At 40.2% G+C, this 56,881-nt stretch carries 63 protein-coding genes (2 of these 63 only partly in view); 26 read left to right on the plus strand and 37 right to left on the minus strand.

Features of this window, described 5'->3' with window-relative positions:
* On the plus strand, positions 1-475 hold the final stretch of the coding sequence (locus WAA86_RS06830) for an MgtC/SapB family protein (RefSeq protein WP_337300245.1). The gene continues 821 nt to the left of window position 1, outside the view; the window shows 475 of its 1,296 coding nt (coding positions 822-1,296); its start codon lies off the left edge, out of view; the stop codon is at positions 473-475.
* A gap of 24 nt (positions 476-499) precedes the next feature.
* Positions 500-1,288 (plus strand): patatin-like phospholipase family protein, encoded by a 789-nt coding sequence (locus WAA86_RS06835; protein WP_337300246.1) that lies wholly within the window; start codon positions 500-502, stop codon positions 1,286-1,288.
* 33 nt (positions 1,289-1,321) lie between these two features.
* Here WAA86_RS06835 and upp read toward each other — a convergent pair whose 3' ends face one another.
* The 5 genes from upp to WAA86_RS06860 all read right to left on the minus strand — a co-directional run bounded on the left by upp (position 1,322) and on the right by WAA86_RS06860 (position 4,495).
* The gene (gene upp, locus WAA86_RS06840) at positions 1,322-1,975 is read right to left on the minus strand and encodes a uracil phosphoribosyltransferase (protein ID WP_337300247.1); all 654 of its coding nucleotides are present in this window, start codon (positions 1,973-1,975) and stop codon (positions 1,322-1,324) included.
* 73 nt (positions 1,976-2,048) lie between these two features.
* Positions 2,049-2,681, minus strand: a complete 633-nt coding sequence (locus WAA86_RS06845) for a Crp/Fnr family transcriptional regulator (protein WP_337300248.1) — start codon at positions 2,679-2,681, stop codon at positions 2,049-2,051.
* Between the two features lie 46 nt (positions 2,682-2,727).
* Positions 2,728-3,426: a purine-nucleoside phosphorylase gene (deoD, locus tag WAA86_RS06850; RefSeq protein ID WP_337300249.1), complete on the minus strand. Its 699-nt coding sequence runs from the start codon at positions 3,424-3,426 to the stop codon at positions 2,728-2,730.
* Positions 3,427-3,436: 10 nt separating this feature from the next.
* Positions 3,437-4,081 carry a deoxyribose-phosphate aldolase gene (gene deoC, locus WAA86_RS06855; RefSeq protein WP_337300250.1) on the minus strand — a complete coding sequence of 215 codons (645 nt, stop codon included), beginning with the start codon at positions 4,079-4,081 and terminating at the stop codon, positions 3,437-3,439.
* Positions 4,082-4,084: 3 nt separating this feature from the next.
* Positions 4,085-4,495 (minus strand): hypothetical protein, encoded by a 411-nt coding sequence (locus WAA86_RS06860; protein ID WP_337300251.1) that lies wholly within the window; start codon positions 4,493-4,495, stop codon positions 4,085-4,087.
* A 261-nt stretch (positions 4,496-4,756) separates the two neighbouring features.
* Between WAA86_RS06860 and WAA86_RS06865 the strand changes: the two genes are divergently transcribed.
* From WAA86_RS06865 to WAA86_RS06875, 3 genes are read left to right on the plus strand one after another with little or no spacing between them, the layout of a single operon-like run.
* Positions 4,757-5,539 carry an MlaE family ABC transporter permease gene (locus WAA86_RS06865; RefSeq protein ID WP_337300252.1) on the plus strand — a complete coding sequence of 261 codons (783 nt, stop codon included), beginning with the start codon at positions 4,757-4,759 and terminating at the stop codon, positions 5,537-5,539.
* Positions 5,540-5,544: 5 nt separating this feature from the next.
* Positions 5,545-6,315: an ABC transporter ATP-binding protein gene (locus tag WAA86_RS06870; RefSeq protein ID WP_337300253.1), complete on the plus strand. Its 771-nt coding sequence runs from the start codon at positions 5,545-5,547 to the stop codon at positions 6,313-6,315.
* A 7-nt stretch (positions 6,316-6,322) separates the two neighbouring features.
* Positions 6,323-7,321: an MlaD family protein gene (locus tag WAA86_RS06875; RefSeq protein WP_337300254.1), complete on the plus strand. Its 999-nt coding sequence runs from the start codon at positions 6,323-6,325 to the stop codon at positions 7,319-7,321.
* Positions 7,322-7,337: 16 nt separating this feature from the next.
* Here the strand turns inward: WAA86_RS06875 and WAA86_RS06880 are convergent, their stop codons facing one another.
* From WAA86_RS06880 to WAA86_RS06895, 4 genes are read right to left on the minus strand one after another with little or no spacing between them, the layout of a single operon-like run.
* Positions 7,338-7,706, minus strand: coding sequence for an arsenate reductase family protein (locus tag WAA86_RS06880; RefSeq protein ID WP_337300255.1), 369 nt, complete (start codon positions 7,704-7,706; stop codon positions 7,338-7,340).
* 10 nt (positions 7,707-7,716) lie between these two features.
* A complete protein-coding gene (locus tag WAA86_RS06885) occupies positions 7,717-7,941 on the minus strand; it encodes a hypothetical protein (RefSeq protein WP_337300256.1) in 225 nt (74 codons plus the stop codon).
* Between the two features lie 12 nt (positions 7,942-7,953).
* On the minus strand, positions 7,954-8,373 hold the full coding sequence (locus WAA86_RS06890) for a hypothetical protein (RefSeq protein ID WP_337300257.1): 420 nt from the start codon (positions 8,371-8,373) through the stop codon (positions 7,954-7,956).
* A gap of 14 nt (positions 8,374-8,387) precedes the next feature.
* Positions 8,388-9,017 (minus strand): WG repeat-containing protein, encoded by a 630-nt coding sequence (locus tag WAA86_RS06895; RefSeq protein ID WP_337300258.1) that lies wholly within the window; start codon positions 9,015-9,017, stop codon positions 8,388-8,390.
* 290 nt (positions 9,018-9,307) lie between these two features.
* Between WAA86_RS06895 and hpf the strand changes: the two genes are divergently transcribed.
* Positions 9,308-9,610 carry a ribosome hibernation-promoting factor, HPF/YfiA family gene (hpf, locus tag WAA86_RS06900; RefSeq protein ID WP_337300259.1) on the plus strand — a complete coding sequence of 101 codons (303 nt, stop codon included), beginning with the start codon at positions 9,308-9,310 and terminating at the stop codon, positions 9,608-9,610.
* Between the two features lie 82 nt (positions 9,611-9,692).
* Positions 9,693-10,526 (plus strand): universal stress protein, encoded by an 834-nt coding sequence (locus WAA86_RS06905; protein ID WP_337300260.1) that lies wholly within the window; start codon positions 9,693-9,695, stop codon positions 10,524-10,526.
* A gap of 38 nt (positions 10,527-10,564) precedes the next feature.
* Here WAA86_RS06905 and WAA86_RS06910 read toward each other — a convergent pair whose 3' ends face one another.
* The 5 genes from WAA86_RS06910 to WAA86_RS06930 form a co-directional block, all read right to left on the minus strand.
* Positions 10,565-11,257, minus strand: a complete 693-nt coding sequence (locus WAA86_RS06910; RefSeq protein WP_337300261.1) for a LytR/AlgR family response regulator transcription factor — start codon at positions 11,255-11,257, stop codon at positions 10,565-10,567.
* A 350-nt stretch (positions 11,258-11,607) separates the two neighbouring features.
* Complete coding sequence (locus WAA86_RS06915) at positions 11,608-13,056, minus strand: RtcB family protein (protein ID WP_337300262.1); 1,449 nt, start codon at positions 13,054-13,056, stop codon at positions 11,608-11,610.
* Positions 13,053-13,466, minus strand: coding sequence for an archease (locus tag WAA86_RS06920; RefSeq protein ID WP_337300263.1), 414 nt, complete (start codon positions 13,464-13,466; stop codon positions 13,053-13,055). The genes WAA86_RS06915 and WAA86_RS06920 overlap by 4 nt, the downstream gene beginning before the upstream one ends.
* The gene (locus WAA86_RS06925; RefSeq protein WP_337300264.1) at positions 13,463-14,101 is read right to left on the minus strand and encodes a class I SAM-dependent methyltransferase; all 639 of its coding nucleotides are present in this window, start codon (positions 14,099-14,101) and stop codon (positions 13,463-13,465) included. Before WAA86_RS06925 ends, WAA86_RS06920 begins: the two co-directional genes overlap by 4 nt.
* A 43-nt stretch (positions 14,102-14,144) precedes the next feature.
* Positions 14,145-15,314: a baeRF7 domain-containing protein gene (locus WAA86_RS06930; RefSeq protein WP_337300265.1), complete on the minus strand. Its 1,170-nt coding sequence runs from the start codon at positions 15,312-15,314 to the stop codon at positions 14,145-14,147.
* A 204-nt stretch (positions 15,315-15,518) separates the two neighbouring features.
* Between WAA86_RS06930 and WAA86_RS06935 the strand changes: the two genes are divergently transcribed.
* Genes WAA86_RS06935 through WAA86_RS06950 form a run of 4 tightly spaced genes read left to right on the plus strand, consistent with a single transcriptional unit; the run spans position 15,519 to position 18,988 of the window.
* Positions 15,519-16,364, plus strand: a complete 846-nt coding sequence (locus tag WAA86_RS06935) for a universal stress protein (RefSeq protein WP_337300266.1) — start codon at positions 15,519-15,521, stop codon at positions 16,362-16,364.
* A gap of 12 nt (positions 16,365-16,376) precedes the next feature.
* Positions 16,377-17,231, plus strand: coding sequence for a universal stress protein (locus WAA86_RS06940; protein WP_337300267.1), 855 nt, complete (start codon positions 16,377-16,379; stop codon positions 17,229-17,231).
* 6 nt (positions 17,232-17,237) lie between these two features.
* On the plus strand, positions 17,238-18,086 hold the full coding sequence (locus WAA86_RS06945) for a universal stress protein (RefSeq protein WP_337300268.1): 849 nt from the start codon (positions 17,238-17,240) through the stop codon (positions 18,084-18,086).
* 50 nt (positions 18,087-18,136) lie between these two features.
* Positions 18,137-18,988 (plus strand): universal stress protein, encoded by an 852-nt coding sequence (locus WAA86_RS06950; RefSeq protein WP_337300269.1) that lies wholly within the window; start codon positions 18,137-18,139, stop codon positions 18,986-18,988.
* A gap of 20 nt (positions 18,989-19,008) precedes the next feature.
* Here the strand turns inward: WAA86_RS06950 and WAA86_RS06955 are convergent, their stop codons facing one another.
* On the minus strand, positions 19,009-19,278 hold the full coding sequence (locus WAA86_RS06955; protein WP_337300270.1) for a hypothetical protein: 270 nt from the start codon (positions 19,276-19,278) through the stop codon (positions 19,009-19,011).
* Positions 19,279-19,422: 144 nt separating this feature from the next.
* Between WAA86_RS06955 and WAA86_RS06960 the strand changes: the two genes are divergently transcribed.
* The 7 genes from WAA86_RS06960 to WAA86_RS06990 all read left to right on the plus strand — a co-directional run bounded on the left by WAA86_RS06960 (position 19,423) and on the right by WAA86_RS06990 (position 25,941).
* Entirely contained in the window at positions 19,423-20,394 is a 972-nt protein-coding gene (locus WAA86_RS06960; protein ID WP_337300271.1) for an ROK family protein, read from the plus strand.
* A 105-nt stretch (positions 20,395-20,499) separates the two neighbouring features.
* Positions 20,500-21,339 (plus strand): universal stress protein, encoded by an 840-nt coding sequence (locus WAA86_RS06965; RefSeq protein ID WP_337300272.1) that lies wholly within the window; start codon positions 20,500-20,502, stop codon positions 21,337-21,339.
* Between the two features lie 109 nt (positions 21,340-21,448).
* A complete protein-coding gene (locus WAA86_RS06970) occupies positions 21,449-22,297 on the plus strand; it encodes a universal stress protein (RefSeq protein WP_337300273.1) in 849 nt (282 codons plus the stop codon).
* A gap of 4 nt (positions 22,298-22,301) precedes the next feature.
* Entirely contained in the window at positions 22,302-23,147 is an 846-nt protein-coding gene (locus WAA86_RS06975; RefSeq protein ID WP_337300274.1) for a universal stress protein, read from the plus strand.
* A 196-nt stretch (positions 23,148-23,343) separates the two neighbouring features.
* Positions 23,344-23,787 carry a hypothetical protein gene (locus WAA86_RS06980; RefSeq protein ID WP_337300275.1) on the plus strand — a complete coding sequence of 148 codons (444 nt, stop codon included), beginning with the start codon at positions 23,344-23,346 and terminating at the stop codon, positions 23,785-23,787.
* Between the two features lie 414 nt (positions 23,788-24,201).
* Entirely contained in the window at positions 24,202-24,366 is a 165-nt protein-coding gene (locus WAA86_RS06985; RefSeq protein WP_337300319.1) for a four-helix bundle copper-binding protein, read from the plus strand.
* A gap of 48 nt (positions 24,367-24,414) precedes the next feature.
* A complete protein-coding gene (locus WAA86_RS06990; RefSeq protein ID WP_337300276.1) occupies positions 24,415-25,941 on the plus strand; it encodes a GH3 family domain-containing protein in 1,527 nt (508 codons plus the stop codon).
* A gap of 13 nt (positions 25,942-25,954) precedes the next feature.
* Here WAA86_RS06990 and WAA86_RS06995 read toward each other — a convergent pair whose 3' ends face one another.
* A complete protein-coding gene (locus WAA86_RS06995; RefSeq protein ID WP_337300277.1) occupies positions 25,955-26,518 on the minus strand; it encodes a hypothetical protein in 564 nt (187 codons plus the stop codon).
* Between the two features lie 321 nt (positions 26,519-26,839).
* Here WAA86_RS06995 and WAA86_RS07000 point away from each other — a divergent pair, with 321 nt between their 5' ends.
* Complete coding sequence (locus WAA86_RS07000; protein ID WP_337300278.1) at positions 26,840-27,244, plus strand: arsenate reductase family protein; 405 nt, start codon at positions 26,840-26,842, stop codon at positions 27,242-27,244.
* A gap of 61 nt (positions 27,245-27,305) precedes the next feature.
* Here WAA86_RS07000 and WAA86_RS07005 read toward each other — a convergent pair whose 3' ends face one another.
* The 10 genes from WAA86_RS07005 to WAA86_RS07050 all read right to left on the minus strand — a co-directional run bounded on the left by WAA86_RS07005 (position 27,306) and on the right by WAA86_RS07050 (position 33,137).
* The gene (locus WAA86_RS07005; protein ID WP_337300279.1) at positions 27,306-28,328 is read right to left on the minus strand and encodes a helix-turn-helix domain-containing protein; all 1,023 of its coding nucleotides are present in this window, start codon (positions 28,326-28,328) and stop codon (positions 27,306-27,308) included.
* Between the two features lie 134 nt (positions 28,329-28,462).
* On the minus strand, positions 28,463-28,609 hold the full coding sequence (locus WAA86_RS07010; protein WP_337300280.1) for a hypothetical protein: 147 nt from the start codon (positions 28,607-28,609) through the stop codon (positions 28,463-28,465).
* Between the two features lie 378 nt (positions 28,610-28,987).
* Positions 28,988-29,434, minus strand: a complete 447-nt coding sequence (locus tag WAA86_RS07015; protein WP_337300281.1) for a response regulator — start codon at positions 29,432-29,434, stop codon at positions 28,988-28,990.
* Positions 29,435-29,445: 11 nt separating this feature from the next.
* Positions 29,446-30,015 (minus strand): helix-turn-helix domain-containing protein, encoded by a 570-nt coding sequence (locus WAA86_RS07020; protein WP_337300282.1) that lies wholly within the window; start codon positions 30,013-30,015, stop codon positions 29,446-29,448.
* Between the two features lie 375 nt (positions 30,016-30,390).
* Positions 30,391-30,708 (minus strand): hypothetical protein, encoded by a 318-nt coding sequence (locus tag WAA86_RS07025; protein WP_337300283.1) that lies wholly within the window; start codon positions 30,706-30,708, stop codon positions 30,391-30,393.
* A gap of 96 nt (positions 30,709-30,804) precedes the next feature.
* Positions 30,805-30,996, minus strand: coding sequence for a hypothetical protein (locus WAA86_RS07030; RefSeq protein ID WP_337300284.1), 192 nt, complete (start codon positions 30,994-30,996; stop codon positions 30,805-30,807).
* 43 nt (positions 30,997-31,039) lie between these two features.
* Entirely contained in the window at positions 31,040-31,201 is a 162-nt protein-coding gene (locus WAA86_RS07035) for a DUF1328 family protein (RefSeq protein WP_337300285.1), read from the minus strand.
* Between the two features lie 253 nt (positions 31,202-31,454).
* Positions 31,455-32,165 carry an SOS response-associated peptidase family protein gene (locus WAA86_RS07040; protein ID WP_337300286.1) on the minus strand — a complete coding sequence of 237 codons (711 nt, stop codon included), beginning with the start codon at positions 32,163-32,165 and terminating at the stop codon, positions 31,455-31,457.
* A gap of 231 nt (positions 32,166-32,396) precedes the next feature.
* Positions 32,397-32,708 (minus strand): hypothetical protein, encoded by a 312-nt coding sequence (locus tag WAA86_RS07045; protein ID WP_337300287.1) that lies wholly within the window; start codon positions 32,706-32,708, stop codon positions 32,397-32,399.
* Between the two features lie 48 nt (positions 32,709-32,756).
* On the minus strand, positions 32,757-33,137 hold the full coding sequence (locus tag WAA86_RS07050) for a hypothetical protein (protein ID WP_337300288.1): 381 nt from the start codon (positions 33,135-33,137) through the stop codon (positions 32,757-32,759).
* A gap of 297 nt (positions 33,138-33,434) precedes the next feature.
* On the opposite strand from WAA86_RS07050, the gene WAA86_RS07055 reads away from it, so the two are divergent.
* Complete coding sequence (locus WAA86_RS07055; protein ID WP_337300289.1) at positions 33,435-33,617, plus strand: hypothetical protein; 183 nt, start codon at positions 33,435-33,437, stop codon at positions 33,615-33,617.
* A gap of 103 nt (positions 33,618-33,720) precedes the next feature.
* Here the strand turns inward: WAA86_RS07055 and WAA86_RS07060 are convergent, their stop codons facing one another.
* Positions 33,721-34,326 (minus strand): nitroreductase family protein, encoded by a 606-nt coding sequence (locus WAA86_RS07060; protein WP_337300290.1) that lies wholly within the window; start codon positions 34,324-34,326, stop codon positions 33,721-33,723.
* Between the two features lie 386 nt (positions 34,327-34,712).
* On the opposite strand from WAA86_RS07060, the gene WAA86_RS07065 reads away from it, so the two are divergent.
* A complete protein-coding gene (locus tag WAA86_RS07065) occupies positions 34,713-38,441 on the plus strand; it encodes a hypothetical protein (protein WP_337300291.1) in 3,729 nt (1,242 codons plus the stop codon).
* 92 nt (positions 38,442-38,533) lie between these two features.
* Here WAA86_RS07065 and WAA86_RS07070 read toward each other — a convergent pair whose 3' ends face one another.
* From WAA86_RS07070 to WAA86_RS07080, 3 genes are all read right to left on the minus strand, one after another.
* Positions 38,534-39,562: an AI-2E family transporter gene (locus WAA86_RS07070; protein ID WP_337300292.1), complete on the minus strand. Its 1,029-nt coding sequence runs from the start codon at positions 39,560-39,562 to the stop codon at positions 38,534-38,536.
* A gap of 55 nt (positions 39,563-39,617) precedes the next feature.
* On the minus strand, positions 39,618-42,467 hold the full coding sequence (locus WAA86_RS07075) for a PAS domain S-box protein (protein WP_337300293.1): 2,850 nt from the start codon (positions 42,465-42,467) through the stop codon (positions 39,618-39,620).
* A gap of 213 nt (positions 42,468-42,680) precedes the next feature.
* Positions 42,681-43,268, minus strand: coding sequence for a TetR/AcrR family transcriptional regulator (locus tag WAA86_RS07080; RefSeq protein ID WP_337300294.1), 588 nt, complete (start codon positions 43,266-43,268; stop codon positions 42,681-42,683).
* 239 nt (positions 43,269-43,507) lie between these two features.
* Between WAA86_RS07080 and WAA86_RS07085 the strand changes: the two genes are divergently transcribed.
* On the plus strand, positions 43,508-43,705 hold the full coding sequence (locus tag WAA86_RS07085) for a hypothetical protein (RefSeq protein WP_337300295.1): 198 nt from the start codon (positions 43,508-43,510) through the stop codon (positions 43,703-43,705).
* Positions 43,706-43,975: 270 nt separating this feature from the next.
* On the plus strand, positions 43,976-44,800 hold the full coding sequence (locus WAA86_RS07090; protein WP_337300320.1) for a sugar phosphate isomerase/epimerase family protein: 825 nt from the start codon (positions 43,976-43,978) through the stop codon (positions 44,798-44,800).
* Positions 44,801-44,887: 87 nt separating this feature from the next.
* Here the strand turns inward: WAA86_RS07090 and WAA86_RS07095 are convergent, their stop codons facing one another.
* The 4 genes from WAA86_RS07095 to WAA86_RS07110 are packed head-to-tail and all read right to left on the minus strand — an operon-like array spanning position 44,888 to position 51,095.
* A complete protein-coding gene (locus WAA86_RS07095; protein ID WP_337300296.1) occupies positions 44,888-46,291 on the minus strand; it encodes a TolC family protein in 1,404 nt (467 codons plus the stop codon).
* A 4-nt stretch (positions 46,292-46,295) separates the two neighbouring features.
* Positions 46,296-49,445: an efflux RND transporter permease subunit gene (locus WAA86_RS07100; RefSeq protein ID WP_337300297.1), complete on the minus strand. Its 3,150-nt coding sequence runs from the start codon at positions 49,443-49,445 to the stop codon at positions 46,296-46,298.
* Between the two features lie 21 nt (positions 49,446-49,466).
* Positions 49,467-50,576: an efflux RND transporter periplasmic adaptor subunit gene (locus WAA86_RS07105; RefSeq protein WP_337300298.1), complete on the minus strand. Its 1,110-nt coding sequence runs from the start codon at positions 50,574-50,576 to the stop codon at positions 49,467-49,469.
* Positions 50,577-50,600: 24 nt separating this feature from the next.
* A complete protein-coding gene (locus tag WAA86_RS07110) occupies positions 50,601-51,095 on the minus strand; it encodes a GbsR/MarR family transcriptional regulator (RefSeq protein ID WP_337300299.1) in 495 nt (164 codons plus the stop codon).
* A gap of 218 nt (positions 51,096-51,313) precedes the next feature.
* Between WAA86_RS07110 and WAA86_RS07115 the strand changes: the two genes are divergently transcribed.
* Positions 51,314-52,486, plus strand: a complete 1,173-nt coding sequence (locus WAA86_RS07115) for an MFS transporter (RefSeq protein ID WP_337300300.1) — start codon at positions 51,314-51,316, stop codon at positions 52,484-52,486.
* A gap of 27 nt (positions 52,487-52,513) precedes the next feature.
* Here WAA86_RS07115 and WAA86_RS07120 read toward each other — a convergent pair whose 3' ends face one another.
* Positions 52,514-53,059, minus strand: coding sequence for an alpha-ketoglutarate decarboxylase (locus WAA86_RS07120; RefSeq protein ID WP_337300301.1), 546 nt, complete (start codon positions 53,057-53,059; stop codon positions 52,514-52,516).
* A 173-nt stretch (positions 53,060-53,232) separates the two neighbouring features.
* On the opposite strand from WAA86_RS07120, the gene WAA86_RS07125 reads away from it, so the two are divergent.
* The gene (locus tag WAA86_RS07125; protein WP_337300302.1) at positions 53,233-53,790 is read left to right on the plus strand and encodes a type 1 glutamine amidotransferase domain-containing protein; all 558 of its coding nucleotides are present in this window, start codon (positions 53,233-53,235) and stop codon (positions 53,788-53,790) included.
* A 220-nt stretch (positions 53,791-54,010) separates the two neighbouring features.
* Here WAA86_RS07125 and WAA86_RS07130 read toward each other — a convergent pair whose 3' ends face one another.
* A complete protein-coding gene (locus WAA86_RS07130) occupies positions 54,011-54,196 on the minus strand; it encodes a CsbD family protein (protein ID WP_337300303.1) in 186 nt (61 codons plus the stop codon).
* Positions 54,197-54,603: 407 nt separating this feature from the next.
* On the opposite strand from WAA86_RS07130, the gene WAA86_RS07135 reads away from it, so the two are divergent.
* The gene (locus WAA86_RS07135) at positions 54,604-55,503 is read left to right on the plus strand and encodes a DUF808 domain-containing protein (protein ID WP_337300304.1); all 900 of its coding nucleotides are present in this window, start codon (positions 54,604-54,606) and stop codon (positions 55,501-55,503) included.
* Positions 55,504-55,716: 213 nt separating this feature from the next.
* Here WAA86_RS07135 and WAA86_RS07140 read toward each other — a convergent pair whose 3' ends face one another.
* Positions 55,717-56,881, minus strand: the 3' portion of a protein-coding gene (locus tag WAA86_RS07140) for a catalase (protein ID WP_337300305.1). Its footprint extends 965 nt past the window's final position; the window shows 1,165 of its 2,130 coding nt (coding positions 966-2,130); its start codon lies off the right edge, out of view; the stop codon is at positions 55,717-55,719.

A 56,881-nucleotide genomic window follows, 5' to 3' on the forward strand; every position in this document is an offset into this window, starting at 1 on the left:
GTTGTTGGTAGACTTATTTGTTCCTTTGGCCATCCTATTGTTCACTGGCCTTGGGGTTACTTACTTCTTTTACAAAAAACAGACATCCAATGAAAGGTATAAGGAGGCCTTGCCCTTAGGGGAGCCGCTAAACATTAGGGATGCCATATTTTTTGGGGCCCTGTATACGGGCATATTGATTGTGGTCAGTTATGCCAGTGTTAAATATGGGGAATTGGGAATCTATATTTCAAGCGCCATCAGTGCCCTGACCGACATTGACGCCATTACCATTTCCGTATCAAAATTAGGAGGTGCTTCTGTTTCGGTCTTAACAGCACAAATTGCAATTTTATTGGCCACCATTTCAAATACCATAGTAAAAATAGGGTTGGCATTATGGAATGGGAGCTATAAGTTAAAAAGACAGATTGTCTTTGGTTATGGCCTTATTTTCATGGCCGGACTGTTGGGGTTATTGATCCTAAATAGATGAGAGGAAAAATTTTGGTTATTATAAATGATACGTATTATGGATTTAGGTTTGGTGCTTTCTGGTGGAGGTGTTAGGGGCATTGCCCATATTGGAGCCATAAAAGCTATGGAGGAAATGGATATCTATCCAACCCATATCGCGGGGACCAGTGCCGGAGCCATTGTAGGTGCACTTTATGCAGAAGGGTATTCTTGTGAGAAAATATTGGAATTTTTTAAAAAGGTAGATTTATTCACTTTCGGCACTTATGCGTTAAAGAAACCAGGTTTTTTTGATTCCGATAAGTTGTTCGACATTTTCAAAAAATATATTGCCCATGACACTTTTGAAGGTCTAAAAATGAATTTGTTCATTACCGGAACCAATATCCTGGAAGGAACACCAAAAATATTCCATAAAGGTCCTTTGATAAGGGCTATATTGGCTTCTGCCGCCTATCCAGGTGTGTTTACTCCGGTAAAGGTAGACGGCCAATACTATGTAGATGGTGGGGTTTTGAATAATTTTCCTGTGGATGCCATCCAAAAACATTGTAAAACTATTATCGGGGTGTATGTCAATCCTTTTGAAAAACTGGAGATCAGTGATCTAAAACATTCTTATAATGTCATGGATAGAGCCCTTCAGATAAAGATGAAAGACGGGCTGTCGTCTAAATTCAATGCCTGCGATTTGCTGATCTGTCCGGCTACTTTGGTCAATTACGGTACTTTTTCCTTTAAAAATGCCGATAAGATCTATGAATTGGGATATAAGTCTGCAAAGGAAGCCCTAGGATCAAACAAGGGGTTGTTGCTCACAAATAAAGTTTAAAATTTACTATGAAACTTATGTTTTGGGTTGGACCTATAATTTAATTCCAAAGGATAGATCACCAGCGTCTCCCAGACCTGGAATTATATATCCATAGTCATTTAGCTCTTCATCAATTGCGGCGATCCACAAATGGGTATTTTCAGGAAAGATCGCCTTGGCATGGGCAACCCCTTCCTTGGATCCTATTACGGAAACGATATGTATTTGCTTAGGTTTGCCGTGACCCTGCATGGCTTCATAGGTATTTTCCAAGGTTTTGCCCGTAGCCAACATCGGATCAATTAGCACCAAAGTCTTCTCGTTCAAGGTTGGTGAAGCCAGATACTTTACAATCACCTCAAAAACTTCTCCGCTGTTCAAATGGTTGCGATATGCTGAAATAAAGGCATTTTCCGCGGCGTCAAAATAATTTTGAACCCCTTGGTGCAACGGCAGTCCAGCTCTTAATACCGCACATAGGACTAGATCGTTCACGGGAAGAGCCATCGTTTTGGTCCCTAAGGGGGTATTGATATTCTTGTTTTCAAAGACGAGGGTCTTGCTCATTTCATAGGCCAAGATTTCTCCAATCCGTTCAATATTTTTTCTGAAGCGCATGGAATCTTTTTGAATATTACGATCCCTTAGCTCAGCAATGAACTGGTTCAAAATAGTATTGCTTTCCCCGAAATGATGGATGGTCATGATGTGATATATTTAGTTTAAAAGTACAATTTTCATTCTTTTTCCAGATATTCTAAGTGAAGGCATAGTTGTGCTACGCATCCAACAACTTAATGTGGTTTCTAAAAAGCTCAACTTGTCCCATATTTTCCAGTTTTTTCAATAAGCGGGACACAACGACCCTGGAGGTGTGGAGTTCATAGGCAATTTGTTGATGGGTACTGTAAATGGTATGGTCATTCGTCACCCGGGCCTTATCCTTCAGGTATTTTAAGAGGCGCTCGTCCATTTTGAGAAAAGCGATACTGTCCACGGTCTCGAACATATCGTTGAGTCTCTCATGGTAGCTCTGAAGGATAAATTTTCGCCAACTGTGGTACTTGGCCATCCATTCTTCCATTTTGTGTACCGGGACCATGATTAATTTGGTATCGGTTTCTGATATGGCCCGTATTTCGCTTTTGGTCTGTCCCATGCAACAGGTCAATGTCATGGCACATGTATCTCCTTGTTCCAAGAAATATAGTAAAAGTTCATCTCCATTTTCATCCTCCCTCAATATTTTAACCACGCCAGAGACCAATAGGGGCATGGATTTAATATAATTGCCTATCTCCATGAGTTTAAAACCTTCGGGAATTTCTCTATAGGTACCTACCTGGTTGATTTCTTCCAATAAAGCCTCCTCAAAAATATGTTGGTAACGGTCCTTTAGTTCTTTGATCATATGAATTGTAAAAATAACTCCCCTAAAGGTGCAACGTTTTGGTCGATTATAAAACTCCCAAGGCAATTTCTATCATTTGTCGGAAGGAATTCTCCCTTTCCAAGGATGTCGTTTTTTCCCCAGTGACCAAGGAATCGGAAATGGTTAGAATGGCCAAAGCTTTTACATTGTACCTGGCGGCAACGGTGTAAAGTCCGGATGCTTCCATTTCTACGCAGAGCACACCAAATGTGGCCCAGAGTTTATAGGCATCGGGATCATCTTCATAGAATTCATCTGAGGTGAGTACATTCCCTGCTTTGATCGGGATATGATTTTCTTTGGCGAAGGTGGCGGCCTTCATGAAAAGTTCAAAGTTGGCCGTTGGGGAGTAATCCGCATTGATAAATCTGGAATTATTGATTCCCGAAGTGGTGGATGCTGCCATGGCCAAAACAATATCCCTAATCTTAACATCTTTCTGATAGGAACCTGCAGAGCCCACACGGATCATGTTTTTTACGCCATATTCATTGATCAGCTCGTGATAATAGATCATGGCTGAGGGAATACCCATACCGCTTCCCTGTACGGATACCCTTTTGCCCTTATAAGTGCCGGTAAACCCGTACATGCCCCTTATCTCATTGTAACAGTACGGGTCTTTCAAAAATGTTTCGGCAATCCATTTTGCGCGTAGTGGGTCCCCTGGAAGGAGCACGGTTTCCGCAATATCCCCTTTTTTCGCATTGATATGGGTACTCATACCTGTTGGTTTATGTTCCTGTAACTATATTGATGCCTGAGGATGTGCCAATTCTATCGGCACCCAGTTCAATATATTTTAAGGCCATTTCCCTGTTTTTAATTCCACCCGAGGCCTTTATTTTTATATTGTTTCCAACGGTTTTTTTCAATAGGGATATATCCTTAATGGTTGCCCCTTCCGGTCCAAAACCTGTAGAGGTCTTAACATAATCGGCCTTAGCAAGTTCAATGAGCTTACAGGCCTTTATTTTTTCTTCATCGGTAAGATAACAGGTCTCGATGATGACTTTCAAAATTGTGTTACCGAGGACCTGTTTGATTTTTTTTATTTCCTCCAGGACCAAATCAAATTCCTTGGATTTTAACCATCCTACATTCAAGACCATGTCAATTTCATCCGCCCCATTGGCGATACAATCCTCCGCTTCTCCAACTTTGGATGCGGTGCTCATAGCTCCTAATGGAAATCCAATAACTGCCACGAGGTGCACGGGAGAGCCCTTAAGTTCTCTTTTTGCCAAGGGGATATGGCATCCATTGACACAAACACCATAAAATTGATATTTTTTGGCCTCTGCACATAAATTGATGATGGCGTGATCTGTGGCTGTAGGGTTTAAAAGGGTATGGTCAATATAAGTTTCGAGGCCCATGAATTATGTTATACTTTTTAAAAACAGTTTTAGTTTTGCCAAGATAATTAATTCCGATTTGTTCTTGCCTGCAAAGGAAGCGGCAATGGCCTCTGCTGTTCTCCATATAAGCGTGGTCATCTTGGGACTGATCTTATCTTTATGTTCTCTAAAGAAATCCTTGAATTCCTCGAAATATAGTTCACCTTCTTTTTCCTCGTCCTGTAACCAATCGAATACAATTTCTATTTGGTAGGCGGCATCGGCCCCAAATTCATCCTCCACCTCATCTACATCCAACCATTTCTCCTTGATGGCTTGTTTTAGCCTAATGACCTCAATTGGCCTAATGGTATTATCGGCCATGGCAATAGCGTAAAAAAGTTTCCCTAGGTTTTGATATAGTTCGTTCCCGATTTTTTGTGAGTTCAGCATGACTGTACAATTTATGATCTCATCAAAAATAAGGCTACTATCAACCTTTTTTTATGATTATTGTCAGTTGTAATCTTAGGAAATTTCCATAATTATCTAAATTCTAGTGTAGTTATCAACCTGTGTTTTTTCTATAGGCATCCCTTGTGGTTATCTTTTTTGAGACCAAAAAATGGGTCGATATGGGTATGACCATGGTCATTTTTAAGGAAAATGAACCAACTTATATTTATAAGAGCCAATAATCTTTACGATAGAAGGATGAAACTGACTACTCAAATAAAAAGTGGGATTCTAAAGTTCTTTGACCAGATAGGGGATCTTTCTTTTTTTTCGGGACGGTTTTTTAGGGAGTTTCTAAAGCCCCCTTATGAGTTTTCAGAACTGTTGCACCAATGCTATAACGTAGGAAACAGGTCCTTGCCCTTGGTTGGGATCACAGGATTTATTATTGGTTTGGTATTGACCCTTCAGACTAGGCCTACCCTGGAGGAATTCGGAGCGGTATCCTGGATGCCCAATATGGTTGGAATATCCATTGTAAGAGAAATTGGTCCCGTGATCGTTGCACTCATCTGTGCTGGCCGTGTGGCCTCAGGGATGGGAGCGGAATTGGGCTCCATGAGGGTAACGGAACAAATAGACGCCATGGAAGTTTCGGGTACAAACCCATTTAAATTTTTAGTGGTTACGCGGATATTGGCTACCATGCTCATGTTGCCCCTACTGGTCATATTGGGGGATATGTTTGCATTGTATGGTTCCTTTTTGGTGGAGAACGTAAAAGGGGAGGTGTCGTTTGCCCTATATTTTAATAAGGTATTTGAATCCTTGGGTTTCAGTGACCTGATACCGGCGGTGATCAAATCCTTTTTCTTTGGTTTTGCCATTGGGCTGGTAGGCTGTTATAAGGGTTATTACTGTAAAAAAGGAACCGTTGGTGTAGGGGTCGCAGCAAATACCGCTGTGGTCATGGCCTCAATGCTCATTTTTATCATAGACTTTGTGGCCGTATTTATTTCAGATATATTTTATGAACTCTAATGCCTATGGAGGATACTACGAATAGACCAGAATTGAGGGAAACGAAAGAAAAGGTAATTGATATAAAGGAACTGAGAAAAAGTTTTGGTGACAATCATGTGCTCAATGGCTTTAATATGCATCTCCTCAAAGGGGAGAATTTGGTTATTATGGGCAAATCGGGTTCTGGCAAATCGGTATTGATAAAATGCCTGGTAGGCTTGGAGACCGCTGATAGTGGATCGATCAATATTATGGGCCATGAAGTTACGGAGCTGGACCGATCCATGTTGGACATCTTACGGGCGGAAATCGGTTTTTTGTTCCAAGGGAGTGCCCTTTATGATTCCATGACCGTCCGAGAGAATTTGGAGTTTCCCTTGAGAAGACATAAAAAAAGGTTTGATAAAGCCATGGATACCAATACTATTGTTTTGGAAGCCTTGGAAAATGTGGGGTTGGCACATACCTTGGAGATGATGCCCAGTGAACTCTCCGGAGGAATGAAACGAAGGATAGCACTGGCAAGAACCTTGATCATACGGCCCAAAATTATATTGTATGACGAACCTACCAGTGGATTGGATCCCATAACCTCCAAGGAAATTATAGAACTGATGCTTCGGATCCAAAAGAAATACGAAACCTCCTCCCTGATCATAACCCATGACGTGGACTGTGCCAGGGTCATATCGGATAGAATGATTCTCTTGGTTGACGGCATAAATTATGCGGAAGGTAGATATAACGAACTAGTGAAGGCAAGCGATCCAAAAATAAAAGCCTTCTTCAAATAATTAGATCATGGTAAAATCAACTACAAGAAATAACATTAGATTGGGATTGTTTGTTGTCATAGGAACCATACTTCTGGTGGTAGCTGCTTATCTTATTGGGAACAATAAAAGCATGTTCAGCAAGACGTTTTCCATCAGTGCAAAATTCAACAATGTAAATGGTCTGATCTTGGGAAACAATGTCAGGTTCTCCGGTATTGTGGTAGGAACGGTCAAGGGAATAGAAATGGAAAGTGATACCATAATCAGGGTGCGTATGGCCATTGAGGAAAAAATGCAACGTTATATTAAGAAGGATGCCATAGCCACCATAGGTTCGGATGGACTTGTTGGCAGTATGATCATCAATATTATACCGGGCAAAAATAACGCCCCCTTGGTTCAGGACAACGATGAAATTGCTTCCTACAGTAGGATCGCCACGGAAGACATGTTGAGTACATTGAATGTTACCAATGAAAATGCCGCCATGCTAACGGCAGACCTCTTAAAGGTGTCCCAGTCCCTGACCAAGGGTAAAGGTACCATGGGCCGATTATTGAATGACACTGTCATGGCCACCAATTTAGAGAAGATCGTGATGAATCTAAAATTCACCAGTGATCAGGCTAATATTGCGTTTACCAACTTGAATGATTTGGTGAAAACCATTGATATGGAGAACAGTACAGCCGGAATTTTATTAAGTGATTCCATCTCTGGTAACCAAATGAAGGCGATGATCAACACTATGCAATCCACGAGTTTGAAAATAGAGGAGATCACCAAAGAGGTACAAGCACTTGTCAAAAATGTTAAGGAAGGGGATGGGGCTTTAAATTACTTGACCACAGATACGTTGTTGGTCGAACAATTGGATGCCGCCCTAAAAAATATTGAATCCGGAACAGAAAAATTTGATGAAAATATGGAAGCCCTAAAACACAACTTTTTGTTCAGGGGATATTTTAAAAAGCAGGAAAAGAAACGGCTAAAAGAGCAAAATAGAAATGGTGCCAATAACTAATGGACCATTCCACAACTCATATTTTGATGATATCCGTAGGAGTTTCAATTAGAATGGTAAGCTTTCCTCTTATGGCCACCGGCTGCTTCATTATATCTGGATTATGACGGATCATTTTTATCCAGTCATCTTCGGAAAAGTCATGGTGTTCCTTAAATCGGGCCTTGTAAATAGGATGGTCCTGGTTTACCATATCCTTGATTTCCAAATGTAATCGTTCCGCAATCTCAGCGATCTGTGTCCCGGTTAAAGGTGTTTTTAGGATATCAATTTCATGTATGGGCAACCCTTCCGCCTTGGCATAGGCGAGTGTTTGTTTTGCCCTGGTTGACTTGGAACTATAGTACAGGGTAATCTGTCTTTCTGAGGTTGCAATTTCTCCCATGATCAAAGTATTAGGTGGGTTTGATTTGTGTTCGATGTGTCTCCAAGTGGTGTCTGAGCAATTGTTTTAGGCTATCAAGATAGGCACTTAAGATAGACTGATCCAAGTTGGGATGTCCCTCATTGGGCAATGTAAGTGGGTTTTCGTCTAAAAATTTATACAATTCAGGGTAATTGGTTTCAATATTTGAAGTCAATTGGGTGATCTTATTTAAGATAGATTCGGAATTTGTCATGATCATTATTTTTTAAGGTTCTTGGGGTGCCATTATGGTATAAAAGGATTCACTGTCCATTATATATTCCGTAATGGTAAAAACTTCCTTTCTGTTGTTTCTGAAAGTTTTTATAAAATTGCTTATTTCCTGTTCCAAATGTTGGTGTTCCAGCGCAAAGACTCCGGCATCTTGTCTTTTGGGGTTTTCTACCAAATATCCTACCTGAATGATGTGTTTGCCCACTTTTGCCAAAAGATCTTCACAAGTTTGACCCAGCTTCAATAGATTCTTTTTGATGTCTTTCACCATGGCCAAATTCTCGGCTTTGGTAATCCAAATGAAATATTTGTCTATTAAATGGTGCAAAAATCGAAGATCATCCTTGTAGAAAAGCAGATCGGACTTCCAATGTTCCGATAACACATAAAGCTCTTCCCAATTAGTTTTCATAGTGGCTCCTGTATTTACATCGTTATTTTTCTTATCTCCAAGCTGTTGTCCTCATTCCGAACAGCAATCAATGTTTCACTCAATAATTTGGTCCTCAACCAAGGGGTTTGATACCTCTTGGAAGTCATTTGAATGTTTGTGGGTTTGGCCAGATATTCTATGATTTTTCCGGAGGTATCCATAAGGACCTCATGGAATTTATAGTCATAGACTTTTAGTTTAAATTCGTTCTCACCCCTAAAGACTTTTTCAAAAATGATCCCTGTAAAGTATCCACTGTCGTATTGGGCCACATTCAAAAATTGATAATCAATGACCAACTTCCCGGTTGTATCGATAAAGCCGTAATAGGGTATGCCTTCTTCTACTTTTTTTACCAGACATCTTCCTTGTTTAAAAATGGGATATTTTACCCCCATTATCCCAAATGTGGATGGGTCTGCAGAACGGTCAAAGACCAGATCACTTCTAAAATTGATGACCAGATCTCCTTTAGTGTTCATAAATCCCCATTGCTCTCCTTTTTTGATGGCTGCGAGACCTTCACTAAATGGAGCAATTTCCTCTATGCCCGTAAATGCCTGGGCAACTACGAATAGCGGGATCAAAAGAAACAGTACAAATGGTGTGAATTTATTTTTCATGGTGTGCTTTTTTATTAGGTATTGCCAAAGTATTGTTTGTTCCGTTCATATGAAATGATAATTATCAGTTACACCGGGTGGCGACCCCATGATCATTCCATGGATATGACATTAATCATAGTAACCAAAATTGACAATAATTAATTTTATGCTTGGGAAGGGTATTTTGGTTCAACATCCTGATTCTATAATTCAAAAGTTGGGGAAAATGGAATTCAAAGAACTTGGACAGGTACCAATGGAGTTTAGGAACTTTTAATAAATGTCCATTAACATTAAACTGCACTAAAATGACAATAAACGTTCAGCATGTAAATATGCCCACCAGCGAGGCGACAACGGAATATGTAACCAAAAAGTTGAACAAACTGGGAGATAGATACCATTGGGTAATCGCGGCCAAAGTCCATTTTAAACTGGAAAATGACCCAACGGATAAAGGCAAGTTGTGCGAAATTGAACTGAGTGCTCCCGGGCCCAGAATATTCGCCAAATCCAATGAGGCACATTTTGAGAAAGCAGCGGTGGCCACTTTGAACGATTTGGAAAGACAACTGAAGAAACTCAATGAAAAACGAAACAAAAGATTCTGAACATCCCAATAGTGCACTTGGCATAGTTTTGATTTCTATATAATTATCAATAATGCAAAGGCAACACGGTAATAACTTAGTCATGAAGAAAATAATGGTCCCCGTAGATTTCTCGGAATTTTCCGAATATGCCCTGGAAGTGGCTGCCAATCTGGCCAAAGCATATGGTGCGGAAATTCAGGTTTTCCACATGCTGGGTATTTCAGAATCCGTACTAGCGGCCAACGAGGCTATTGAAATGGCAGAGGCCAAATATTATATGGGCATGGCCAAGGAAAGGTTCGCCACGTTTTTGAATAAAGATTATTTGAAGGGTATCAGGATTACGGAGATCATTCAGAATTATAAGGTCTTCAGCGAAATTAATGAGCTGGCCAAAGAGCAGGATATTGATTTGATTGTAATGGGTTCCCACGGCTCCAAAGGGCTGAGTGAATTTTTTGTGGGATCCAATACCGAGAAGGTCGTTCGGACTTCCGCTATACCCGTGCTGGTGATAAAACAGCGAAGGCCCCAATTTAAAATGGAAAAGGTGGTATTCGCCTGTGATTTCAAAAAAGAGAATCTGTTTGCTTTTATCCATGCCGTCAACCTATTTGCCACTCATGGGGCACAGCTGAATTTGGTCTATGTGAACAAGCCCAATGAGTATTATATTACCAAAGCGGAATTGGATGAGAGGATAACTTATTTTATGTCAAAGGTACGGGACCAAAACGTAACGAATATGAACGTGGCCTATGTGACCGATTACTCCATTGAGCATGGGATTTTGGAGTATTGTAAACAGATCCAAGCAGATCTTGTGGCCATTCCCACGCACGGGAGAAAAGGTTGGGCACATTTTTTTGTCGGTAGTTTGGGTGAGAATATGGCCAATCATGCCGAAATACCGGTAATGACTTTTAGGATTTAAGAATTTTCAAAGGTAGTTTTGCTTACATTAATTTGATTTTAAAAGTTTTTGAGCATGTTCTCCAATCGTGGGCGTTTGTGTCTGCTGATAGGCAATTCCATGCCATGGACCTCTACCATTTTACTATTGAATCGTTCAATTTTTTCCAAGTTGACGATATAGGATTTGTGGATGCGCAGAAACTTGCCCTCAGGTAATTTTTTCTCAAACGCTTTCATGGTGGAGAGTACAATGACATTGCCACTTTTTGTAATCAATTTTATATAATCTCCCAAGGCCTCTATCCATTCGATATCATCTACGAATACCTTTCTTTTTTTGAGATTACTTTTTACAAAGAAAAATTCTTTGTCCTCCTCATCCCCATGGATCAGCTTGTAATTGTTAAAGGCCCTTTCAACGGATGCGTTGAAACGACTTTGGGTTATTGGCTTTTGTAAATAGTCTGTTACCCCGTATTCAAACGCTTTGAAGGCGTATTCCTTTTTTCCTGTGATCAGTATTATTTGGGGCTTTTTATTTAGGGATTCCAATAGATCGAAGCCATTGATGATCGGCATTTCTATATCCAGGAAGATCAGATCTACCTCTAGTTCTTTAATTCCCTTGCTGGCTTCCATGGCATTGGCATATTCTGCTATAAGAGCAAGATGGGGATGGTTTTTAATTAATTTTGCCACAGCCAAACGCTGCATGGTAGAATCGTCAATAATGATACTTTTTAGTTGCATAGCACTGGTTTTAAGAAGTATCTCCAGAACTTTCCCTAAGTGGCAACAGATGGTCTTAACGGGGCGTAATAAGTTAGTAAGCGGTAAATGTCATTTAAAGACCAGTTTAACGGGGGATTTTCATTTGTTGTTTTTGATTAAGGTGAATGTTGGTTAGATACTTTGAGTTGATTAATACATTATTTCCATCTAAAATATACGAAATAAATCACTGGGATACTGATACAAATCAGTTTTAATAAATAAAATGGTTTCAATTAATTGGTTGAATATGAATTTTTTAGGAGAATTGTAAGGTGCCGCGCCTTTCTTCTATTAAAGAAAGGGCAATGGTTTTTAACTTTACAGCTTTAGCCTTTCACAACCGCTACAGGTTTTATTTTGGCTACTTTCTTCACTATGCCGGAGGCACAGACCGTATCTACGACCAAATTTACGTCCTTATAGGCTAATGGGGCTTCCTCAGCAATGCCTTTGAAGGAACCGGCCTGAACGAAAATGCCCCTATCTTTGAGTTGTTCCTTGAGAACGGGAGCGTTGACCTGCTTTTTGGCAGCGGTTCTGGACAAACGCCTACCCGCACCATGGCAACAGGAACCAAAGGTAAGTTCGTGGCTTTTGGAGGTTCCAATGAGCACATAGGAGCTGGTTCCCATGCTACCGGGTATAATCACCGGTTGTCCCAAATCATTATAACTTTTTGGCAATTCGCTAAATCCTGGGCCAAATGCCCTTGTTGCTCCTTTTCGGTGCACGATGACCTTTTGTTTTATACCATTTATCTCATGCGTTTCAATTTTTGCCATATTATGTGCAACGTCATACATGAGGTCCAATGTACCCTGTTTGTCCCCAAATACATTTTTCCAAGCCTTTCTTGCTTCCCAGGTAATAATCTGCCGGTTGCACCAGGCATAATTGGCGGCAGCGCACATGGCCTTATAATAATTTTGTCCTTCCAAAGAATCAAATGGAACGCAGCTCAATTCGCGGTCCGGAACTTTAATGTCATACTTTTCCATAGCGTTCATCATGATCTTGATATAATCTGTCGCAATCTGATGTCCAAGCCCCCTTGAACCGGTATGGATCAAAATCACAAGATGCCCTTTTTTAATATTAAAAGCCTCTGCAATTTCATCCTCATAGATTTCTTCCACATAATCAACTTCTACAAAATGATTTCCGGAGCCTATGGTGCCCAATTGATCCAGGCCTCTCCTTTTTGCCATTTCCGATACCTTGGAAGCATCTGCATCGGCCAATCGGCCATTGCTTTCCATAAAGGAAAGGTCCTCCAATTCCCCATAGCCTTGGTCAATGGCCCATTCTGCTCCTTGTTCCAATACTTCATCCATTTCTTTTGGTGATAACATTAAAAAACCTCCTTTGCCCATTCCCGAGGGAATTTGGGCGTACATTTCCTTGGACAGTTCCTCAATTTTATCCTTTACTTCATCCAAAACTATAGCAGAGGTAAGCAATCTGACACCACAATTGATGTCATAACCTATTCCTCCAGGAGAAATGGCTCCTGATGGATGAATTGTGGCAGCGACCCCACCAATGGGAAAACCATATCCTTCATGTACATCGGGCATAACCCAAGAAGCTCCTTGGATTCCGGGGAGGTTGGCCACATTGACCAACTGTACCAACGATCTATCACCAATGATATCGTCCAAGATGGCCTCTTTTGCCAAAATGCGTGCTGGGACCCTCATATTCTTATGGAAGGTTTTTGGGATCTCCCATAAATAGTCCGCCTTTCTGCTCAGGTTGTGTTTTCCAATTTTCATATGTCAAATATTATAAAGGTTTCCCATTGGTCATTATTGTTTTTTATGAGGAGTGCCTCATGATAGGTAACCGCCTTGATTTCTTCATCTAGACTGTCAATATGTTTTCCAAATAGGGTCACCTTCAATTTGTTGTCTTGTAGTTCTTGTATTTCTAACCGACAATAGACCGCCTTTTCTGCATAGGAATGTGCTAATACCTCTGATAGAAAATCTATCAATAAACACGTATTGTCCTTAGATTCAATTTCAATGGTGGATTCCAAATCGAAATTTGACTCATCCTTACACAGTCCTTCCTTCAATATTTCAGCCATACCCAGTAATGCTGCTTCGTATATTTTGACCAGGGTGGGGGCTTCTACCCTCATCCTAATATCTGCGGTATGGGGATGAAATTCGAACATCATTTTTTATCGGCCTTGATCACTACGAATGAGCCTTCGCCATGTCCTTTTTTTGGTTGTTGTACTTCCTGTATGGATTCCAGTTCCCCAAAAAGGGTCTGGTTGTATTCCAGATTCCTGAATCCCGTTGTTTTTAAGGTTTTGGTGAGATGGTCCACAGTATAGTAGTTGGCATATCTGAAAAAAGTACTGCGATGTCTTTTATTTTCATATTGTTGTGCTATGCTTCTATCCTTATCCAAAAAACCCACAATAAGGGAACCTTTGGGTTTCAGTACCCTATAGGCCTCTGTAAAGGCGTGTTTTAGATTCTTCAAGTGACAAACGGTTACGAAGAGTACAAAATCGAACTGAAGATCTCCATAAGGTAATTTTTCGGCCACACCGGGCATGATCTCAATACCTTTTTTTATGGCTTTTGCAGCCATGGAGGATGAGGGTTCAATTCCTTCTTTTATTCCAAGGGGTAGGGCAAATTGACCGGTGCCAACCCCCACCTCAATACCGCGGATATTCTCTGGCAATTTTGCCATATGTTCTTTTAAGGCTTCCAATTCAGATAGATAGGCCTTTTCATATTTTAGATACCAAGCTTCATAGGAAGCTACATTTTCGTCAAATACTGCTATATGTTTCATGATGGTAGCATTTATAGTTAAAGAGGTAACACCCCATAAATTATCAGTACCGGTACAGGGCATTGAAGTCGGCTCCCTTTACGGGCATTTGATCGGGGTCCATTAGATAAACATTGCCCTGTTGTTTTAATGTTTTGAGAGCGGTCATATACGATAGGGAAACGTTGTTCACTTTCTTAGTGTCGTTTAGGGTCACATGTCCCGTTTCCTTGTTGTAGGAACCGAAGAGGTCCAATTTGTCCGAAAGGAAGAGCGTATCTATTTTTCCTTGCCAGGCTGCCGGTATAATTTCCTTTACTTCATAGGAGGTTTTATGGGTGTTGTACAGTTCTTTGAACTGTTTTATTTTGGATTTCTTTTTATTTTGAAAATAGTCGGACACAAGGCTCCAAGAGGCCAAATGCAATTCATTTTTATCTCTGTACTGCGAATCCCCCGAAATGTGTTTGTCATATAGATTCGCATACGTATTGGCTTCCTTGTAGATAGGGTATAGGCTATCCACACAGGCTAGCACCAAGGGACTGTTTTGTCCGTTGATCACTTGATTTACGCCTTTGTCTACCGCCCTGAAGAAGGCAAACAGCTCTTTTTTGTCATCATCCTTACCATCGCCATGACCGTGAAAAATTCCAGCCCCATGGGGGGCATGTCCACTTCTGAACTGCATCAGCTTGGGTTTATAATCAAAGCCGACAGCTTTTTCCAGTTGGTCCGGCGCAAAATCAGCAATATAAAGATCCTTTAGGCCATATTTTGAGGCTTCATAAAGCTTAATATAGTCCTGACTGATCTCCAGTAGGTGGTACAAGTTCTGATCGTAATAAAGCGGTAGCAAGGGACTCAAATAAAAGTGGTTGGCCACGTAGGTCTTGGTTTCAAAGGCAATCGGAAAAAGGTATTGTTGAAGACCTTCATCATCCAGAAATAAAGCGAGGCCATCAGCGGGGTTCCTCCAAAGACTTACATCTCCCAATAGGTTTTCAATGGGTTTTAAGTACGCTTTGATTTCCTTTTCCTGCAGGTTATAGGATTCCAGGGCCTGGTGTACCTCCTTGATACAATTTTTTAATCGAGCTTGTGCCATATGCTCATTCTGCTCTTTGCCTTTTTTGTCCATGGGTATGTATATGGAGACCGAGTGTAATGAACGTCTGTCTGCCAGGGCCTCAAATTGCTCGTAGTTGAGCGGGTGGTTTTCCGGGGTGTACATAGCTTGTTGTTTTAGTTCCTCAAATTAGGCACTAACATCATCAATTACTATGATGTACATCAGCCCAATCAATTAGTTTTCAAATTCCTTTGGTCCGGGTTTTCATATTTCCGCTATTGGGTATGTATTGATGGCAACTGATATTTATCATTGTTTGCCCTTGGGGGTAGGAGTACTTTTAAACTATAGGTTTAAACACAAAGGATGAAAACTATACTGATACCCACCGATTTTTCTGCCAATGCGATGAACGCCATTAATTATGCCGTAAAATTTTTCAAGTACCAGCGATGTGATATGTTCTTTATGCATGCCTATGCCGATGAGGTCTATGCGACATCCTCGGAAATGTCCACCTCCGAGTTTGGGGACTTTAAAGAAGAAATAGAGCAACGGGTAGACGGGGCCTTGGAGAAGTTGTTGGTGGATCTCAAAGAAATTTCACCTAATCCGAGACACCAGTACAAAACTTTGTCAGTATTTGGTTCTTTGATAGATTCGGCCAATGATTTTGTTGAGGAAATGAATATAGATATAGTGGTCATGGGCACCAAAGGAGAGACCAACGACCAGAAGCTTACCTTTGGATCGCACACCTTACAGGTTTTAAAATATGTTCAGTGCCCTGTTCTTGCCATCCCTGCTGACTACGAATATAAAAAGCCCAAGAAAATACTTTTTCCAACGGATTATATGGTCCCTTATAAGAGAAGGGAACTCAAGCTGTTGCGTGACCTTGCTTGTTCCTACAGGTCGGAGATCCATTTCTTGTACCTGTCCAAGTTTGAAAAACTGGCAAGAAGGCAAGACGACAACAAAAGGTTTTTGGAAGGTTCCTTGCAAGAACTGAATCTCATCTTTGAAATTGTGGATAGTGAGGAGCGAACAGATACCATCAAGCGATATATAGAGATAAACGATATTCAATTATTGGTCATGGTGAATTCCAGACATTCTTTTTTGGAAAGTATGCTCTACCAATCCACCATAGATCAATTGGGGCTGGCCATTAAGGTCCCGTTTCTTGTAATGCAAAATTTGGTCAGATAAAAAAGGTCTCCTATGAAACGAATCCTATTGCCAACAGATTTTTCGAAAAACGCATGGAATGCCATTTCCTATACCTTGGCATTCTTTAAAAATGAAAATTGTACTTTTTATATCCTTCATACCTATACACCATCATTTTATAGGGTGGATTATATGCTTGGAGGGCCTACTTTCAGTGCCATTGCAGATGCCAGGGTAGAGGAATCGGTCAAAGGACTGGAAAAAACCCTACGGGACATTCAAAAAAAGTACGCCAATCCCAAACATCAATTTGAAACCCTTTCGGCATTTAATATTTTGACTGATGAGATTAATGAGGTGGTGGAAAATAAGGAAATAGACCTTATCGTGATGGGTACCCAGGGAGCCACCGGTGCCAAGGATTTATTCATTGGAACCAATACCATCCACGTAATTCGGAAGGCTCAAATTCCCGTGTTGGCCATCCCCGCCGATTATAAATTCAAGGAAATCCAAAAAATTGTATTTGCTACAGATTATTGGGCCAAATACAAGAAGGAGGAAATAGCCCCCTTGATTTCCTTGACCAAGATACATAAGGCCAAACTTATAGTGCTACATGTGATGGAGGAAATGGGACTTTGGGAGAAGCAGGAAGAAAACAAACAGGTCCTGAAAGACTATTTGGGGGATCTTTCGCATTCCTTTGATCAAATGAGCAGTAAACACGTGGCAGACGCCATTCAGGAATATATGGAAAACAACCAGTTGGATCTTTTGGCTATGCAAAACAGAAAACATCACTTTTGGGAACGTTTGCTGATGCGCCAAAATGTAAGTGCCATTGGTTTTCATCTCAAGGTGCCCTTTCTGGTCCTCCGGGACACGGGAAAGTCCATTAAATAATAAATCATGAAGAATATTCTAATTCCAACCGACTTCTCAGACAACGCATGGAATGCAATTTTTTGTGTGTTGAAGCTCTATAGGGATGTGGAATGTACATTTTATTTATTGCACACATACGAGGTCAGTGCCTCCCAAATAAAGGGAGCACGGGATTCTCAAAAGGCCGGTAAGCTTTATGAAGTCCTGGCCATGGAATCCGAAAAGGGATTAATGGAAACCCAGACCTATTTGGAAAGGAACCATAAAAACCCAAAACACACCTTTATGACCTTATCCAAACCGGATCATCTTGTGGGGGCCATCAAGGACATACTTCAAGAAAAGTCTATCAAGTTGGTAGCTATGGGAACACTGGGTGCCACCGGAGCCAAGGAGGTTTTTATGGGCAGTAATACGGTCCGTGTAATCAAAGCAATTAGGAACTGTTCCATTTTGGCTGTACCGGAGGAATTTAATTTTCAGCAATTGACCACCATTGTTTTTCCCACGGATTATAGCAGGTTTTACTATAGTTTTGAACTCTTGCCATTGGCAGAGCTTGCCATGACTTGGCAGACTGCCGTCCATGTTTTTCATGTGGCACTGGAGGTAGAACTCAATAAAGAGCAACGATCTAACCAGGAAATACTCACGGAGCGGCTCAAGGGCGTCAATTTGATCTTTCAGGAAAAGAACATCCATGATACGATTACCGAATCTATTGTGGAATTTTCAACAGATTTAAATGCCGATATGGTGGCCCTGATTCATTATCAACATACTTTTTTGGAAAAATTGACCAGGGAGCCGGTTGTGAAAAAAGTAGGGTTCCATAGTAGGGTACCATTATTGGTGCTCCCGGAATTATCCTAAATATATAAATGAAGTTGGAACCAAGAAATAATATATAAAACCATGGTACCATGAAGAAGATATTATTGCCCACAGATTATTCAGACAACGCGCTGAATGCCATTACATATGCGATCCATTTGTTCGAAAAGGAGGAATGTACCTTTTACATCCTACACGTGGTACAGATAGGTCCATCGGGATACAGCAGTTCCTATAACAAAGGACGGGACACGAGACTGTACAAATTGACCATGGAGGAGGCCGAAAGGAGCACAAAAGAACTGAAAGAAACATTGAAAGACCATGAGGGAAATCCAAAGCACAGTTTTGAATACCTCACCAATACCGATCCATTAATAAATGCCATAGGCAAGAATGTTATCAATAAGGATATAGACTATATTTTTATGGGGACCAAAGGGGCTTCCGGAGTAAAGTCAATTTTTATGGGTAGCAACACGGTAAGCGTGATCAAGAACATTGATTTTTGTCCTTTGGTGGCCGTACCTGAGGAATATCGTTTTGATTCACCCAAAGAAATCTTGTTCGCCACGGATTTTAAACACGATTATTCTGAATTGGAACTAATTCCATTGAAGGGCATTGCAAAATTGTGGAATTCAACCATAGTGTTGGTGTATTTTGGACTGACCGGTGAATTGGATGAAAACCAGGCGACCGTAAAGGATTCGTTGAAAAACAAACTAGCCAATTTTTCGGTTAGAATGGACCAAGGTTATGCGGACTTTTCCGTTGCAACTGCCATCAACGAATATGTTACCGATAATAAGGCCATAGGTCTGGTGGCCATGATGAATAGAAAACATGGTTTTTTTGAAAAACTAACGCGGGAGCCCATCATCAAAAGTATGGCATTTAGCACGGAGGTACCTCTGTTTATCTTTCAAAAAATTGAATGATGAATATGCATACCTGTTGCCTATGCCACTTCGTAATTGTCGCTTACGTGCTGGTGTACATGTGGGTTTTGTGTTGTAGGGTATTTACATAGGGTAATAGGGTATCCTATCCTCCACAATTCCTGTTTTACCTGTTGGAAGGTCAATGGGTTGGCATAGAGGAAAAAGATAGTTTTATTTTCCAGGTCTATATCCAATATCCTTACATTGAGGATTCTACTGAGGTTTCGGGTAATGATTCTTTTGTCCTCATCAGTTTTTAAATGATCTAATTTGGCAATTGCTTTCATGATATATAAATTGGGTTAATTTCAAATCTAAGGCATTTCAAAAAAGGATAAAATGATTTGCGTCATGTTGGGTTATGTCATGTTACATTAAGTTTATTTCTGGAACCAGATAAGGTTTCAGTAACCTAAACTAAAAGACAATCGGTGGGAACAATAACGAGAAAGAGGGAGGTAGTACTGGCTCTGGATATTGGAGGCACCTATACCAAGATAGGTTTGGTGGATAAAAATGGTAACATTATAGGAAAACGTGTTTTTAATACAGGATCCAAGAACTCCTTTCAAGGTTTCGTTCTAAATTTGGAGGAAGAGGTAGGATTGCTAAAGGCAGCATCTGGGAACATGGTCAAAATTATAGGTATAGGTATTGGAGCGCCAAATGCCAATTTCTATACAGGGCAAATGGAGCACCCTCCCAATTTTAAATGGGGAGATACTATCCCTATTTCTGACACTATTTCTTCACTATTTAAATTACCGGTGGTACTTGCAAATGATGCCAATGCAGCGGCATTGGGGGAGTACAAGTATGGTATGGCAAAGGAGTTGAAGCATTTTGTTGTTCTGACTCTGGGAACAGGTCTTGGTAGCGGTATGGTGGTAGATGGCAAATTGTTACTTGGCGCCAATGGCATGGCAGGGGAGCTGGGTCATGTAAATGTAGATCCAGAGGGCAGGAGCTGTAATTGCGGTCTAAAAGGTTGTTTGGAAACCTATGCTTCGGTTACAGGGATTAAAAGGACCGTTTTTGAGCTGTTGGGTGAGTTAAAGGAGGAATCGATTTTAAGAAAGGTCAGTTTTGATAAGATGACAGGGGAAATGATAGCAGAGCAGGCTATAAAAGGGGATGTAATTGCCCTGAGGGCATTTGAAATTACCGGTGAGATTCTTGGGAGTAAAATGGCAGACACCGTTGCCCATTTAGACCCTCAGGCATTTATTTTGACAGGTGGATTGAGCAAGGCCGGGAACGTGTTGTTGAAACCGGTAGTGGAACATATGGAGGCAAATCTTTTTGGTGCCTATAAAGGAAAGGTGAAGGTATATCTTTCTACCTCAGAAAGTGCAGATGCCGTTCTTGGTCCTGCGGCCCTGTTTTGGCAGGACGTACCGTAAGGATACGGACAACAAGGATATTTGCCATTCTTTGAAGATGATATTAATCATTTCTCATAGACATTTTAGCACCTACATTTAAGGTTGTAGTAATAATAAATGGCCATGATGAAAATATTAATACCCACCGATTTTTCTGATAATGCATGGAATGCCCTAGTCTTTGCTATGGCCCTATTTGCCAAGGAGAAATGTGAATTTCTTTTGTTTCATGTAAATCCGATCGTCTATACTGGAGCAGAGAACTCCGTTATAGTTCCCCACCATATTTTAAAAGAAACAGTAATAAAAGAGAGCCAGGCGAAGCTTAAAATACTGATTGACAAAATTGAAAAAGAGTACACCAATAAGAACCATAGTTTCCAAAGCAGGACAGTCTATGATTTTTTTGTGGATGCCATCAAATTTCAATTGACAGAGTCAGAAGCAGATCTTATAGTGATGGGGACCAAAGGGGCTACTGGACTTAAAAAGGTCACTATTGGCAGTAATACGGGCCATGTAATCACAAAAATAAAATGTCCCCTTTTGGCGGTTCCCGAAGATGCAAAATTTGACGGCTTGAAACAGATCATGTTTCCAACGGATTATCATACAGGAATTGATATTAAGGTACTGGACCATTTAAAAAAGGTCATGGAGCTGCATGATTCAAGTTTAAATATTGTTCATATGGTATCCAAAGATGACGAGCAGCTCTCCAAAGAACAGCACAGGAACAAGGAGTTTTTGACCGATTATTTTTCCAACTCCAATTATGGCTTTCAACGGGTTACGGGTACAAGATTAGAAGAGGCTATTCAAAATTTTGCAGAAAGCAAAGAAATGGACATGATTGTCATGGTGGCAAAAAATTTAAATTTTATTCAACGAATATTGTTCAGACCGCTGGTGGAACAAATTAGTTATCACATCCATACCCCATTCCTTGTACTTCATGAATAGCACATGCACAGTGACCGTCAAAAAATGACAGAATGCAAGGAATAACTGACCGATATCATGGTTTTGGGAAGATTACACCGTTAATTTTAAAATATAAAACACACCTGTAATGAGAAAAATTTTAATTCCAACCGATTTTTCAGCAAATGCCTATAATGCCATCAGTTATGCGTTGAAGCTATTCAAGAGTGAGGAAGCCACCTTTTATTTGATGAATACCTATACCCCTGCGGTATATCAATCAGAGTATCTGCTTTTTAGTCCCGGCCAGATTGGTCTGGGGGATATTTATCAGCAGAATTCCGAGAAAAAATTGAACGAAGTCAAGGCATGTATCCTGGAGGAATTTGACAACCCAAAACATACAATTATGATCCATTCGGCATTCAACACCTTGGTCTATGAAATAGTTGAGACCGTGGAGAATGAAAATATTGATGTGGTGGTCATGGGGACACAAGGGGCAACAGGTGCCAAGGAAATTTTATTGGGAACAAATACGGTCCATGTCATCAAAAATGCGAAATGTCCTGTTTTGGTGGTACCTCCCAATTATGGGTATAAAGTGCCGGAAGAAATTCTTTTTCCGACAGACTACGAGGTAAATTACAACAAAAAACAAATGGAACAGTTACTGAACATAGCTGGGATCCATGGCTCCAACATAGATATTCTCCACGTATCCACCGGAAACGAATTGACTGCGGATCAATTGGAAAACAAATCAAAACTGGGAGCATTACTCTCGGATATCCCGCATAGATACCATGATGTCAGTGATCAGGAAATTATCACGGCCATTAATAACTTTCAATCAGGAAAGAAGATCAACTTATTGACTATGATACGTAATAAGCACACATTCTTGGAAAGACTTTTTATAGAGCCTATAATAAAAAAAATAGGTTTTCACGTGACCATTCCATTTCTGGTGTTGCCTCATCATTCAAAAGGGTAAGTCCATGAAACATATCCTAGCACCTACCGATTTTTCCAATGATGCCTATAATGCACTGTACTTTGCCACGCAGCTTTTAAAAAGAGAAAACTGTACTTTCTATCTCCTGAACAGTTTCAATGAAAAAACACCTTTGCTATCAAAGAAAGCAGAAACCAAAAAGGGAAAAGAACAGATGTACGCCCTACATGCAGAATCAAAAGAAGGCCTCCTTAGAATGAAACACAGGATTACCCTGGATACAGGATTTAAGAATCATGTTTTTGAAACCCTCTCCTTAGAGGGCGATCTTACCGAAACGTTGGATAAACTTGTGAAAGAGCTGCATATTGATTTGGTGGTCATGGGGAATAAGGGGGTTACAGGTGCCAAAGACCTCTTCATGGGAAGTAATACCACGAGGGCCATAAATGTTGGACTGGCATGTCCCATTTTGACCATACCCAAAGAAATAGATTTTAAGTTGCCCAAACATCTTGCCTTGGTCACCGACTATAAGAAGTGTATCGGTGCAGATCAAATTTCTGTTATTCTGGACATAGCAAAACTTTCCGGGGCTACGGTCCGCGTGATGCACATTAATGAAAAAGAACGTTTGGACAAGTTTGAAACCTCTAATATGAATACCCTTTCCCACTATTTGGAAGGGGTGGACCACAGCTTTCATTGGATGCCCAAATTTGCTTCAAAAACAGCGGTGATCCAATCATTTTTAGAAGAAATTGAAATAGACTTTTTGGTAATGTTCAATACGCAGCACAGTGTTCTTGAAAAAATATTCAGAGAACCGGTGATAAAAAAAGTAGCCTTTGATATAGAACTCCCGTTCTTGGTTGTAAACGCCTCATAATAATTCACATTTTATGCAACATCCGCCTTGCCGAAATAATCTTTCACGGGTTTTGATGAATTTGGGCGATAAAGGCTAAAATCACCCTAGACTGACTTGAATCATTTTGTAGTAGGGATAGATTTCTTAATTTCCATAGGCTGCTCATAGGATGCAACGCCTACGAAGGCAATATTTTAATTTATCCCAGATAGAGATGAACACTAAAGAACGTAATAAGAGCTATATAGAATGGTTGAGTCCACAGGAAATGCACGAGATGTCCAACCTATGGTTTTCAGAATTGATGTTTTTCAAGGACGAACAATTGTTTTTGAATGATCTGATTAAATCCTACACCATTAAATTAACGAATAAGGATGTATTTGAGCAGAGCAAGGAATTGATAAGTGCCCTTCTCCATGCTGAAAAGGATTTGGTCACCTTGATGAAAAAAGTACAACTCCACAGTAATCAACTGGAGATCATGGTAGATGATGTGGACCAGCTAAAGATGGAAAAGGCCTATAAAGAAACACATAATCAGTTAACAATGGCCGTAATGGAATATGGGTCCCAGTATAGATCAATTAAAGAGCAGTTGTTCAAATTGGTATCCAAGGTCATGAAATCGGACAAACAAAAAAGATTGCTGAATTAGTCTGATTTGAGTAAGTCGGAATTCTTGAACCGATTTACAGAATAATGGGCATCCGTAAGGTTGCCCATTTTTTTTAACAATAAGGTTAAAAAGCATTGGGGCTTAATCATATGCGATAGTATTTATTTCGATTGGGAACATATAAAAATTTGAAAATGGGCATTTTAGGGGCTATTAAAACTATCCTAAAGGGGACAGCTACACTAACGGTCTTTCTTGGGTAGGACAGTAGGAACGCTAACACCAAAAATTATGCTCATGAATACGACCTATGAAGATTGTATCAAGGCTTGCCAACAGTCATTGATCGATTGTCAAAATTGTCTTACCGTTATGGCCGGCAAAGAAAGTATGAACGATTGTCCCTACTGCTGTATGCTCTGTATAGATGCATGCTTATCATGCTTAAAGTTTATGGTGGCCGACAGTAGTTTCGCAAAGCAATATTGCCAATTATGTGCAGATGTCTGCGAATGGTGTGCTTCTCAATGCGATGAACATAAGAATAAATACTGTAAACTGTGTGCTGAAAGCTGTAGGAGGTGTATGGAAGAATGCCGTAAGATAGCTGCAGCATAATTAATAAGGGATTGGTAGTCCAAGAAGGAGGAGAGGAGATAAAGATTTATGGCAATAATAGGAAACCTAATAAAAGGATTTATTGAGGTCAAGGATGCGTTGACATCGGAGATAGATCCCATTGAAGAGCAAAGATCGGTTCTGTGTCAATTACTGGAAAAAGCAAGGGATACCGACTTTGGTGTTCAGTATGCATTTAACGAAATTCTGGAATCAGAGGACATATCCAATTCTTTTGCCGAAAGAGTCCCATACTTTGATTACGACCGTATCCACAACCAATGGTGGCATAGACTGCACCAGCATGAAGAAAATGTAACCTGGCCGGGAAATCCTTCCTATTTTGCACTGAGCTCAGGAACTACGGGCAAAGAAAGCAAAAGAATTCCGGTAACGGACGAAATGGTCAATGCCATAAGGCAGGCAGGAATAAAACAGGTATTTGCCCTGAGCAATTTTGACCTCCCTCCCGATTTTTTTGAAAAGGAAATATTGATGTTGGGAAGCTCCACGGATCTCTCCAAGAAGAATAACCATTTGGAAGGGGAAATAAGCGGAATAAGTGCCAGTAATATCCCAACCTGGTTTCGAGGGTATTATAAACCAGGACAAGAAATCTCCCAGGTGGAGGATTGGGACGAACGAGTACAGAAAATTGCGGAAAATGCCCCTAAATGGGATATAGGTGCCATTAGTGGGATACCTTCGTGGATAGAGCTCATGTTGCAAAAAGTTATTGCGTACCACAACTTGGAACACATCCATGAAATTTGGCCCAATCTCCAAGTATATACCTCAGGGGGAGTGGCCTTTGGCCCCTATGAAAAGAGTTTCAATGCCCTGATGGGCAAAAAAATCACCATTATAGACACCTATTTGGCCTCAGAGGGATTTATTGCGTTTCAGGCTAGGCCAGAGACCTCGGCCATGCAATTGGTTACCGATAATGGTATATATTTCGAATTTGTGCCCTTTCATCCAGATTATATCAATCAAGATGGTTCCTTAAAGAAAGATGCTCCGGTTTTAACGCTTCCCGAGGTGGAAGTGGGAAAGGAATATGTGTTGCTGATCAGTACAGTATCCGGGACGTGGAGATATGTGATAGGGGATACCATAGAATTTACGGATACCGCCAGGGCGGAAATAAAGATCACGGGAAGAACCAAGTTCTTTTTGAATACGGTAGGTTCCCAATTATCCGTAAATAAAATGGACGATGCCATTAAGAACCTGGAGGACTGTTTTGAAATCAAGGTTCCGGAATACACCTTATGTGCCAAAAGGATTGATGGTGAATTTTATCATTGTTGGTATTTGGGTACCGAAGACCATGCCATAGGGGAGGAACTTGCCAAAGAGTTGGACACTTTTTTGATGGGTGCCAACAAGAATTATAAGGTCGCAAGGTCCAAGGCCCTGGAAGGTGTAAGGGCAACTGTGGTTCCTCCAGATGTATTCTATGAGTGGAATGCCCGAAACAAGAAAAAAGGAGGACAGGTAAAAATGGAAAGGGTCATGGGAGAAGCGAAGTTTGCCGAATGGGAAACATTCGTACAGGAATTGAGTCTATAGTAGTTCCATAGAATTAAAGATCTCTTTGTTCCACCATCAACATAATCTCCTCAGGTGACAAATAATACCTATTGATCCTGGCCCTGTAGGTATCGGTAATCTCCGCATGGTTAAGAATGTAATTTTTGGTTTCCAATATGTATTCCTCCATGCCATGTGCCACAGCAAAGCAATCTGCTGTGCGTTCGGCCTCTATGATGTAATCTGGCGAGAACAGATATTTTAGTCCAAATGCCATTAAATCCAAGTTGCTCCTATTTTTATAATCTATGATATGTCCCAGTTCGTGGCCAAACCATCCTATCAGAATATTGGACGGCATATCCTTAGTTTTATATTCCCTATCTGCAATTTTAAAGTTTTCGCTGATCAATATTACATACTCCCTGTCATTCTTGGATCGGAAAAAACTGCCAAAGGTAGGCCTTGCCTGCATGGTCGATTTTTTAATGTTCTTTTTGAACTTAAAGGTAATCTTGGTATTGCTCAGCTTGGGGTAATGGGAAAGGGCAATGGTAGCCTCTTTCTCAATGGATTTGGGCATGATGTGATTGGCGTTCAAATTATAGATGATCATAAAAGTAAGAATTAATAAATAGCGCATTTTCTAAACTGAAAAAAGTGAAAAACTGTAATTGAACACGTTAATTTCACCTTATGGATTAATGATAATTATATATAATAATGTAATGATTTTCAACTAGATAACAATGAGCGCAGATGGTTTAGGGTAAAGAAAGTATCATTAGAGTTATTTTTGAGGGGATGGAAATTGCAATCACTAAAAAGACCCAAGATTTGTTTTTAGCTAAGGTATTCATCTGTCTTTTGGGGATTGTGTCAATCTGGACGGCTATAGAGCACGTTCTACAATTTATAAATAGTTAAATTGACCGTTATGAAAGATAAAAACATTTTAGAAATGGGAACAATTGCCAAAGATGATCAACAAGTGACGCTATATTATAACTCGGAAAGTGCTATTGGAAAACAGACCTATGCCTATATCACGGCATCTTCCAAAGAAATACAACCTATTGATGTTACCAAGGAAAAAGTTACGGGTACCCAATGGGCGGCGTTGGCGGATAAATTGAACGTGGATATTGCAGATTTTATAGACACGGACCACCCTAAATTTCAGGAGATGTATGGAGATAAGGATGTGGATCTGAATGAAACGGATTGGATCAAGGTATTGCAGGAGCAACCTGAGGTGATCTCCTGGCCAATAGTGGTCAATGGGAACCAATTTTTGCTTGTGAAAAATCCTTCTGATATTGTAAAACACATCAACCAATAGATTGGGGCAAAAAAAAAACCAACCGTCTAGGTTGGTTTTTTTTGAAGATGAATTAACCAAATTAACCTGTAATGGCCAATGTATTCTGATGATCTTGGTATTGCTTTGGACTGCAGTTATACTTTTCTTTGAAAATTTTTGAAAAATAACTTCTGCTGGTAAGTCCAACGGTATATACGACCTCTGAGATATTTAAATCTGTTGTTTTGATCAAGTGTTCTGCAGCTTCCACACGTACGTTTCTGATGAAATCGGTTACTGTTCTATCGTGCATTAATTTAAACCCTTCCTGCAATTTGGCAGGGGATAGGCCAGATTTGTTGCTGAGGTACTTTAAAGTGTATTGAATTTCAGGATAATTTTTTATGAACTCTGAAATTTCGCGCACATCTTCCATTTCCCTTTTCGAAAGTGACCCTCGGTTACTTTCCATGCTTTCCAAGTCGTCCGAGTGCTGTTGGATTTCCATGGCCAAGATCATGTGTACTATTCCTTCAATCAACAGGCTTCTAACAATTCCTTTTTGGGTGATTGCTGCAAGTTGTTGAATTTTATCCGCAATTCTAAGATTGTACGACCCGGTATAAATGAAGTTGCCTTTTTCCTTTTTTGGAAAGAAAGTCTCCGTTAAACTGGCATTCAGTTTATGGTAAGAAAGGGATTTTTCGTCTGTACTTACAACAATGGTGGATATTTTATAGTGTACATCTTTTTTGAAATGAAATACATTATTGTTATCCGAATTGGTGGTTACAATTCCGGTCTGAAATTTTTCCAATTTCGTTTTCTCCCCTTCAACACCAAAACTATGTACTAGGTGTCCTTTGGAACAATAAGCGAAATAGATAGGACTGGAATTTATGGTGCTGTTCACCAACAGGATATCATTTTTGAAAACAATATCAAATTCAATATAAGAGATGCTCCCTTTAAATGTAATACCACGAATTATGCCTTCTCCCTTTTCATTGTTCACCGTTAGGATTTCCTCATCGGAGTTATGCGTAATATCCCCTCCAAAATAATTTTGAAGGTCTAGGAACATATTATTAAGATTTGTTGTTTTAAGATGTATGACTTTCATGATAATGTTTTTAAAGTTGACATTGATACCCGACTTTGCGGTTTAAGATTCTATAATCATTCAGGCTTTTAATTGGCCTTCGTTTTGATACTCGTTACTTTTTAAAGCAGCTATAATATGCAATTAGGTTGAACCTATTTGTCCAAATTAGTGTCCATATTGGCGTGCTGGTTGGTCATACCCATAATAAAATTGTCAGGCATACTTTTAGTATTGACCTCTCTTTTTCGTACTTGGCCAACTCTGGCAAATTGTTGTAGATTATCTAAATACTTATCCATGATTCAATTATTTATTGTGTTAGAGACTATCTTTTATTTGATAATGTCAAAATTCGGTAAAAAGAGAGCCTTAGCTCTTACACAATTATTTTTTTCTGTTACATAATTATATAAGTCATCTGAAAATTATATAACATATATTGGATAAATACGAGACGGGAGGGAAGCTTTAAGGGGCAGTTACCGTTACAACTTCAGGTAAGAATATTAAATAAATGACTGATAATGAGCGGTTTGTGGTCTACGATAGGTTATAGATACATAGGGTAAGAGGGGAGTTTCTTGGAAATACGGTTTGTTATACCATTATATATAGGTACAGCCTAAACCTGGGTATGACCATCGGACGTAGTAAAGAAAATATAAAATGGAGCTAAATCACAACCTTAATAAAAAGTTTTCTTTGTTCAGGTTGGAAGTATTGTATTGCCAGTTTATCTGAAGCACTTTTTCAATGGCATCCTTCAATTTTGTAAAACTATTGGGTTTGTTGATATAAATGTTTGCTCCATAAACAAAGGTATCCTCAATATCTTTTTCAGAGGAGGATGTTGAATAGATGGCAACAGACATGGAATCCAGGGCATTATTCTCCCTGATTTCCTTTAAACATTGGATACCATTTTTAACGGGCATGTTCAAGTCAAGGAAAACTACCTGGGGCAAAATAACGTTGGGTAGGTTTAAATAATCCATAAGTTCCTGTCCATTGGTAAACAAGGAAAGCTTAGTTTGAATTTTTATTTCGTCGATGGCTTCTTTAAATAGGAATCTGTCATCTTCATCATCATCCGCCAATGCAACATTTAGGGTTTGTAGGTTCATGTATGTTCAATTTAGGAATTAGATCTAAGACTGCCATTGACACGACGTCTCTGAATTATTTTTTGAAAAGTAGATGGGGTTAGCCCAGTGGTTTTCTTAAATTGATAAGATAAGTGTGCCACACTGCTATAATTCAGTTGGTATGCTATTTCAGTTAAAGTATAATCGTTGTTAATAATTAAAGATTTTGCGTGGTCTATTTTTTTTAGGATCACAAAATTCTCAATGGAAGAATAAGTAACCTCCGAAAAAACATTCGACAGATAAACATACGAATAATTCAGCTTTTCAGATAGATAACTTGAAACTTTATAGTTTTTTGCTTGTTCATCATGAAGAATCATATTAGTGATGGTCTCCTTGATGCGCTGTACCAAGGCACTTTTTTGATCATCGATGATTTCGATCCCATAAGGGGACAATGAGGCTATGAGCTTGTTCCTCTGGTCTGCAGACAATGGGCGTTCAAACTCTATTTCACCAAGACCATGTAAGCTATACGGTATAGAGAGTGCTGCCAATTGTTCCTGTAAAACCGCTTTACAGATGGTATTAAAATCGTATTTGACATGTAACTTCATCGGCCTCCCCAGTGTTTACAACGCATTGATGTAATAATCATGGACAAAAATGATTGTTCAACAATGCATTTGAGAATTCCGCAAAGATGGTTTTTTTTTTGGTAATAAATGCCATTGAACGGATTTTTCGTACCGTTTCTTCCTCTTAAGGGCCAATTGGTCCTGTAAATGTAAATGGGTATAGGTATTAAAGGATTGATTCCTTTGTGTATCGGCCATAGATCTGGCAGGAAATTGAGGCGCGGTAAAAGCCATATTTCAGTGGCTACGTTTTAAATTTCAGGTTTGGATTTGTCTTGGACAACTACGCTGATAATTTATTGGGGAAGGGATAATTTTGAGTAACCGCTGTTAATGGAAAATGTAGTCCTCGTGTTAGGACTTATCGTTTTTTCTCGGAATTTCCTTGAAAAAATCTGCAGCTTCAAGATTTGCGGTAGGACCATAACCCATGAGATAGGTTCCTTTTTTGCCATCTACAGTTTCCAGGACATATAATATAGAAAGGTCGGAAGGGTTGCTCATACCTTCGTATCGGTGTTCGGCGACTATGAAAATGTCTTTTGGGGCATATTCTATTTTTGAATCAACATCCACCAAATTACCATTATTAAATCTATAGCTGGCGGTATATCCTTTCTTCTGGTATTCCTCAATTAAGTTTCTCTCGTTTTTTGCTATTTCCTCGTTCATCGGTATTTTCTAAAGGTTATTATTAAAGATAAAGAAAAGCGGACAGCTCTTGGAAGTCGAGCTGTCCGTTTCCGTATTTCGGGGGAACTTTACTGTTTAGTTATCGTCCGTGGCGTCATCAATTTCGTCTTCCACTTCCTGTGCACCCTCTTCGATTTCATCGCCTACTTCTTCAGCGCCTTCCTCAATGTCATTGCCTACTTCTTCAATGCCATCTTCTATTTTTTCTCCGGTGTTCTTTTCTTCTCTGCAACTAGTAAGTGAAAGACTAGCTACTAGAAGAAACATGAGCAATAAATTTGATTTTTTCATACGTGTTCGTTTATTATGGTTAAATTTTTTTCCTTCCTGATATCAATGAGACTACGAATAAGATCAAGAAAATAAAGAATAGAATTTTGGCTATACTAGCCGCTCCCGCAGCTATGCCTCCAAATCCGAAGATTGCGGCTACAATTGCAAGAATTACGAATGTTACTGTCCAACGAAGCATAATATTTGTTTTTAATTAATAGATAGTTGTTTTTTTTTAGGAATACTTTTGGTTTTTCCTATATTCCAAAGATCAGGAACTTTGAGAAATCCTTCTGATCCTATCCGTTTAAATTTTAGCTCATTAGCCGCTACAAGAAGTAATAACCTACCGGAAGGGTTTATGGGAAACTATTTTCAATATCAAACATATATTATTTAATAGCGGGCTTTTGATACCCTGTAGCGATCAGGGCAAGGAAAAGTTCCTGGACTCATGAGTAACTGAGTGGAAGAGTTTCATAAAATACGGGATCCAACATGCTCTTGTATTTTATGTTCCGATAATAGAATTCTTTGGCTATGGGGTATGCGGTAAATTTTGGCTGTTGGTTGTATGCCAGGAGACGTTCCATGTCCGATACTTGAAATTTGTTTTCAAGCCAGTTGTTGGCATGTTCTTTAGGAACAATCAAGGGTGCTATCTCCCCAAGATTTTGGATTTTTGGGCTGATGCCATTACTGCCCTTTCCAATGAGCAGCGAGGTGGTCAGGAACCCATCGTTCAAGGTTGTATAAATGCCTCCCATATAAAAAGGTTGTTTGTTGGGGAGATGCACATAATAGGGATAAAGTTCTCCCTGGTGCAAATGGGAAACGAAATATCCTGTTACTACAACAAGACAACGTTTAAAATGGAGTCCTTTAAATGGTAAGGTATTGCCGTATGTGTGTTCCAAGGGGGTATTGAGCGTATTCTCTAATTGCTGGTAGGTGCTCCATTCCCCAGTGTAATGTGTAGGCAACATGCCCCATATGGCAAAATCTACCATGTTGGGATTTTCTTCTGTGATAACGCCAATTAACTCCTCGTCCATCCCATTGATAACGGAATTGGGCTCATGGAGTCGTGGATATTTAAAGTTAACACCAAGTTCATTTTCTATAATACTGCGAGATGCTGTATTTGATACCTTGTAATACATAGCGAATACATTACTTTGTTGGGTATCCTTGGTATTTGCATTCCATGGATATACCCTAATTATTCTAAATCTTCCAAAACGGCTACAATTTAAATTTGGCTTTGATTTTAATTAATTGTTTGGTAAGAATTTCAGTGGGGGGGAGGAACTATAGTTTTTTCTTTGGTCATGCCAAACTTGGATTGACCTTTTCAATTAAAAGGATTTTTACTTCTAGAGTTCCTTTTTACGTTATAACGCAACCTTGTTTCCTTTCTTCAGTTCAAAAATTTTACTCTTTAAATGATTGATAGAGGAAGTATTTTCACTGTGACTTCCAGCATAGGAAAATCCTAATTTCCCACTGATGAAATTTTGTTTTGCAGATATTTTTGAATTTACCGGAACAGGTTCCATTGGTTTCTTTTTGTTGTCTTTGATCCGGTATAAATCATAGTCTTCATTATCCACTTCTGGGACAAAGAGTTTTTCCAAAAGGATAAATAATATCAAGCCAAGGGCAAAACCGCAAGCAAAAATGGAGATCATTTGAATAGTGTTCATCGTCAAGTTTTTGGTAGATCGTTAATAGTTAAATAGACCTTGTTATTATTATATTGTTGTACTATGGGAAGGATATAGATTGGTGCCTACTAAGTGCTCGTATTGGAACAATAGTTTTTCAACTTCCTCTTTTAAGCGCATAATCTGTATTCCCCATTTGGTCCTGTCATGGATTACTGTATCCAGTTCTTTGACCATATGCTTAATCCTTTCCCCATTTTTATCTTCCTTCCTTAACAAGGAGGGGAATGGGCTATTGTTAGACTCTTTAAAATGAGAAGCACTTACGTAACAATACACGTCGACTTCATTTTGAAATTCCTCCACCAACCTGTTTATTTTAAGGCTATCTGCAGATTCATCGGATAACTCTTCCAATAGAAATCTGAATTTGTGGTGATAGGCCAATAAGGTTTCTGCGCTTTCCATAGGTTTTCAATTTTCCAACCGTTTAAAACGGCTTCCATGTAAACATTTCTTCACACTTGTACACTACAAATTTAAGTGAGTGACCCAGGGGAAGGGTGCTCATATAGATTTAAGATTAACCCAATCATCGAAATGTCAGTGATCATTGAAAGAATCAATTTTTAAACGATTAGGATCAACACGAAAAGCTGTAAAGGCCTAATTTTATTGGTAAGATGAAACATTGGACCCAACTGTGTCGGATCAGAAAACAGTGAATTCCAGTTGGTATTTCAGATTTTAATTAACAATTACAATATGCAGGAAAAAGAAAACGACAGTAAAACAGAATTTATCAAAGAAGAGGAAGATAATACACAACAGTTTATCCTCCAGAAAAATTCAAAGACAAAGATGGCGATTTTAATTATTTCCATCTTTTTAGTCATACTAATTGGTGGTATAGTGATATCAGGACTGTTTTTTGGTGAAGCATCATAACTATAAAAATTGATAGCAAGCCTTATTGGGCATCCCGTACTTTTGTTGGTAAAGGATGCCCTTTTTTATTGCTATTTTCAATGAAAGGGATGATTTTCAGATATTACGGGTTCCAGGTATTGTGATAGGCAAAATTGGATTGGGGCATTCTGGTCCTTTCCTTGGTTTCTTCCTTTTGTAATGCCGGTGGTAAACTTTCCAATTCCCCCCCATAATAGCCTAATGCTATCGCTGTACTCACACAATAACCCTCAGGTACATTAAAATCTTGCTGCGCTTTCTCCCATGCAATTTCGGACATTTGATGAAGGGCAATGCCCATGTATTGTGCCTGAATGGTCATATTTCCCAAACTAAGGCCTAGGTCCAACATGGCACGTGGATTATCCTTGTTTTCCCTATCTTTCTCCTTGTAGATCGCTAGCACAAGGGTCGGAGCATTGGATGCCCATTTTTTGTTATAGTCACTTAAACAATCAAATATTTTACTATACCCTTCGGACCCCTTGAATGCGTATATAAAACGCCATGGCTGTTCATTTTTATGGCTGGAGGCCCATCGGGCAGCCTCAAATATTTTCTTGAGATTGCCTTGGGTAATATGTTCGTTCCTGAAGGCCCTAGGACTCCAACGTTGCTTTAAAAGGGCAAAAATTTCGTGATCTGTTTCGGCAATATTGTGTAATCGAACTTGTTCTTCCTCTGTCATTTGTCAAATCTTTTGCTGTTACTAGTAGTTCTGTTTACTTATTGTCCTTATGAATTGGTTGTCCTTGTGTATCGGTTTGGGTTGGGTTTAGTTGTTAATCCTTTTTTCAATCAGATTCATGTAAATTGTGATTGATGTATTGTGGCCGCCATCAAGGCGCTAAATTATATTTCCATTCCCATAGGGATTGATTCAATAACTAATTTTATTGATTCTTTTAAGTTTCCAAGCTACCGTAAATGCTTAAATTTTGGTTCGTGTCAAGGAAATGATCTTTTGCGATAATCTATGATCTTCCCAAGATTTATTATTGCAGGTACATATTTGGGCTTAATAACCAAGAGCCCAAGATGAATGGGAAAAACCAATAACTCTAATCTCTATTTATGAAATATTTATTCCGAAAACAATTGATGAAATTTGTTCTTTTGGGCCTTCTCTCGGGTCTTCTCAAGGGTTGTGCCACCTACAAGGAACAAATTAGCGCAGAGCTGACAGAACTGGGAAATGTGGAGGAAAAGCCTATACATACCTTCTTTATTGCCGGTGGTCTTGGTAATCTTGAAAAAGGAAGCGATGAAAGTATTATGGAACGTTTGGGGGAGCAATTGGCCAATGCACCTCAAAACAGTACCATGATTTTTACCGGAGATAATATTTCATCGGAGGAGAATCAATGGGAATTGGACCAAAAACGGATAGAGCAACAAATTGGAGTCACCAAGAACTTTAAAGGTCAGACCATTATCATGCCTGGGGATTTTGAGTGGAAAAGCTTCGATGCGGACAAAATGGAGAAGGTCGAAGACTACGTGAAGGACAAAGAAAGGGAAAGGTTAAATGTTTTTCCAGAAAACGGGTGTCCCTTGGAAAGAATTGTGCTCAACGATCAATTGGATATGATTGTTATAGATTCCCAGTGGTTTATCAGTAACTGGGATAGGGTAAAAGGCATTAATAACAAGTGTACGGATATAATTACCCGAAGAAGGTTTTCCGAGGAACTGGAGGGGATGATTAATGATGGCCAGGGAAAAAATATCGTCATTGCCATGCACCATCCCATCTTTAGTAATGGTGTGTTCGCAGGAAAAGAGACTTTCACGAGCCATTTGACCCCTTTACCGGTGTTGGGTACAGTTGTTAATCGTATTGGGGATTGGGGTGGTTTCTCCAATAAAGAGCTCAATTCAAGGCGCTACAACTATCTTCGTATTCTGGTGTCCGCCATGGCCCAAGATTCCGATAGGATAACTGTGATTTCTGGGCACGAAGAAAGCTTGCAATATCTTACCGGGGGCGGTATTCATCAAATTGTAAGCGGTTCCCTCGGCGGAAAAACAGCAACCCAGCGTTCAGAAGATGAAATAATTGCCATTGGAGGATCTCTAGACTATGAGGGGGACTATACCTATGGTGAGAAGGGGTTTGCCAAACTGGAATATTACAAGGACGGTTCCTCAAGGGTTACCTTTACTACCGTAAACACGGATGCATCCGAAAGATCTTATGCGGTGCTCCCCAAATTTGAGGAGAAACCAAAAATTGAAATTCCTAAGACCTTTACAAAAAAGTACGTTCAGGAATCCGTACTGAATGGGGAGGATAAAAAGGCATTGGAAAAAACAGGATTTTATAAATTTATTTGGGGTGATCGCTATAGAAGTTATTTTGGAAAGGAAGTCACCGCTCCAGTTGTAAATCTTGATACGCTGTACGGGGGTCTGAAAATAACCCAGGAAGGGGGAGGGCACCAGTCATACTCCTTGCGTTTGGAGGACAGTGAGGGGAAGGAATACGCCATGAGATCGCTAAGGAAAAATGCGTTGAAATTTTTGAAATTTAAGGTCAAAGGGGTTGCTTATGAAGCGGAGGATTTTAAAGGGACAATGACGGAGGAGATGATATCCGACTTTTTTACCACGGCCCATCCCTACATCCAGTTGGTAATAAGCCCCATGGCAAGAAAAGCAGATGTAAATCATGCCAGCCCCGAATTATACTACGTACCCAAACAGGAAGGTTTTGGAGATTTGAACGCTTCCTATGGAGATGAACTGTATTTCATTGAAGAACGCCCCTCCGATAGGCACAAAGATTTTGTGGGATACAACCAGACCAATCCAGAAAAATCGGGAAGTATACCCGACTTTGAAAGTACTACTGATGTTTTGGAGAAATTAAAGCGAGACGAATCCTATGAAGTGGAGCAACGCAGTTTTGTCCGTGCCCGAATATTTGATATGCTCATTGGGGATTGGGACAGGCACCAAGACCAATGGCGATGGGCAGAATATGAATTGGAATCAGGGGACAAGCGGTTTTTGCCCATTCCAAGGGATAGGGACGGGGCTTTCACCAAATTTGATGGGGTTGCCTTCCCTGTAATAAAGTGGTTTGTGCCCAATTCTAGGTTTTGGCAATCGTATGGTCCGGAATTGGAAAATGTGCCTTGGTTTATGGCTCAGGGCAATAGTTTGGATAGAGCTTTCGTAACCAAATATGGAACCAGCGTATGGACGGAAGAGGCAGAATTTATCCAAAAGCAATTGACCAAAGAAGTGATCGACAATGCGTTTGAACGTTTGCCCAAAGAAGTGCAGGATAGCACCTCAAACAGCATTAAACAAAGTTTAATTGGACGTTTGGAGAATTTGAAGGACATGGCCACAGAATACGGGGAATATCTGAATGAGGTTGTTGTACTTCACGGTACCGAAAAGGATGACCGCATAACCGTGACCAGATTGCCCGAAGGAAAAACAAGGGTTGTTATACGAAGGTTGTTGAGCGATGAGCCTAATGAAATGATGTTCGACAGAACTTTTGATAAAGCAGAAACCAAAGAATTGTGGATCTATGCTTTGGGAGATAAAGACGAATTTATTGTAGAGGGTGAAGGCGATAAAGAAATCTTTATCCGTTTGGTAGGTGGTTATGGAGAGGATTCCTATAAAATTGAAAACAAGAAAGCCCTTAAGGTTTACGATTGGAAATCGGAGGAGTCCAAATTTGAGGATAAGGTGCCAGCAAAACAGTTGACCAATATATATGACACCAATACTTTTCACTGGCGTCAGTTTACGGAAAATACCAATATTTTGTTGCCCAACGCCGGATTTAGAACAGACGACGGCCTATTCCTAGGTGCCACCAATGTATACACCAACAATGGATTTAACGGTAACCCATTTCGCCAGAAGCATTCCGTTGGAGCCAATTATTACTTTAAGTTCCAGGGTGTGGAATTGAGCTATCAGGGGATATTTGCCAATATATTTCCCAAATGGAATTTCGAAGTAGATGGCTATTTTACCAATGATCGTTTTTCAAATAATTATTTTGGAATGGGGAATGAAACCTTTAATCCAGATGATCAGTTGGATAATGATTATAACAGGGCAAGGATGAGACAGGTTAAGTTAAATGCAGGAATTGCATACAGAACATTAAAGATCAAGGGTCTATATGAGTCCTACAAGGTAGATGAGAATGCCAACCGCTATTTTACACCGGATAATGTAAACCCAAATGTATTTGATTCCCAGGACTACGTAGGGGGTGAGGTTTCCATGTCCTATAACCATGATGATGCCGATGACTTTCCTACCAAAGCTGTTTATATGGGGCTTACGGCAGGGTATAAGACCAATATTACTTTGGAAGACAATGCTTTTGCCTATGCAGGGATTAAATTTGGGTTCAGTCAGAAAGTGATTCCTTCAGGAAATCTTGTCTTGGGGACCATGGCAGAATATAAGACCAATTTCGGTGATGATTACTTCTTTTACCATGCCCCTTCCATTGGAGGTAACAATGGGCTTAGAGGATTTAGAAACGAAAGATTTACGGGTAAATCATATTTCTACCAAAGCTCAGATTTGCGATTGCGACTAAAAAGAATTGTAACGGCCGTTGCGCCCATAACTATTGGTATGTATGGTGGATTCGATTATGGTAGGGTATGGCTCGATAACGATACATCCAATAAATGGCATACTTCCCAAGGAGGAGGTTTTTGGATCAGTGGCTACCGTTTTCTTGCTTTCAATATAGGATTTTTTAATTCCGTGGAAGGTAATCAAGTACAAGTTGGTTTCGGCTTTGGATTTTAGACTTAGCTGAAGCAGATATTAAAATGGTAAATCCCTGTGACCTAAACTTAATTGTGGCGGTCACAGGGATTTTTTATTTTAGGACGCATGGTTTACAAATGCGTCTTGTCTTCATTGGGTTGACCGTATTCCCTTTTGTAGATGCGCAGTACAATTAAAAATAAGCTGATCATCAACGGCCCAAAGATAAGTCCTATGAATCCAAAAAGAGGAACACCAACAATGACACCCACTAGGGTGATCAGCGGGTGCACATCATCCAATTTGCGGAGTACGTAGAGTCTAATGATGTTGTCCGTGGAGCCTACCACAACGATACCATAAAGCAATATACCCCAAGCTTGTATGGGGGTGCCAGTGGATAAGGTCATTAGAAATACTGGTAAAATACCAATGAGCGTGCCTACAAAGGGGATCATGGAGCCAACAGCAACAATAGTAAACCAGAAAAAGGGGTCCTCAATACGGAATATAAGGAAGCCAATGAGGGCCACAATTCCCTGTGCAATGGCTACCAAAGGAATTCCCAGGGCATTGCTCTTTACCATTTTTTCGCACTCGGTACTTATAATTTTTAAGTTATCATTGTTTATTGGGATATACTCGAATAGGGATTGGCGCAACATTCTCCTATTGGTAAGCATGTAATATAACATCAGATACATGATACCTATGGAAAGTAGCACGTTAAAAGTTCCACCAGCAAAGCTGAACAAATTATCGGATAACCAGGATGATATACCTGAGGTATCTATTTCAGAGGTAAAATCATAGCCAATTTTAGTTTCCCATTTGTTCAAAAGACCTTCGGTTTTAGAAACAAATTCTTCTGGTTTGTTGGTGATCTTGCCCACCTTATTGCCAAGCATTAATGCAATTCCGGCTACTGGGACCAGAATACAGAAGAAGGAAAGGAAAAGTAACAGCGCGGCGGCCCAATCCGGATTCCAGCCTCTTCGGGTGAGTTTGCCCATAAATTTCCTCAAAATAAAAAATAGGGTAATGGCACCCAGGACTCCGGATAAATAGGGCAACATTTCCCTAAATATAAGTGTGCCCATGAGCACGATCAGAATCAGCACGAAAATTTGCCTAATTACTTTTGGGGGTATGGCGTTCATCCTTGGTCGGGAATTTGGTTTAGCTAATAAATTTTTACGTTGTTATCAATTGGTTTTATTGCTCCATGGGAATAAAGATATCAAATGTGACCCCCTTGTTGGGCATGCTGCTCGCTTTGATAAAACCATCATGGTTCAAAACAATCTTCTTGACAATTGCCAATCCGATTCCGGTACCTTCATAATCGTTCTTGCCATGAAGTCGCTGAAAGACCTCAAAAATTTTATCCTTATGTTCGGTATCAAAGCCTATCCCATTATCCGAAAAGGTGATGTGGCAATAATCTTTGAATGGTAAAAGGTCCAAATCTTGGATTTCTTTTCCATTTACTTCCGTACTATTGATTTTTATTTTGGGAGGTACTCCGGGAAGGGAGAATTTAATGGAGTTGCTTATTAAGTTGCTCATTAGCTGTACAAATTGAAAAGGAATAATCGAAACTTCACACATATTTCCAATTTCGATCACGCCCTTTTTTTCATCCAGTTTTTCCATTAAATCCAATTGGGCCTCCTCAATAATTTCATTGAGATTCATGGATTTAAACTCTTTTCCAGAGGTATTGGTCCTAGAATAGGCCAAAAGGTCTTTGATAAGATTCTGCATCCTATTGGCAGAATCCTGTATACGTCCGAAGTAATTTTTTCCAGAATCGGATAGCGTATCATTTTCTTTTTCCGCGATACGCGAAATAAACGTTTGGATTTTGCGCAGAGGTTCTTGAAGATCATGACTGGAAACATAGGCAAAGGATTGTAGTTCCACGTTCATCTTCTGAAGCTCGGCAATGGAATTTTCCAGTTTTTCATTGGTTTCTTTCAACATTCGGGTTCGTTCCTTAACCTTTTGCTCCAATTCGCTGGCGAACTTCTTTTGGTCTTGGATATCTGTACTCGCTCCAACCCAACGTTGAATATTTCCTTCCTCATCACGTTGGGGAATGGCTTTGCTCAATATCCAATGGTAAGATCCATCATGTCTTCTAAAACGGTGTTCGAATAAAAAATCTTCTCCAGTTTCAATAGAATTTTTCCATTGATTTACATTTTCTTCCCTATCGTCCGGATGGATGATATCCAACCACCCCTTTTCCAATATTTCCTCCAGATCCATGCCAGAATATTTAAAGACCGCCTGGTTGAAATAGTTTAGATTCCCTTCTGGATCAGCAATCCATATTTGTTGGGGCATGGAATCTGCCAACAATCTAAATTTTTGTTCACTTTCCAAAAGAACCTGTTGGTTTATCTTATCATCGGTGATATCTCTAACAACCCCTATTAGCTTTATAGGTTTTTCCTGATCATCGTAATAAATTTTACCTTCTGTCCGGATCCATTTGATCTCCTTGGAAGGAGTAATTAAACGGGCCTCATAGTGAAATATCCCAGTTTCAAATGCAGTGGTGAATGCCTTTCTGACAATGGGGTCTATATCCTCAGGATGTATCTGATTCCGCATTTCCTCATGACTCAGATTTGAAGATTGATCGTGACCAAATATTTCCATTAATCTTGGGGAATAAATAATCCTTTTATCAATCAGGTCGAGCTCAAAAGTGGCCATTTCAGCAGCCTCAGTGGCCAATCGCAAACGGGTTTCGGCTTCTTCTGTTTTTTTTCGCGAAATCACATTTTCAGTGACATCTATTACTGTGAGAATCAAGCCTTCTATTGTATTGTTTGAATCAATTAACGGAGAATAGTCTATATCCACATAGAGTTTACGCATACCGTCATCTCCTACAACAATCGCCAACGCCTCCTTCTCCTGATATGGGATACCCGTTGCCAAAACCTTGTCCAGGAGTGGAATAAATTTTTGATCTTTCAGTTCTGGGAAAATATCAATGATATCCCTACCCAAAATTACCTCCTCCTTTTTGCGCCATATGGTGTTTATCATGGCCTCATTGGCAAGTTCCACGGTGTGATTCTTGCCTCTAAAAACAGCCATAGGGACCGGAGAATGCATGACCAAATTTCTAAACTTCTTTTCACTTTCCGACAGGGCGTGTTTGGCTTTGACCAATTCCGTAACTTCAATGGCAATACCAATGGTTCCTGATATTTCATCGTTATCTTCCCTTAATGCCTGACAGATAAAATTAAAATATCCCAGTTCTGTACTTCCATGCCTCTCAACTTTTACTGGGAATTCGGTGCCTTGAAATGTTTCACCGGTCTGGTAAACTTTCTTCAGGATGTTCTCCAGACCATCTCTGGATTCCGGAAGGGCTTCAAAAAGAGGTTTTCCAATAATATCATTTTCCTTCACATCAGCCAATTCCAAAAAATTGTCGTTTACCATTTCTACGATCAATTCCGGACCTCTATAAACACCAATACTCACTGGCGCCTGTTTTATAGAGGCTTTAAAGCGATTGTCGACCTCTTCGGCTATGGCTATTTCCCTTACCTTTTGGGTAGATTCTATGGAGGTGACAAAAAGTCCCTCACTATTACCTTCCGAATCAATTAGGGGGCTATAGTTGACCGTCCAATAGGCATCCTCAATTTTTCCATTTCTGAAAATAGGGATCAATTGATTTTCTAAAAATAGCCCGTCTTTGGTAGTATAGACTTTATCAAACAAAGGTTTTATAAAATCCCATGATTCAGGAAAAGATGTTTCGGTTGGTTCGCCCAAAACGGCAATGTGTTTCCCATCATCACCTAGGCTGGGTTTATGTGCATCATTAAAAAAACAAAGATATTCAGGTCCCCAGAAAACAAGCATGGGCAGTTTGGAATGTAGTATAATATTGAGGGACGTACAAAGACTTGGAGGCCAGGTTTCAATGGGTCCCAAGGAACTATTGGACCAATCTTTTTCGGCTATTAAACTTCCCATTTCCCCACCACCTTTCAGAAAATATATATTGTGCTTATTTACCTTGAGCATTGTAAATTATATTAGATAATCCGGTCTGTTATAAAAGGAGGGAAATTAGGAAAATAAAAACAATAAAGCATTATGCACACCTTTGCTCGTCAAGGGTTTTAACATCTTTTTAAGAAATTCAATGTTTATTGGGTTTTGTGGCCATAAAAATAAAAAATGATGCTTCTGCTGCTGGCTTAAATTTAAATATCAAGTATTCTGGGAAAAGGAATATTAATGTTTTCCCATTCCAAGAAATATAAAATCGGTCAGTTGTTTTTCAATCTCAATTCTATTGGTATTGGCATTCTTATCATTGGCATCGGTATACTTGTCATAAAGCCAACGTAAGGACGATAAGAAGGTAAGGGTGGCAAAATCAGGGTCCATCACCCTAAATTTTCCCTGTTCCATACCAGCAATAATGATTTCCCGTACTTTTTTATTGTATTTCTTTTTCAGGTAAAGGAGTTCTCCGCGTTTAGGATCCTCCAAATTGCGCCATTCATTGACCAAGAGTGACAATTCGTAGGGTTTTTTTGAAATCATTTGAATATGAACGGAAATGATCAGTCTCAGCTTTTCATCAGGAGCATATGAAGAGTCCATGATGAGTTCTATGGAATCCAAAAACTCATTGGAAATATCAAAGAGATAGGTTTCCAATAAGGCTTGTTTGGAGTCTATATAATTATAAACATTGGCTACTTTGAAATTTAGCTTCTCGGCAATGTCCCGCATGGTGGTGGCCTTATATCCCTTTTCGTGTATCAGCTTCAATGATTCTTCAAAAAATCTTTCTTTTTTAGTGCTTTTGCCCATAGATAAAACTGCAAATGATTTAAGTACTTTAATTCTTTGGTATAACCAAAGAATATACATCCATGAATTACATGAACATTTGTTCATAAAACGATTAATATGGAAAGGTAGTATGTCATTTGGCAATTATTATAGTATTTTAAAGCAGATACACCATAGATTGTGTAAATTTCAGGAGCGATCGCAATTAATATGGATGGACTGCCATAGTTAAATAGATTACCTAAAAACCAAGTAAAATGACAACAGAAGATGTATATACCACAGTGAGGACCTTGGCTGAATTTAGGGACCTGTTCGAAGAATCTATAAAAAAGGCCCAATTGCCCAATGATAAGCAGATGTACAACGAGCTACATAAATATTCTGCATTATTGGGAAGCTATATGGAAGGTTTGTTGGAAGAGGGTATGTTTCCTACGGATCGGGATCATTGATGGATGGATGGCCACTGATAGCGTTGACGCTGCGTTTTTAACAATGGGGGACACCCACAAAAGAAATACAACAGACCCTTTATTGGGGCCCCATGGGGTCCATCGTTTTTTTTGTGATTATTTTTTCAAGGTCCGTAAATCTTTTAAGATTAAATTGCATGCTCATTTATAGTGCAAATAAGAATAAATAAAAATCTCAATAATAAAATGAATAATTTTAAGGAAATGAAGAAAAAAATGGGAATTGGAATTTTATATGCCGTGCTTTTTATGATCGGTATGAGCATAGGAAATGCCCAAGATAAGCTTGGCGGTTTGGCACTGTATACCGTAAGGGATGAAATGGGCAAGGATGTAAGGGCAACGCTACAGGCGGTTGCGGATGCAGGGTACAAAAATATAGAGTCTGCAGGTTATGCAGATGGTAAATTTTACAACCTTCCCCCAGAAGATTTCAAAGATTTATTGGAGGAGCTCAACCTAACGCCCATAAGTACACACCAAGTGACCGTAACCATGGAAAATGCAGATGCCATGATGGCCGATGTAAAAGCAGCTGGATTTGAATATTTCGTAATTCCCGTTCCCCCAATGGGCCTTTTTACATATGACAATACAACCCAAAGTATGGGTATGACAGGAGGTGCCGAAAATTTGGCAAATATCCTGAGCACGCTGGGTAAAAAATGTCAAAAAGCGGGTTTAAAATTGTTGTACCACAATCACGATTTTGAGTTTATGAAGGATGAAGATGGAATTGTAACCATGGATTACCTTTTGGAAAATACGGACCCTGAGTATGTCAATTTTCAAATGGATCTATATTGGGTGACCAAGGCAGGTGCTGATCCTATTGCCTATTTTGAAAGATATCCAGGTAGGTTTATCATCTGGCATGTCAAGGATATGGATAAAGAGGGCAGGTTTGCTCCCGTAGGTGACGGCACCATAGATTTTGCAAGGATCTTGGCAGAAAAGGAATTATCGGGCATGAAATATTATATGGTAGAGCAGGATAGGACCTTCGACGGATTACAACCTTTGGAAGCCATAAAAATTAGCCATGAAGGGATAAAGAAAATAGGGTTCAATTAATTGATGGCAACACCAATATGTTTTTAATAACGCAAGAAAAAACCCGCAACACAGTTGTGGGTTTTTTTTAGGAACAATATCATAAAACTATTGCCATCCACCGCCAAGGGCCTCATAAAGGTCTACCGTGGCCTGTAGTTGATTATTTTTGGTGTTGACCAAATCCAAACCAGTGGTTAAGGTATTTTCCCTGGCCCGTAAGACTTCAAGGTAATTGGCAAGTCCATTGTCCAGTAATTCTTCCGAATAAACGGTAGCCAGATCATAGGCATTGAACTCCTTCTCTTTTACAATGATCTTTTCTGTGGCTGCGTGATAGGAATAGAGCGCGTCGGATACTTCCTTCCCTGCCTGTAGCACAGACTGTTTAAAGGCCAGTTTGGCCTGTTCCTGATTTGCTTTTGAAACTTCGTACTGAGTCCTTATTCTTCGCCCATTAAAAATGGGTTGGGTTAAACCACTTACAAGGTTGGCAAATAGTGAGCTGGCGCTGAACAGTTGGTCAAAATCCAAGCTTTGGAGTCCCCCGGTGGCAGATAAAGTCAAGGAAGGATAGAAATTGCTTCTGGCTACATTGGTTAGTTCAAAGGCATTGATAAGATTATATTCCGCGGCCATTACATCTGGCCGGTTTGCCAAGAGTTGGGCAGGTATCCCTGTAGTCAATTCGGTAGTGATCTTTTGTTCATCAAGGGAACTCCTCAAGATGGTCCTGGAATTGCTGCCCAATAAGATGGACAGGGTATTTTCAAGAAGTCGGGTACTATTTTGTAGATCGATCAAAAGTCCCTGCGCACTATACAATTGTGCTTCGGTCTGTTTAACACCTACCTCGGTAACATTCCCCGCCTTTTTTAGTGCCTTGGTGGTTTCCAGTCCTCTCTCCCTTGTGGTTATCGTTTCCTGCGTAATTCGGATTTGTTGGTCCAAGGCCAACAAGGAATAATAGGTGGATGCTATATTGGCCACCAATCTACTCTTCACCGCTTTATGGGCAGCTACGCTCTGCAGGTAAGTAGCTTGGAAGGCACGTTCACTGCTCCTGATCTTGCCCCAGATATCTGCTTCCCACGATAGAGCACCACTAAGCTGGTACACATCCAGTTTGTTGAACTGTGCGCCAAACTGACTGTTGTTGGAAAGTTCGGAGTGGGTATATTGGGCAGTACCGCTAAGGGTAGGGTAGTAGCCCAATTTTCCTTGTTTGAGATAAGCTTCTGAAATCAATATTTGCTGTATGGCGATTCGGATATCGTTATTGTTGGCCAATCCCTCCTCGATATAGGTCTGAAGAACGGGATCTGTAAATAATTCTTTCCAGGAAAGAACCGCAATAGACAAGCTGTCCTTTGGCAATTGATCGGTACGATAGTAGTCTGCCGTGACAATGTCCTCCTGTGGCCTTGCGTATTCCTTTGCCGCAAAGCAGGAAACCAACATCAAGGGCGTTGCAGCCAAGAATAGATATTTTAATATTCGTGTAGATTTCATAGGATTATGCTTCTTCAGAATTTTCGATAGATTTTGTTTGTGGTTCCCCAGAAATTTTTTCCTGGAGCCATTGAAACAGGATAAAAAGTATAGGTATGACGAACACCCCAATAATGGTCCCAATCAGTAAGCCTCCAACGGCCCCTGTACCAATAGACCTGTTTCCTGCTGCACCGACCCCATTGGCCAGGACCAGTGGCATCAAACCAAATATAAAGGCAAATGAGGTCATTAGGATAGGTCTCAAACGCGCTTCGGCACCCTCAATGGCCGCTTCCAATATTGAAGCTCCGTTTCGCCTGCGCTGCAGGGCAAATTCCACGATCAGAATCGCATTCTTTGCCAGAAGACCCAATAACATGATCAGGGCTATCTGGAAATAGATGTTGTTCTGCAAACCAGCTAATTGTGTGGTAATATAGGCGCCAAAAATACCCAATGGCAATGATAACAATACCGAGAATGGGATCAAATAGCTTTCATATTGTGCCGCCAACAGGAAATAAACGAATACCAGTGACAAAAGAAAAATAGTGGTCGTCTGGTTTCCGGCATTGACCTCTTCACGGGTAAGCCCGGAATAGGCCGTAGTATAATTGCTTGGCAAAGTGGCAGCTACCTCTTCCACCGCTTTAATGGCATCCCCAGAGCTGAAACCTGGATTGGTGGCTGCCGTAATTTTAGTAGAGTTGAAAAGGTTGAACCTGGTCACCGATTGTGGTCCGTACACCCTTTTTAGAGTGACAAATTCCGTGATGGGAGTCATGTCCCCACTGCCGGTCCTAACATATAAATTGTCCAGATCATCTTTATCTGCCCTATCCTCTGGCAAGGATTGTACATACACCCGGTATTGCTTTCCAAATCTGGAAAAATCGGCGGCAAAAATACTCCCAATATACCCTTGTAGCGTTGAAAAAATACTACTTATGGGTACGCCCAGTTCTTTGGCCAAAGGGGCATTCAATTCCAGTTCATATTGTGGGTAGGCGGTATTAAATGATGATTGGGCGTATTGGATCTCCGGACGCGCCGATAGTTTGGAAATAAATTCTTGATTTACTTGGTCCAAATCGGTAAAACTACCCCCGGTTCTGTCCAACAAATTTACTTCTACTCCTGCCGAACTGCTGAACCCAGGAATACTGGGCGGGGCAAAAAAGATAATATTGGCCTCCGGTATCTGGGCAGCAACACCAAACATTTTGGCAGTGATACTCTCAATGGAAAGTGAGTCTTCTGTACGTTCTTCCCAATCATCCAAACGGATAAACCCAAGTCCAAAATTGCTGCCCGCACCTCCCAAAAAGCTCCGCCCTTCTACTACAGAGCCTTCTTTTACCCCTGGGATCTGTTTCAGCTTATGGTACAGTTCCTCATTCACTTGGTGGGTCCTGTCTATGGAGGAACCAGCGGGTAGCTCCACATTTAAAAATATGATCCCACGGTCCTCATCGGGTACGAATCCTGTTTTGACCACGGTAGATGACCACCAAATACCTACAACCGCAAGGGCAAGGATACCCCCGGTGATCCATTTGTGACGGTATAAAAAGTGTACGGATTTGCCATATTTATTTACCGTAGCACTAAAACCACGGTTAAAGCCGTCAAAGAATTTCTGTACATAACCTTTTTTCTTCCCATTTACCTTTTCATCATGGCCTTTAAGGAACAAGGCGCATAAGGCCGGACTCAAAGTAAGGGCGTTCACAGCGGAAATGATAATGGCCACGATCAAGGTAATCCCAAATTGCTCATAGAAAACCCCAGTAGGGCCTTGAACAAAGGTTACGGGAATAAAAACCGCCGCCATCACCAGGGTAATGGAAACGATGGCACCTGTTATTTCGTGCATCGCCTCTACGGTTGCCTTTTTGGGATCGGATTCTCCCTCGTCTATTTTGGCATGTACCGCTTCTACCACTACAATGGCATCATCCACTACAATACCAATGGCCAAAATCAGGGCAAAAAGGGTCAATAGGTTAATGGAATAGCCAAATAGGTTCAAAAAGAAAAAAGTACCAATTATAGATACAGGTACCGCTATGGCTGGGATTAGAGTAGACCTAAAATCCTGTAAGAATATGAAAACTACAATGAACACCAATAGGAACGCCTCTACAAGGGTCATGACCACCTTTTCAATGGAGGAATTGAGAAAGTTATTGGTATTATAGGGCACAAAAATCTCAATTCCCTTTGGCAGGTCCTGTTTTACGGTCTCCAACCGAGCCTCAATTTCCAAGATGATGTCCCTGGCGTTTGAACCTTTGGTTTGAAAAATCCCCAGGTTTACGGCTGGATTTCCCGCAGTAATGGATCCACCGGCGTAGGATTGTGCACCCAGTTCAATATCCGCTATGTCCTTCAATCGCAAGAACTCTCCATTTCCCAGGGCTTTGATGATGATGTCGCTGTATTGGGCTTCCGTTTTAAAACGGCCACCGTATTTGATGATATAACTAAACGCTTCTCCGCTATTTTCTCCTAAAGCACCGGCTGCCGCCTCAAGACTTTGTTCCCGTAGGGCAGCGGTTACATCCGAGGGGATTAGTTGATATGCGGCCAATTTTTCCGGTTTCAACCAAATACGCATCGCATAATCCTTGCCGCCAAAAACACTGACATCCCCAACCCCATTGACCCGCTGCAATTCTGGGATTACATTGATCTTGAGGTAATTTTGAATGAACGTTTCATTATAATCCGGATTACTGCTGTAAAAGGACATGTACATCAACGCACTTGTTTGTTGTTTTTGGGTGGTCACCCCCGTTTGTAGCACGGCTTGGGGAAGCAATGGATTTGCCCGAGCTACACGGTTTTGAACGTTTACTGCAGCGATATCCGGGTCTACCTCCTGATCAAAAAATACGGTAATGGTAGCTGTTCCGGTATTGGTAGCGGTTGAGGTGAGGTAGGTCATCCCTTCCACTCCGTTGATCTGCTCCTCAATGGGAATAATAACACTTTCCAAAATGGTTTCTGCATTGGCCCCGGGATAGCTGGCACTGACAGTGACCGTGGGCGGCGCAATGTCCGGATATTGGGTGATGGGCAATTGTGACAATCCCAGAACACCTAAAATGACAATAATAATGGAGATTACGGTAGATAGTACCGGGCGGTCTATAAATGTTTTTAACATAGTTGTTGGGCCTTCAAAAGGTTATCTGAATACTTGTACGATGGGTTTTGCGATACTATCGAATGATACTTCCATGGGTTTTACCTTGGTAGCGCCCCTAAGCTTGGCAACACCTTTGGCAATAATGAGATCGCCCTGTGCAACCCCCTCGGAGACTACATACAAATTATCTACTTCGGTAGTAATTTGGACCAGGGAGGATACAGCAGTACTGTCCTTTCCTACCTTATACACATAGGTGCTACCTTGTTGCTCATAAGTAGATTCTTTTGGGATCACAAGAGCCTCGGTAAAGACTTTTGGAATGCTTATTTTACCGCTATTGCCATTGGTGAGCAAGCGTGAAGGATTGTTGAAAACCGCGCGAAATGATATGGATCCCGTTTGTGTGTTGATCTGGGAGTTGATTGTTTCGATGGTGCCTTCCTCTTGGTAGACACTTCCATTGGCCAAGAACAATTGTACCTTGGGCAGGTTTTTTATTTTTTCAGCAATATCCTTTCCCGCTGCATTTTGAATAAAATCCAAATATTGCTTTTCATTCATTGAAAAATAGGCATAAACCTTACTGATATCCGATACCGTGGTAAGCGGTTGATCGTTGGACGGACTTACCAATGCTCCTTTTCTAAGGCGGATGGATCCTACATATCCGTCTACCGGACTTTTGATATTGGCATAATTGATATTGGCATTAATGCTGTTATAGCTGCTCTGTGCCTGAAGTAATCTGGCCTTGGCCGTTTCCAATTGTACATTGCTTATAATGTTCTTTTCTACCAAGGGCTGTAATTTGTCCACTTCTACTTGGGCAGCATTTACATTGGCCTTGGCCGCAGCGGCTTCTTGAGAAAGGGATTGGGTTTCCAACCTAAAGAGCAGTTGTCCTTTTTTGACCTGCTGCCCCTCATCCACCAAAACATCAGTGATATATCCTGCTATTTTGGCACGTACCTCACTGTTGACCAGACCTTCAATACTGGTAGGGTAAGTGTCATAAGAGGTGACAGTTTTAGTAGGGACGGCCACTACTGGAAATGGTGTTGGGCCTTGTGGGGCACTAGCTTTTTCATCAGTGCCACAGGAAGTCATTAAAAAAACCGAAGCGAGGAGTGCTGGAATATATTTCATTTTAGTCATAGGTTTTAATAGTAGTTATAGGCTCTTATCCTGATTCTGGAAGGCCTTCATTTTTTCAATTGTTTTTTTAAGATTTTCCTTTTGTATGGCCAGGTATTCTTGGAAAATCACACCCATGGATTCATTTTCCACAAATTTTGTTGGATTGTTGACCTTGTTGAATTTGTTGATCTTTTTGACCAGTTTCAAATCCTTCTCAATATCCTGAAAATACTCTTCCAAGGTTAGTTTTAAATAATTGTTGGTGCCCCTGAAATAGCGTTTACGATCTCCAGTTTTTGTATAGAATTCAACATAATTCAGTTGGACCAATAATGAAATATTTGTTGAAACTGAACTTTTACTGGCTTGGGTTATTTCCATGATCTCCTCAAAGGAGAATCCCTCCTCTGATGAAAGTATCATAATGGCATATATGCGCGAAGCCAGTGGAGTAAGTTTATGGCTACCCTCCAAATGGAGTCCGACCTCCTCGATCAAAATTCTTTTTTCTTCAGAACAAATTCCCATAAAATAACTGTTGTGGGTACAAATGTATGATTTGGTTCGGAACTGATAGAACCAAATAGTCTTAAAGTATTCCCAAATTTCAACAATTGGTCTTTGTTACTTGGTTTTGTATCTAATTTTACAGTTTGGATTGTTTTTTCCAATATCGCTTAGACAAAAGGATCCTTAATTTTAAGGTTGGTATTCATGCAAAATCCATTTTCCGGCACCCTAATTCTATGAACCAAAAACTTTCCAATTTTGTACTGTACTTAATGAGTGTCTCCGCTGGTCTTGTGGTGGCTAACCTCTACTATAACCAACCCTTGCTCGGTGAGATAGCAAAGGACTTTGGCGTAACGGAATCTGCGGTGAGCCATGTTGCCCTGACCACACAATTGGGATATGCTTTTGGACTTCTATTCGTGGTTCCTTTGGGGGACATGGTTTCCAATAAAAAAATTCTACAATATGATTTTTTGCTAATGATCATTTCCTTGGTGGCGGCCGCTATGTCCAATTCTCTACTATTGCTCATCACCAGTAGTTTTTTCATTGGGTTTACCTCGGCCATACCACAACTGTTCGTGCCAATGGCAGCCCAACTCAGTGACAAGGAAGGACAGGGAAGGGCTATTGGCATTGTGATGAGCGGCCTTTTAATTGGTATTTTGGGAAGTCGTGTGATCAGTGGATTGGTTGGGGATCAATTTGGGTGGCGTGTGATGTACTATGCTGCGGCATTCGTGATGCTGGCGCTCTACGTTTTATTAAAACTTAAACTGCCCAAGATACATCCTTCCTATGATGGTGGTTATGGGGCCTTGATGAAATCGCTTTGGACGTACTTTAAGTCGGAACCAGTAGTGCGATTGGCGGCCCTCAGGGGAGCTTTGGCGTTTGGCGGGTTGAGTGCTTTTTGGACTACCTTGGTATTCTTAATGGAAGATTCCTTTGGATATGGGAGTGGGGTTACCGGTGCCTTTGGACTATTGGGTATTGTGGGAGCCTTGGCTGCCGTGCTGGTGGGAAAAATGAACAATAAAATTAGTTCCTATAAAATCATCTTATATGGATCGTTGCTACTTATACTATCTTGGGCAATATTCTTGGTATCATCGAATTCGATCCTAGGTTTGGTCCTTGGGGTGATCCTGGTAGATTTAGGTATTCAAGCCCTTCATATAACCAATCAAAACATTATTTTTTCCAATAATCCAGAGGCACGTAACAGGGTCAATACCATTTACATGGTGGGGTTCTTCATAGGCGGAGCAGTGGGTACCACTTTTGGTGCTATCGCATGGGAACAGTTTAAATGGATGGGGGTATCGGTTTTGGGCATTTTCTTTTCTGTGGCCTTGTTGGGTATTCACCTCATGTTCAACGTCAAAGGCAAAAGATCCAAATAAAATAAGGACCGACCCATAAATTTTCCATTAAAAGGTAATGTTCACAAAGGGGAGGACCGGACTTGTGTAAACACTTTCGTCCTCATCGTACAACAAGTTGTACTTGGCGCCAATAGCTATTTTAGCTGTAATGTTGTATCCGGCCCCAACAAACAGGGCCGAGTCCCAATAAGTTTCTTTGATTTGTCCGGTGGGAGTTTCAGTCTTGGTAGTTACGTTCAGTTCTACAAATTCAATCAAGGTGGTAATTTTTTTGATAGGGGAGTACTGTGCAATAATATTGCCACCAAACGTAGTGGTATTCTGTAAATCTTTGATGGCTGCATAACTTCCTTGGAGTCCAACTCCGATACCAACCTTTTCACTTACATTGTACGTTAAGTTCGGAGATAGGCTGATATTGGTGCCGCCGACAAAATTGAGTCCAAATCCCATACCGAATTTCAGTTTATTTGGCTCTTCCGCTGTACTGTCTATTACAGCAACGTTGGTGACTTGTGAGATTACACTTTCGCTAAATATCAAAAGTCCGATAATCACGATTAGTCTTAAAACTGGGCTGAAGGTGTTCATGTGCATCGGTGTTATGGTTGGTTAACTACAAGTTACATATTTTTCATGTAAATTAACAGTTATGCCATTTAAGGAGGTAGAACTTGGCAACTGCATCATAATTTATTTTTTTTAAGCTATCCCTATCAAGGTCATTCCAGTACCTTGGAGATTCAATTAAAATGAACACTATTATGAAATTGGAAAACAAAAAAGTAGCCATCTTGGCCACGGACGGATTCGAAAAATCTGAACTCTTTCAACCTATGGAGGCCCTAAAAAATGAAGGTGCAACCGTACATATCATCTCTACTAAAGACGGGGTAATAAAAAGTTGGGACAAGACCGATTGGGGGAATTCGATTAAGGTGGACAAGAAAATTTCTGAAGCCAAGGAGGCTGATTACCATTCTTTGGTGCTGCCAGGAGGGGTCATTAATCCAGATCAATTACGGACCGATGAAAGTGCACTGAATTTTATACGAGCCTTTTTTAAAAGCGGCAAACCGGTAGCGGCAATATGCCATGCGCCATGGTTATTGATAAGTGCCGGGGTCATTGAAGGTCGTGAAGTCACTTCATACCATAGTATTAAAGACGATGTGATCAATGCCGGAGGTAATTGGGTTGATAAAGAAGTGGTTGTTGATGAGGGATTGGTGACCAGTAGGAACCCAGATGATCTTCCGGCCTTCTGTAGTAAGATCATTGAAGAAACACTAGAAGGGAAGCATGAGGATCAGCATGCATAGAACTTCTTAATTCCCGTATGTAAATATGGGGCTGGGATAAAGCCGGGAAAGTATTGCTTTCCCGGCTTTATTTTTACAAAAAGGAACGGAATGTCCTTAGAACCGACTATAATGATTGGTTAGCATTTAAATATACCGATAATTACTATAAAAAAATGACCCCTGCCATAGCGTATGGCAGGGGTCATCATAAGAAAGAATTATATATTGGATTTCAATCCTACATGTTGTCGATTTCGTCTTTTAATTGTTCTTTCTTCTTTCCTGTTTTCTCTTGTAATCTACCCAACATTTCATCGAACTTTCCCTCAGAATAAGTTAGGTCATTGTCTGTAAGCTCACCGTATTTTTGTTTGAACTTACCTTTTACTTGTTTCCATTTTCCTTCTAATTGTTCACTGTTCATAATATTTCTATTTTATGCGCTGCAAGCTCTGCAGACTTGGTTAAGTAGGTTAAAAGTATTGTGATTCAATATGCATTGTTGATCCAAAAAAATAGATTATTGCCGCAATAAATTTGATTTGAAAGAAGCGACATTTCAAGTATGATTTTCATTTACAATACCTAAATAAAAGGGTAGGACCAAGGCTATAAAAAAATTATTTACGCGTAAATATTGTTAATTTTACCTTCCTAAATGATCGGTCTTTTATTTTCTGGAAGGTTGTATTGTTGTAGGTTGCTCCTATCGAAAAAAAATAAGGTTAAGATTAAATGCTTATGCGATAGTACCTAAGTGGTATTTTACCTATTCTTGTTCTAGGAACAGCAATTGGATAATTTTATAAAATTGTAATTAAGTAAACAGATATGGCATCAGGATTTTTTGCATTATTGGATGATATTGCCAGTCTCATGGACGATGTGGGGGCTATGAGCAAGATAGCTGGAAAAAAAACGGCAGGTATTTTGGGCGATGATTTGGCGGTGAATGCCGAAAAGGCATCTGGTTTTGTCTCATCCCGTGAGATTCCGGTACTGTGGGCCATTAGCAAGGGGTCTTTTATCAATAAAATAATTATTCTACCGGTTGCCTTTCTCCTCAGTGCCTTCCTTCCTGTAGCGGTTACAGTAATTTTATTGTTGGGGGGATTGTATTTGGCTTATGAAGGGGCAGAGAAAATATATGAGTTTTTTGTGCCACACCATCACCCCGATGTAGTGATGCCCGAAAAAATGGAGAAAGAAGCAATTCTGGAATTGGAAAAGGAAAAGATAAAATCGGCCATTGTAACCGATTTTATCCTCTCTGTTGAAATAGTGATCATAGCTTTGGGAACCGTGGTAAATGAACCTATTGGGACCCAGATCCTTGTGGTTTCCATCATAGCATTGGTTGCCACAGTAGGAGTGTACGGCATTGTTGCCATGATCGTTAGGATGGATGATCTAGGGTATAGATTTATTAAACTCAATGGGGAAAAGAGCAGTTTTACCTATAATATCGGAAAATTTTTGGTCGCCGCCTTGCCAGTGGTCATAAAAAGCTTGTCCGTGATCGGAACCATTGCCCTCCTATTGGTTTCCGGTGGGATTTTTGTACATAACCTGGAATTTTTGCACGATTGGGTTCATGGAATACCGGCCATCTTAGGAGAGTTTGCAGTCGGACTGGTGATAGGCTTTCTCTGTTTGTTGATCGTACTGTTTTTTAAACGAATTTGGAAAGCATTTAAGCCAGGGGTAAGTGAATCTGGAACCACAAAATGAATTAGTAACCTCACTTTTTTATTGCACTAAAACGATCAGTTCTCAGCCAATAAATAGAACATGCCCCTCTACCTATGATAGCATTGTTTAAATCGATCTACCTTAGAGCGTTGTAAGGTATACATGAATACAAAAACCCATAATTTCCATTATGGGTTTTGTTTGGCAATTATAAACAAACAGAATCAATGTTTTGGGTTCCCCTATTCCCTATTAAACAGGAATATGTGCCACCTTATCCATTCTATCCCAATTTCGATGTTTGGCTATGGCATTGATAAAATCTTGAGGCTTGCCATTGATGAAAATCGCCTGATCATCTTTAAATTCTTTTCCATAACTATGATCAAATAATTGCTCGGCTTCATTATCCAGGGCAATAGCTTTGCAGTGTTTAAGCCCTTCGTTTATGAATTTAATATATTTAGAATGGTTCAAAAGGGACTTTACAGAATTTTTCCCCCCGGGAATATAGACTGCATCGTATAATACGCTTTCCGTAGTTGAAATAGCAGCATCAATATCATATTCATTTTTATCATCATCGGTAACTTTTCCACCAGTTGGGGCTATCAGTTTAATCACGGCCTTTCTTTTTGCAAGTGCTGCCTTCATTTTATTAAAATCAGTACTACTAAATCCATCGGCTACCAAAACGGCAATTTGTCGGGTTGCGATGCTTTCAAATTTTGTGTTTGCCTGACTTAGAGCTGGAGATTTGTCCAAGTATATTTTTTTGGGTCCTGGTTGAAAATCCGCTACATTACTGTCTGCCCCAATAGCTTGATTGATGGGCAGATCAATTTTAGCGGGAATTGTTAAACCAATATTTTTGGAAACGATTTTAGCTAAATCCTCATCAATTTGTTCGATCAGCCATAGCATTCGCTCCTTAATATGTTTGTGTGTACATTTTCCAAGTTCGAAGGAATATGCTTCCGCCACATGCGCCTGTTCCCACTTGGACAAACTACGATAGAATAGGGCAGGTTGCGAAAAATGATCACTAAAACTTTTACTTCTAGACCTAATCTTATTGGCATCGATTCGTTCTTCGTATGATGAAAACCCGCCCTCGGAAAATTTGGAGAGATAGGGGCATCCACCTCCCAAAGTATTTGGGAAATACGCGGTTTGCCCTTTTGGGATGTTCATTTGCATATGTCCGTCACGCTGATTGTGATGTGTATTCGCCAAGGGTTGATTAATGGGGATTTGATGGAAGTTGGGAGATCCCAATCGTGATAGTTGTGTATCCCGATAGGAAAATAAACGCCCTTGTAATAAAGGGTCGTTGGAAAAGTCAATTCCCGGAACTATATTTCCGGGTAGAAATGCCACTTGTTCGGTTTCAGCAAAAAAGTTCTCTGGATTGCGG

Origin of the sequence: Sediminicola sp. 1XM1-17 (genome assembly GCF_037203765.1) — a bacterium.
Lineage (GTDB): Bacteria > Bacteroidota > Bacteroidia > Flavobacteriales > Flavobacteriaceae > Sediminicola.

Bases quoted from the DNA above. Each gene is read 5' to 3' on its own strand.
- WAA86_RS06835 (WP_337300246.1), top strand. From the start codon at position 500: ATGATACGTATTATGGATTTAGGTTTGGTGCTTTCTGGTGGAGGTGTT.
- upp (WP_337300247.1), bottom strand. From the start codon at position 1,975: ATGACCATCCATCATTTCGGGGAAAGCAATACTATTTTGAACCAGTTC.
- WAA86_RS06845 (WP_337300248.1), bottom strand. From the start codon at position 2,681: ATGATCAAAGAACTAAAGGACCGTTACCAACATATTTTTGAGGAGGCT.
- deoD (WP_337300249.1), bottom strand. From the start codon at position 3,426: ATGAGTACCCATATCAATGCGAAAAAAGGGGATATTGCGGAAACCGTG.
- deoC (WP_337300250.1), bottom strand. From the start codon at position 4,081: ATGGGCCTCGAAACTTATATTGACCATACCCTTTTAAACCCTACAGCC.
- WAA86_RS06860 (WP_337300251.1), bottom strand. From the start codon at position 4,495: ATGCTGAACTCACAAAAAATCGGGAACGAACTATATCAAAACCTAGGG.
- WAA86_RS06865 (WP_337300252.1), top strand. From the start codon at position 4,757: ATGAAACTGACTACTCAAATAAAAAGTGGGATTCTAAAGTTCTTTGAC.
- WAA86_RS06870 (WP_337300253.1), top strand. From the start codon at position 5,545: ATGGAGGATACTACGAATAGACCAGAATTGAGGGAAACGAAAGAAAAG.
- WAA86_RS06875 (WP_337300254.1), top strand. From the start codon at position 6,323: ATGGTAAAATCAACTACAAGAAATAACATTAGATTGGGATTGTTTGTT.
- WAA86_RS06880 (WP_337300255.1), bottom strand. From the start codon at position 7,706: ATGGGAGAAATTGCAACCTCAGAAAGACAGATTACCCTGTACTATAGT.
- WAA86_RS06885 (WP_337300256.1), bottom strand. From the start codon at position 7,941: ATGACAAATTCCGAATCTATCTTAAATAAGATCACCCAATTGACTTCA.
- WAA86_RS06890 (WP_337300257.1), bottom strand. From the start codon at position 8,373: ATGAAAACTAATTGGGAAGAGCTTTATGTGTTATCGGAACATTGGAAG.
- WAA86_RS06895 (WP_337300258.1), bottom strand. From the start codon at position 9,017: ATGAAAAATAAATTCACACCATTTGTACTGTTTCTTTTGATCCCGCTA.
- hpf (WP_337300259.1), top strand. From the start codon at position 9,308: ATGACAATAAACGTTCAGCATGTAAATATGCCCACCAGCGAGGCGACA.
- WAA86_RS06905 (WP_337300260.1), top strand. From the start codon at position 9,693: ATGAAGAAAATAATGGTCCCCGTAGATTTCTCGGAATTTTCCGAATAT.
- WAA86_RS06910 (WP_337300261.1), bottom strand. From the start codon at position 11,257: ATGCAACTAAAAAGTATCATTATTGACGATTCTACCATGCAGCGTTTG.
- WAA86_RS06915 (WP_337300262.1), bottom strand. From the start codon at position 13,056: ATGAAAATTGGAAAACACAACCTGAGCAGAAAGGCGGACTATTTATGG.
- WAA86_RS06920 (WP_337300263.1), bottom strand. From the start codon at position 13,466: ATGATGTTCGAATTTCATCCCCATACCGCAGATATTAGGATGAGGGTA.
- WAA86_RS06925 (WP_337300264.1), bottom strand. From the start codon at position 14,101: ATGAAACATATAGCAGTATTTGACGAAAATGTAGCTTCCTATGAAGCT.
- WAA86_RS06930 (WP_337300265.1), bottom strand. From the start codon at position 15,314: ATGTACACCCCGGAAAACCACCCGCTCAACTACGAGCAATTTGAGGCC.
- WAA86_RS06935 (WP_337300266.1), top strand. From the start codon at position 15,519: ATGAAAACTATACTGATACCCACCGATTTTTCTGCCAATGCGATGAAC.
- WAA86_RS06940 (WP_337300267.1), top strand. From the start codon at position 16,377: ATGAAACGAATCCTATTGCCAACAGATTTTTCGAAAAACGCATGGAAT.
- WAA86_RS06945 (WP_337300268.1), top strand. From the start codon at position 17,238: ATGAAGAATATTCTAATTCCAACCGACTTCTCAGACAACGCATGGAAT.
- WAA86_RS06950 (WP_337300269.1), top strand. From the start codon at position 18,137: ATGAAGAAGATATTATTGCCCACAGATTATTCAGACAACGCGCTGAAT.
- WAA86_RS06955 (WP_337300270.1), bottom strand. From the start codon at position 19,278: ATGAAAGCAATTGCCAAATTAGATCATTTAAAAACTGATGAGGACAAA.
- WAA86_RS06965 (WP_337300272.1), top strand. From the start codon at position 20,500: ATGATGAAAATATTAATACCCACCGATTTTTCTGATAATGCATGGAAT.
- WAA86_RS06970 (WP_337300273.1), top strand. From the start codon at position 21,449: ATGAGAAAAATTTTAATTCCAACCGATTTTTCAGCAAATGCCTATAAT.
- WAA86_RS06975 (WP_337300274.1), top strand. From the start codon at position 22,302: ATGAAACATATCCTAGCACCTACCGATTTTTCCAATGATGCCTATAAT.
- WAA86_RS06980 (WP_337300275.1), top strand. From the start codon at position 23,344: ATGAACACTAAAGAACGTAATAAGAGCTATATAGAATGGTTGAGTCCA.
- WAA86_RS06985 (WP_337300319.1), top strand. From the start codon at position 24,202: ATGGTGGCCGACAGTAGTTTCGCAAAGCAATATTGCCAATTATGTGCA.
- WAA86_RS06990 (WP_337300276.1), top strand. From the start codon at position 24,415: ATGGCAATAATAGGAAACCTAATAAAAGGATTTATTGAGGTCAAGGAT.
- WAA86_RS06995 (WP_337300277.1), bottom strand. From the start codon at position 26,518: ATGATCATCTATAATTTGAACGCCAATCACATCATGCCCAAATCCATT.
- WAA86_RS07000 (WP_337300278.1), top strand. From the start codon at position 26,840: ATGAAAGATAAAAACATTTTAGAAATGGGAACAATTGCCAAAGATGAT.
- WAA86_RS07005 (WP_337300279.1), bottom strand. From the start codon at position 28,328: ATGAAAGTCATACATCTTAAAACAACAAATCTTAATAATATGTTCCTA.
- WAA86_RS07010 (WP_337300280.1), bottom strand. From the start codon at position 28,609: ATGGATAAGTATTTAGATAATCTACAACAATTTGCCAGAGTTGGCCAA.
- WAA86_RS07015 (WP_337300281.1), bottom strand. From the start codon at position 29,434: ATGAACCTACAAACCCTAAATGTTGCATTGGCGGATGATGATGAAGAT.
- WAA86_RS07020 (WP_337300282.1), bottom strand. From the start codon at position 30,015: ATGAAGTTACATGTCAAATACGATTTTAATACCATCTGTAAAGCGGTT.
- WAA86_RS07025 (WP_337300283.1), bottom strand. From the start codon at position 30,708: ATGAACGAGGAAATAGCAAAAAACGAGAGAAACTTAATTGAGGAATAC.
- WAA86_RS07030 (WP_337300284.1), bottom strand. From the start codon at position 30,996: ATGTTTCTTCTAGTAGCTAGTCTTTCACTTACTAGTTGCAGAGAAGAA.
- WAA86_RS07035 (WP_337300285.1), bottom strand. From the start codon at position 31,201: ATGCTTCGTTGGACAGTAACATTCGTAATTCTTGCAATTGTAGCCGCA.
- WAA86_RS07040 (WP_337300286.1), bottom strand. From the start codon at position 32,165: ATGTATTACAAGGTATCAAATACAGCATCTCGCAGTATTATAGAAAAT.
- WAA86_RS07045 (WP_337300287.1), bottom strand. From the start codon at position 32,708: ATGAACACTATTCAAATGATCTCCATTTTTGCTTGCGGTTTTGCCCTT.
- WAA86_RS07050 (WP_337300288.1), bottom strand. From the start codon at position 33,137: ATGGAAAGCGCAGAAACCTTATTGGCCTATCACCACAAATTCAGATTT.
- WAA86_RS07055 (WP_337300289.1), top strand. From the start codon at position 33,435: ATGCAGGAAAAAGAAAACGACAGTAAAACAGAATTTATCAAAGAAGAG.
- WAA86_RS07060 (WP_337300290.1), bottom strand. From the start codon at position 34,326: ATGACAGAGGAAGAACAAGTTCGATTACACAATATTGCCGAAACAGAT.
- WAA86_RS07065 (WP_337300291.1), top strand. From the start codon at position 34,713: ATGAAATATTTATTCCGAAAACAATTGATGAAATTTGTTCTTTTGGGC.
- WAA86_RS07070 (WP_337300292.1), bottom strand. From the start codon at position 39,562: ATGAACGCCATACCCCCAAAAGTAATTAGGCAAATTTTCGTGCTGATT.
- WAA86_RS07075 (WP_337300293.1), bottom strand. From the start codon at position 42,467: ATGCTCAAGGTAAATAAGCACAATATATATTTTCTGAAAGGTGGTGGG.
- WAA86_RS07080 (WP_337300294.1), bottom strand. From the start codon at position 43,268: ATGGGCAAAAGCACTAAAAAAGAAAGATTTTTTGAAGAATCATTGAAG.
- WAA86_RS07085 (WP_337300295.1), top strand. From the start codon at position 43,508: ATGACAACAGAAGATGTATATACCACAGTGAGGACCTTGGCTGAATTT.
- WAA86_RS07090 (WP_337300320.1), top strand. From the start codon at position 43,976: ATGATCGGTATGAGCATAGGAAATGCCCAAGATAAGCTTGGCGGTTTG.
- WAA86_RS07095 (WP_337300296.1), bottom strand. From the start codon at position 46,291: ATGAAATCTACACGAATATTAAAATATCTATTCTTGGCTGCAACGCCC.
- WAA86_RS07100 (WP_337300297.1), bottom strand. From the start codon at position 49,445: ATGTTAAAAACATTTATAGACCGCCCGGTACTATCTACCGTAATCTCC.
- WAA86_RS07105 (WP_337300298.1), bottom strand. From the start codon at position 50,576: ATGAAATATATTCCAGCACTCCTCGCTTCGGTTTTTTTAATGACTTCC.
- WAA86_RS07110 (WP_337300299.1), bottom strand. From the start codon at position 51,095: ATGGGAATTTGTTCTGAAGAAAAAAGAATTTTGATCGAGGAGGTCGGA.
- WAA86_RS07115 (WP_337300300.1), top strand. From the start codon at position 51,314: ATGAACCAAAAACTTTCCAATTTTGTACTGTACTTAATGAGTGTCTCC.
- WAA86_RS07120 (WP_337300301.1), bottom strand. From the start codon at position 53,059: ATGAACACCTTCAGCCCAGTTTTAAGACTAATCGTGATTATCGGACTT.
- WAA86_RS07125 (WP_337300302.1), top strand. From the start codon at position 53,233: ATGAAATTGGAAAACAAAAAAGTAGCCATCTTGGCCACGGACGGATTC.
- WAA86_RS07130 (WP_337300303.1), bottom strand. From the start codon at position 54,196: ATGAACAGTGAACAATTAGAAGGAAAATGGAAACAAGTAAAAGGTAAG.
- WAA86_RS07135 (WP_337300304.1), top strand. From the start codon at position 54,604: ATGGCATCAGGATTTTTTGCATTATTGGATGATATTGCCAGTCTCATG.